The 57,671-nt window shown below is 58.8% G+C and carries 50 protein-coding genes (1 of these 50 running past the window's edge); 21 read left to right on the plus strand and 29 right to left on the minus strand.

Annotated elements, in window-relative coordinates; translation table 11 throughout:
- Positions 1–173: transposase domain-containing protein (locus GHO32_RS20580; RefSeq protein WP_178113917.1), on the minus strand; the 173-nt coding region annotated here is incomplete at its 3' end.
- Positions 174–440: 267 nt separating this feature from the next.
- On the opposite strand from GHO32_RS20580, the gene GHO32_RS20585 reads away from it, so the two are divergent.
- Positions 441–1,217, plus strand: a complete 777-nt coding sequence (locus tag GHO32_RS20585) for a response regulator transcription factor (protein WP_278939276.1) — start codon at positions 441–443, stop codon at positions 1,215–1,217.
- 136 nt (positions 1,218–1,353) lie between these two features.
- Here GHO32_RS20585 and GHO32_RS20590 read toward each other — a convergent pair whose 3' ends face one another.
- Genes GHO32_RS20590 through cpaB form a run of 8 tightly spaced genes read right to left on the minus strand, consistent with a single transcriptional unit; the run spans position 1,354 to position 8,795 of the window.
- The gene (locus GHO32_RS20590) at positions 1,354–1,620 is read right to left on the minus strand and encodes a DUF3613 domain-containing protein (RefSeq protein WP_123751240.1); all 267 of its coding nucleotides are present in this window, start codon (positions 1,618–1,620) and stop codon (positions 1,354–1,356) included.
- A gap of 17 nt (positions 1,621–1,637) precedes the next feature.
- A complete protein-coding gene (locus tag GHO32_RS20595) occupies positions 1,638–2,333 on the minus strand; it encodes a tetratricopeptide repeat protein (protein ID WP_153336413.1) in 696 nt (231 codons plus the stop codon).
- Positions 2,334–2,347: 14 nt separating this feature from the next.
- A complete protein-coding gene (locus GHO32_RS20600) occupies positions 2,348–3,232 on the minus strand; it encodes a type II secretion system F family protein (RefSeq protein WP_048366485.1) in 885 nt (294 codons plus the stop codon).
- Position 3,233: 1 nt separating this feature from the next.
- Entirely contained in the window at positions 3,234–4,118 is an 885-nt protein-coding gene (locus GHO32_RS20605; RefSeq protein ID WP_153336414.1) for a type II secretion system F family protein, read from the minus strand.
- Between the two features lie 10 nt (positions 4,119–4,128).
- Positions 4,129–5,403 carry a CpaF family protein gene (locus tag GHO32_RS20610; protein WP_048366486.1) on the minus strand — a complete coding sequence of 425 codons (1,275 nt, stop codon included), beginning with the start codon at positions 5,401–5,403 and terminating at the stop codon, positions 4,129–4,131.
- Complete coding sequence (locus GHO32_RS20615; RefSeq protein ID WP_048366487.1) at positions 5,400–6,599, minus strand: pilus assembly protein; 1,200 nt, start codon at positions 6,597–6,599, stop codon at positions 5,400–5,402. The genes GHO32_RS20610 and GHO32_RS20615 overlap by 4 nt, the downstream gene beginning before the upstream one ends.
- Positions 6,596–7,822 (minus strand): type II and III secretion system protein family protein, encoded by a 1,227-nt coding sequence (locus GHO32_RS20620; RefSeq protein ID WP_048390302.1) that lies wholly within the window; start codon positions 7,820–7,822, stop codon positions 6,596–6,598. The genes GHO32_RS20615 and GHO32_RS20620 overlap by 4 nt, the downstream gene beginning before the upstream one ends.
- A 28-nt stretch (positions 7,823–7,850) precedes the next feature.
- Positions 7,851–8,795 carry a Flp pilus assembly protein CpaB gene (cpaB, locus tag GHO32_RS20625; RefSeq protein ID WP_153336415.1) on the minus strand — a complete coding sequence of 315 codons (945 nt, stop codon included), beginning with the start codon at positions 8,793–8,795 and terminating at the stop codon, positions 7,851–7,853.
- 333 nt (positions 8,796–9,128) lie between these two features.
- Here cpaB and GHO32_RS20630 point away from each other — a divergent pair, with 333 nt between their 5' ends.
- From GHO32_RS20630 to GHO32_RS20640, 3 genes are all read left to right on the plus strand, one after another.
- On the plus strand, positions 9,129–9,353 hold the full coding sequence (locus GHO32_RS20630) for a Flp family type IVb pilin (protein ID WP_153336416.1): 225 nt from the start codon (positions 9,129–9,131) through the stop codon (positions 9,351–9,353).
- A 63-nt stretch (positions 9,354–9,416) separates the two neighbouring features.
- Positions 9,417–9,638 (plus strand): Flp family type IVb pilin, encoded by a 222-nt coding sequence (locus GHO32_RS20635; RefSeq protein ID WP_153336417.1) that lies wholly within the window; start codon positions 9,417–9,419, stop codon positions 9,636–9,638.
- A 4-nt stretch (positions 9,639–9,642) separates the two neighbouring features.
- Positions 9,643–10,053 carry a response regulator gene (locus tag GHO32_RS20640; RefSeq protein ID WP_048366492.1) on the plus strand — a complete coding sequence of 137 codons (411 nt, stop codon included), beginning with the start codon at positions 9,643–9,645 and terminating at the stop codon, positions 10,051–10,053.
- A 76-nt stretch (positions 10,054–10,129) separates the two neighbouring features.
- On the opposite strand, the gene GHO32_RS20645 is transcribed toward GHO32_RS20640, so the two are convergent.
- The 3 genes from GHO32_RS20645 to pbpC all read right to left on the minus strand — a co-directional run bounded on the left by GHO32_RS20645 (position 10,130) and on the right by pbpC (position 16,078).
- Complete coding sequence (locus tag GHO32_RS20645; protein ID WP_153442982.1) at positions 10,130–11,812, minus strand: ShlB/FhaC/HecB family hemolysin secretion/activation protein; 1,683 nt, start codon at positions 11,810–11,812, stop codon at positions 10,130–10,132.
- Positions 11,813–11,997: 185 nt separating this feature from the next.
- A complete protein-coding gene (locus tag GHO32_RS20650) occupies positions 11,998–13,461 on the minus strand; it encodes a collagen-like triple helix repeat-containing protein (protein WP_153336419.1) in 1,464 nt (487 codons plus the stop codon).
- 289 nt (positions 13,462–13,750) lie between these two features.
- Positions 13,751–16,078: a peptidoglycan glycosyltransferase PbpC gene (gene pbpC, locus GHO32_RS20655; RefSeq protein ID WP_153338192.1), complete on the minus strand. Its 2,328-nt coding sequence runs from the start codon at positions 16,076–16,078 to the stop codon at positions 13,751–13,753.
- A gap of 85 nt (positions 16,079–16,163) precedes the next feature.
- Between pbpC and GHO32_RS20660 the strand changes: the two genes are divergently transcribed.
- On the plus strand, positions 16,164–16,457 hold the full coding sequence (locus GHO32_RS20660; RefSeq protein WP_048366495.1) for a hypothetical protein: 294 nt from the start codon (positions 16,164–16,166) through the stop codon (positions 16,455–16,457).
- A gap of 69 nt (positions 16,458–16,526) precedes the next feature.
- Here GHO32_RS20660 and GHO32_RS20665 read toward each other — a convergent pair whose 3' ends face one another.
- Positions 16,527–21,419: an alpha-2-macroglobulin gene (locus tag GHO32_RS20665; RefSeq protein WP_153442984.1), complete on the minus strand. Its 4,893-nt coding sequence runs from the start codon at positions 21,417–21,419 to the stop codon at positions 16,527–16,529.
- A gap of 268 nt (positions 21,420–21,687) precedes the next feature.
- Between GHO32_RS20665 and GHO32_RS20670 the strand changes: the two genes are divergently transcribed.
- Positions 21,688–23,016, plus strand: a complete 1,329-nt coding sequence (locus GHO32_RS20670) for an MATE family efflux transporter (RefSeq protein ID WP_153338191.1) — start codon at positions 21,688–21,690, stop codon at positions 23,014–23,016.
- Between the two features lie 87 nt (positions 23,017–23,103).
- On the opposite strand, the gene speA is transcribed toward GHO32_RS20670, so the two are convergent.
- The 4 genes from speA to GHO32_RS20690 all read right to left on the minus strand — a co-directional run bounded on the left by speA (position 23,104) and on the right by GHO32_RS20690 (position 27,408).
- The gene (gene speA / locus GHO32_RS20675; protein ID WP_153336580.1) at positions 23,104–25,017 is read right to left on the minus strand and encodes an arginine decarboxylase; all 1,914 of its coding nucleotides are present in this window, start codon (positions 25,015–25,017) and stop codon (positions 23,104–23,106) included.
- A gap of 215 nt (positions 25,018–25,232) precedes the next feature.
- Entirely contained in the window at positions 25,233–25,604 is a 372-nt protein-coding gene (locus GHO32_RS20680) for a translation initiation factor Sui1 (RefSeq protein ID WP_178110145.1), read from the minus strand.
- A gap of 298 nt (positions 25,605–25,902) precedes the next feature.
- Positions 25,903–26,445, minus strand: coding sequence for an NUDIX hydrolase (locus GHO32_RS20685; protein ID WP_153336581.1), 543 nt, complete (start codon positions 26,443–26,445; stop codon positions 25,903–25,905).
- A gap of 3 nt (positions 26,446–26,448) precedes the next feature.
- A complete protein-coding gene (locus GHO32_RS20690; protein WP_371924551.1) occupies positions 26,449–27,408 on the minus strand; it encodes a DUF2333 family protein in 960 nt (319 codons plus the stop codon).
- 397 nt (positions 27,409–27,805) lie between these two features.
- Between GHO32_RS20690 and GHO32_RS20695 the strand changes: the two genes are divergently transcribed.
- The 7 genes from GHO32_RS20695 to accC all read left to right on the plus strand — a co-directional run bounded on the left by GHO32_RS20695 (position 27,806) and on the right by accC (position 36,481).
- Positions 27,806–29,422, plus strand: coding sequence for a PleD family two-component system response regulator (locus GHO32_RS20695; RefSeq protein WP_153336582.1), 1,617 nt, complete (start codon positions 27,806–27,808; stop codon positions 29,420–29,422).
- Between the two features lie 1,109 nt (positions 29,423–30,531).
- A complete protein-coding gene (locus tag GHO32_RS27250; protein ID WP_372239832.1) occupies positions 30,532–31,491 on the plus strand; it encodes a methyl-accepting chemotaxis protein in 960 nt (319 codons plus the stop codon).
- Between the two features lie 129 nt (positions 31,492–31,620).
- Positions 31,621–32,142 (plus strand): hypothetical protein, encoded by a 522-nt coding sequence (locus tag GHO32_RS20705; RefSeq protein ID WP_153336583.1) that lies wholly within the window; start codon positions 31,621–31,623, stop codon positions 32,140–32,142.
- Positions 32,143–32,253: 111 nt separating this feature from the next.
- On the plus strand, positions 32,254–34,032 hold the full coding sequence (locus tag GHO32_RS20710; protein ID WP_153442986.1) for a protein-disulfide reductase DsbD: 1,779 nt from the start codon (positions 32,254–32,256) through the stop codon (positions 34,030–34,032).
- 130 nt (positions 34,033–34,162) lie between these two features.
- Complete coding sequence (gene aroQ, locus GHO32_RS20715; RefSeq protein WP_003439222.1) at positions 34,163–34,618, plus strand: type II 3-dehydroquinate dehydratase; 456 nt, start codon at positions 34,163–34,165, stop codon at positions 34,616–34,618.
- A 25-nt stretch (positions 34,619–34,643) separates the two neighbouring features.
- A complete protein-coding gene (accB, locus tag GHO32_RS20720; protein WP_048366506.1) occupies positions 34,644–35,105 on the plus strand; it encodes an acetyl-CoA carboxylase biotin carboxyl carrier protein in 462 nt (153 codons plus the stop codon).
- A 17-nt stretch (positions 35,106–35,122) separates the two neighbouring features.
- On the plus strand, positions 35,123–36,481 hold the full coding sequence (accC, locus tag GHO32_RS20725; RefSeq protein WP_048390888.1) for an acetyl-CoA carboxylase biotin carboxylase subunit: 1,359 nt from the start codon (positions 35,123–35,125) through the stop codon (positions 36,479–36,481).
- Positions 36,482–36,606: 125 nt separating this feature from the next.
- On the opposite strand, the gene GHO32_RS20730 is transcribed toward accC, so the two are convergent.
- Genes GHO32_RS20730 through GHO32_RS20745 form a run of 4 tightly spaced genes read right to left on the minus strand, consistent with a single transcriptional unit; the run spans position 36,607 to position 38,958 of the window.
- On the minus strand, positions 36,607–37,050 hold the full coding sequence (locus GHO32_RS20730; protein WP_153336531.1) for a hypothetical protein: 444 nt from the start codon (positions 37,048–37,050) through the stop codon (positions 36,607–36,609).
- Positions 37,047–37,490, minus strand: coding sequence for a hypothetical protein (locus GHO32_RS20735; RefSeq protein WP_371924590.1), 444 nt, complete (start codon positions 37,488–37,490; stop codon positions 37,047–37,049). The genes GHO32_RS20730 and GHO32_RS20735 overlap by 4 nt, the downstream gene beginning before the upstream one ends.
- Positions 37,487–38,413: a DUF6402 family protein gene (locus GHO32_RS20740; RefSeq protein WP_153336533.1), complete on the minus strand. Its 927-nt coding sequence runs from the start codon at positions 38,411–38,413 to the stop codon at positions 37,487–37,489. The genes GHO32_RS20735 and GHO32_RS20740 overlap by 4 nt, the downstream gene beginning before the upstream one ends.
- 5 nt (positions 38,414–38,418) lie before the next feature.
- Positions 38,419–38,958, minus strand: coding sequence for a PAAR domain-containing protein (locus GHO32_RS20745; protein ID WP_153336534.1), 540 nt, complete (start codon positions 38,956–38,958; stop codon positions 38,419–38,421).
- 433 nt (positions 38,959–39,391) lie between these two features.
- On the opposite strand from GHO32_RS20745, the gene prmA reads away from it, so the two are divergent.
- The 8 genes from prmA to GHO32_RS20785 all read left to right on the plus strand — a co-directional run bounded on the left by prmA (position 39,392) and on the right by GHO32_RS20785 (position 49,948).
- Complete coding sequence (gene prmA / locus GHO32_RS20750) at positions 39,392–40,270, plus strand: 50S ribosomal protein L11 methyltransferase (protein ID WP_153336535.1); 879 nt, start codon at positions 39,392–39,394, stop codon at positions 40,268–40,270.
- 30 nt (positions 40,271–40,300) lie between these two features.
- Complete coding sequence (locus GHO32_RS20755) at positions 40,301–41,557, plus strand: DUF3426 domain-containing protein (RefSeq protein ID WP_153336536.1); 1,257 nt, start codon at positions 40,301–40,303, stop codon at positions 41,555–41,557.
- Positions 41,558–41,785: 228 nt separating this feature from the next.
- Positions 41,786–42,799, plus strand: a complete 1,014-nt coding sequence (gene dusB, locus GHO32_RS20760) for a tRNA dihydrouridine synthase DusB (protein WP_048366512.1) — start codon at positions 41,786–41,788, stop codon at positions 42,797–42,799.
- Entirely contained in the window at positions 42,796–43,116 is a 321-nt protein-coding gene (gene fis, locus GHO32_RS20765) for a DNA-binding transcriptional regulator Fis (RefSeq protein WP_019408796.1), read from the plus strand. Before dusB ends, fis begins: the two co-directional genes overlap by 4 nt.
- Before the next feature lie 81 nt (positions 43,117–43,197).
- Positions 43,198–44,805 (plus strand): bifunctional phosphoribosylaminoimidazolecarboxamide formyltransferase/IMP cyclohydrolase, encoded by a 1,608-nt coding sequence (purH, locus tag GHO32_RS20770; RefSeq protein ID WP_153336537.1) that lies wholly within the window; start codon positions 43,198–43,200, stop codon positions 44,803–44,805.
- A 189-nt stretch (positions 44,806–44,994) separates the two neighbouring features.
- Complete coding sequence (purD, locus tag GHO32_RS20775; RefSeq protein ID WP_153336538.1) at positions 44,995–46,290, plus strand: phosphoribosylamine--glycine ligase; 1,296 nt, start codon at positions 44,995–44,997, stop codon at positions 46,288–46,290.
- A 103-nt stretch (positions 46,291–46,393) separates the two neighbouring features.
- Positions 46,394–49,171 (plus strand): response regulator, encoded by a 2,778-nt coding sequence (locus GHO32_RS20780; RefSeq protein WP_368668416.1) that lies wholly within the window; start codon positions 46,394–46,396, stop codon positions 49,169–49,171.
- 180 nt (positions 49,172–49,351) lie between these two features.
- A complete protein-coding gene (locus GHO32_RS20785; RefSeq protein WP_153336539.1) occupies positions 49,352–49,948 on the plus strand; it encodes a MarC family protein in 597 nt (198 codons plus the stop codon).
- A gap of 46 nt (positions 49,949–49,994) precedes the next feature.
- Here the strand turns inward: GHO32_RS20785 and GHO32_RS20790 are convergent, their stop codons facing one another.
- The 8 genes from GHO32_RS20790 to GHO32_RS20825 form a co-directional block, all read right to left on the minus strand.
- Positions 49,995–50,651 (minus strand): hypothetical protein, encoded by a 657-nt coding sequence (locus GHO32_RS20790; protein ID WP_153336540.1) that lies wholly within the window; start codon positions 50,649–50,651, stop codon positions 49,995–49,997.
- Complete coding sequence (locus tag GHO32_RS20795; protein WP_153336541.1) at positions 50,611–51,354, minus strand: hypothetical protein; 744 nt, start codon at positions 51,352–51,354, stop codon at positions 50,611–50,613. The genes GHO32_RS20790 and GHO32_RS20795 overlap by 41 nt, the downstream gene beginning before the upstream one ends.
- A gap of 27 nt (positions 51,355–51,381) precedes the next feature.
- Entirely contained in the window at positions 51,382–52,290 is a 909-nt protein-coding gene (locus GHO32_RS20800) for a hypothetical protein (RefSeq protein ID WP_153336542.1), read from the minus strand.
- Between the two features lie 366 nt (positions 52,291–52,656).
- Positions 52,657–54,324, minus strand: a complete 1,668-nt coding sequence (gene cobJ, locus GHO32_RS20805; protein ID WP_153336805.1) for a precorrin-3B C(17)-methyltransferase — start codon at positions 54,322–54,324, stop codon at positions 52,657–52,659.
- A complete protein-coding gene (locus tag GHO32_RS20810) occupies positions 54,321–55,052 on the minus strand; it encodes a precorrin-2 C(20)-methyltransferase (RefSeq protein WP_153336804.1) in 732 nt (243 codons plus the stop codon). The genes cobJ and GHO32_RS20810 overlap by 4 nt, the downstream gene beginning before the upstream one ends.
- The gene (locus GHO32_RS20815) at positions 55,052–55,678 is read right to left on the minus strand and encodes a precorrin-8X methylmutase (RefSeq protein ID WP_123751209.1); all 627 of its coding nucleotides are present in this window, start codon (positions 55,676–55,678) and stop codon (positions 55,052–55,054) included. Before GHO32_RS20815 ends, GHO32_RS20810 begins: the two co-directional genes overlap by 1 nt.
- Positions 55,671–57,002 (minus strand): precorrin-3B synthase, encoded by a 1,332-nt coding sequence (cobG, locus tag GHO32_RS20820; protein WP_371924581.1) that lies wholly within the window; start codon positions 57,000–57,002, stop codon positions 55,671–55,673. The genes GHO32_RS20815 and cobG overlap by 8 nt, the downstream gene beginning before the upstream one ends.
- A 90-nt stretch (positions 57,003–57,092) precedes the next feature.
- A protein-coding gene (locus GHO32_RS20825; RefSeq protein ID WP_153336802.1) for a dermonecrotic toxin domain-containing protein crosses the window boundary here: on the minus strand, positions 57,093–57,671 show its 3' portion. The gene runs 4,677 nt beyond the window's last position; the window shows 579 of its 5,256 coding nt (coding positions 4,678–5,256); the start codon falls outside the window, past its right edge; its stop codon occupies positions 57,093–57,095.

Raw genomic sequence — 57,671 nt, forward strand, 5'->3', positions numbered from 1 at the left:
ATGCACCACACTAGGCTTTCAAGTGGAAGACGGCGCTTGCGAATGGTCGAGACACCCGCGCTTTCGAAGGCTTGCTTAACGATGTCTGGATCAAGCAAGGCTCCTAGCCCCTCAAGGGCATGTGGCCGCGATGCCATTTCATGGGTAAGGGACAGTGCTTTTGACAGGCGCATAAAAAATCCGATGCTCGTTTCCAAGCATCGGATTTTGCGGCCTGTGGGCTAAAGGTCAATGCGTCAGTCTTAACTGACTGGCATTAGCCCTTCGCCCCGTTTCTTTTATGCGGCTTCAGCCTGTCCGTTTTGTGTCTAACCTAATCAAAACGAAGGATTTATTACATGTACAGCGTAGGAAACTACGTCTATGTTTCCTGAACCCCTCGCCATTCACGCGAGTGGTACAGGACGTCTTAAATTGGCTTGCCAGGCATGGAGTAGCGCGTGAACAAGCTCACCTCAAAAATAAAAGTGTTAGTGGTCGACGATCAGCCACTGATTGTCGAAGAACTCAGTGAGTTCCTGGAAAGCAGCGGTTACCGTTGCGTGCCTTGCGAATCAAGCCGTGAGGCCGTGGAGGCGTTTGTCGCGGATCCCGAGATAAGTCTGGTGCTGTGTGACCTGCACATGCCCGACATGAACGGCATCGAATTAACCCAGCATCTGCAGAAAATTGCCGGTAAACACCGCCTGTTTGAAAGCATCCTGTTGACCGGCCACTCCGATAAACAGGACGTGATCAAGGCCTTGCGTATCGGCATTGCCGATTACTACCCCAAGCCGGTTGACCTTGCGGAATTGCTTGAGGGCATTCAGCGTCAGGAAGCCGTCTTGCGCGAACGGCAAAAGAACGAGCATCTGGGGCATTTGAACCAGAAGCTGCAGTATTTGGCTGAGTCTATCGACGACCTTTATCACGACATGGAAACGGTCCGCCATCCACCGCCGTTCAAGAGCACTGTGGCTGCGGACGACGAAGCCTTGAGTGACCTGCCACCGATTTTCAAGCAGTTGTCACCGCGCCAGCTGGACGTGGCCAAACTGGTGGGCAAGGGGCAGACCAACTACCAGATTGCCTGCGATTTGGGCATCACCGAAAACACGGTCAAGCTCTACGTGTCCCAGGTGCTGCGACTGACCCACATGAACAACCGCACCCAGTTGGCGCTCGCCCTCTCCCCCAGTGCATCCGCCCAACAGCATCGGCAAACGGCGCACTGACCACAACCTGTAGTCGCTGACGAGGATCGAGGCCGCGATGGGTTGCGCAGCGACCCCAGACGACAGTCCTGAGGCCCGCATCGCAGCCTTCGTTCCTCGTCAGCGACTACAAGCATGAGGCCGCGGCGACAGTGCCTTATTGCTGCTTGGCCTTACCGCCTTCGTCTTGTTTGTAGTACTCAGGGATGGGGTGGGTGTAGCTGTCCAGCCAGCGTTGCAGGCTGCGTTCGCGCTCGGCCGGGGTTGCCACCTGGCGTTCCTTGGACTGGGCCTGACCGCTGACTTGCAGCTGCAACCAGCGCTCGGTTTCCTGCTGGTACTGGGACGCCGGCCCCGGCTCAATCGCCAGCACACTCAGCGGCATCATGCCCAACAACACGGCCAAACGAACCGAACATTTCATGGCAAACCTCCAACGCTTTATTTGATTGCAGCCACCTGATGACTCGCCGGTTTGGCAGCCTGGGTTTTCAAGGCCTGGGCCCTGGCTTGTGCGTCACTCACTTGTTCGGGGGTCAATTCAGCGCGGCTGGCCAGCTCCGCCGCCTGGCTCCATTGGTCCTGATAGATGAGCAAGGTCACCAGGTTCAACGCCGCCAATTGATCCGATTGTTTAAGCTCCAGCGCCGTCAAAAACTCAAAACGCGCTTCGTCGGTGCGCAGTTGGTTGAGGTACACCACGCCCAGGTCATTGCGGATTTTTTCGTCCGTGGGCGCCGCTTGCGCTGCGCGCTCAAGGTAGGACGCCGCCAGCGTGTTATCGCCTCGCGCTGCCGCCAACTGGCCCAGGCCATGATCACCTTCGGCGCTCAAGCAGGTGCCGAGCAGCCCGCGGTACAACGGCCCGGCTTCAGGGCGGCCCAACTGGCGATAGATCCGCGCCTTGCGCAATTGCACCTGGGCGTAGCCTTGCGGCAGGTTTTGCAGGTTGGCCAGGCTGGCGTGCAGCTTGCCCTCCTTGGCCATGTCATCGGCCAGGTTCATCGACAGTTCCTGATCGTCGCTCAACTTGCCGCAACTGCCACCGCTAAAGGCGGCCCACGGCGGGTTGCTTTGCCCTCCGGTGGCGCATCCTCCCAGCATCAACAATGCACACACGGCCATGACTACTTTCATGCTCATACTCCTGTTCAAGAGCCAAAGGCCCGTGCGATAGCAATAAAACTCGGCCCGCCCAACACAATCAGCAACGCCGGAAACAGAAACATCATCATCACTACCGACATCTTGGCGGACATTTTTGAGATGTATTCCTCCATGCGGGTGAGACGTCGGTCATCCAGCAGGCTTTTCAGTGACTGCAACGATTTCATCGCGCCACCGCCCTGCTGCAGCAATTGCTTGAGAATCACGCAGGTGTCGTCAAACTCATCCACCGCCAACAAACTGGCCGCCTTGTCCAATTCCTGGCTCAACTCCAGACCCGAGTCCACGCGAGCCAGCACCAGCCGCAACTCGCCTGTGAGCACCGGCAACAGTTGCCGCGCCTCGATGCTCAACACGCGCAGCGCTTGCTCAACGGCCATGCCCGACTCGAACAAAATGCGCAGCAGCGGGATAAACGTCGACACCTCAACTGCCGCCGCTTCCTGACGCTTTTTAGCGACATGGGCAAGCATGCGCTTGGGGATCAGGTACCCCAGCGCCAGGGCAAACAGCAGCACGATCATCAAATAGCCGGAACCCGGGTAAAACAGTTCATGCCCCAGAAACGCCAGCCCGGCCACGGCCACCGGCGTACCGACCTGGAACGCCGCAAACAGCGAACGCTGGCTTGCCGTGCGCCAGCCCACGCGGTTCAGCAACACTTGGGTTTCGTTGTCCATGGACACCGAACGCTGGCCAAACTTGCTGCTGCCCAGTGCACGCATCCACACACTGATCTTCCCCGGCCCGGTCTTTTCGCCTTCCAGGCGTTGCACCACCCGTTGTTGACGCAAGCGCTGTTGAACCGCGCTATGGATCAAGACCCCGAGGCCTGCCAACAGCAACACTGCGCAAATCAGCAAGGCCATGTCATACGCTCCGTACCATGCGCCACAGGGCAAAACAGCCAATGGCTTGCAAGCCAAACGCGGCAATCAGCAAATGTTGACCACTCGCGTCGTGCCACATGTTCACAAGGAAGGTCGGGTTGGTGACCATGAAATAGCCGCCCACCAACAGCGGCAACAGCGCCAGCACCAACGCCGTGACGCGGGTTTCGCCGGTCATGGCCTTGAGCTTGCGCGCCCCTGATTCACGCTCACGGATCAACACGATGAGGTTTTCCAGCAGCTCGCTGGCGTTGCCGCCGTAGCGGTGGTTGACCTTCAAGCCCAGGGCAAACATGCGAAATTCATCGCGCTCATACAGCTCGGCAAAATCCTGCACCGCCTCGGGCAAACTCACGCCTAACTGCACGTTGCGCGCCACCCGGCTGATGCTGCTTTTGAGCGGATCATGGGACGCTTCGATGGCATTGAGCACCGCATCGGCCAAGGTGCGCCCAGCCTTCAGGCTGCGCACGCAGTGATCAAGCAATTGCGGCAATTGCTCGACCATGCGCTTGACTCGACGCTGGTAACGCCAGCTGACAAAAAGCTTTACGCAGACCGGCGGCGCGACCAGGAACACCAGAAAAAAAAACCAGCCGCCCAGCAAAGCTGCCAACGCCACGGCCCCGGCCCAGATCAGCAGCCACAGCCCCAAGCGCTCCGAAGGGCGCCCCAACCCCGCCTGCAAAAACGCCCGGTCCAGCCACTCGACACCCAGCGCCTTGTCCGCCATTTGCGGATGGCCCTCGGTCAAGCGGCCCAGCACCCGGCTGGTGGTGGGATCGCGCAGGGCGCGGTATACCAGATTCATCGACATCATGAACATCATCAGGCTGAAAGCGAACAGTAACAGGGCCGGAATCATGATCTGTGCCTCAGCCGTTGGCATTTAGAATCGGGTCGCGACGCAACTTGTCGCTCGCCGGGTTCAGTGCCTCGCGCACAAAGCCAAAGCCGGTGCGTTTGTCCAGCCGAAACAAGGTGTTGGTGACATACACATCGTCACGCACGCCCACCACTTCCAGCACTTCACTGACACAGCGGCGCCCGTCAGACATACGGGTCAGCTGGATAATCACGTCGAGGGCGGCGCAGATCATCTGGCGCAGGGTTTTTTCCGCCACCGTACGGCCCGTCAAACCCACCAACGTTTCAAGGCGCAACAGGGCGTCTTGCGCGGTGTTGGCGTGCACCGTGCTCATCGAGCCATCGTGGCCGGTGTTCATCGCCGTCAGCACATCGAGCACTTCCACGCCTCGAATCTCACCGAGGATGATGCGGTCCGGACGCATCCGCAGGGCGTTGCGAATCAGGTCGCTGGATTTGACTTCACCGTGCCCTTCGGAATTCGGCGGGCGGGTTTCAAGGCGCACCACGTGGGGGTGGCCCAGCTGTAATTCGGCCACGTCTTCGATGGTGACCAAGCGCTCGTGCGGGTTGATCAATTGGCTGAGGATATTCAGCAACGTGGTTTTGCCGGTGCCGGTACCACCGCTGATCAAAATGTTGCAGCGCTTGCCCACCGACTCCTGAAAAAACTCATAGATCGATTGATCGATGGTTTGCATCGCCACCAGGTCGCTGCTTTTGAGCATGTCCTTGCGAAACTTCCGGATCGACAGGCAGGGACCGTCCAGCGCAATGGGCGGGATGATTGCGTTTACCCGGCTGCCGTCTGGCAGCCGCGCATCGACCATGGGTGACGACTCATCCAGGCGCCGACCGAGCGGCGCCAAAATGCGCTGCATCACACGCTCGACGTGATGATCGTCGATAAAGCGCAAATCGCTGTGGCTCAACAGACCGTCGCGTTCAACAAACACATGATGCGGGCCGTTGACCAGAATCTCGGTGACGGCGCTGTCGCGCAGCAGCACTTCCAGCGGCCCGAACCCTGTCAGCTCGTCAACAATTTCCTCGGCCAGACGTTCCATCTCGTAGCGCGAAATGGCCAGGTGCAAGCGCGATACGTATTCGGCCACGCGGTCGGTGACAAACTGCGACAAGGCATGGCGCGAGTCTTCCAGCAGGTTTTTGCCGCTCTCCTCGATGGCGTCGATGATGTAACGGTGCAGCACCATTTTCAGGCCGTCGTGGTCGGCGCGCCCGTCTTTGTGAAGCCCGGAACCGAACAGCTGCTCTTTGGTCATTTGGACCCCCAAAGACGGTTAAGCCATTTGTCCGCGACGGAGGACGGTTTGCCCGACGCCACAGAGCGCTTGGCCAACTGTTCACCGATCTTTTTCAAGCCTTGGCTCAAGGCCTCGCGCGGCCCCAACTCAAACAACGTGACAGCCTGATTTTTCGCATTGAGGCGTAACTCGGCGCTCAGCGGCAACGACACCAGCACCGGTAAATCAAAACTCTTGGCCAACGCATCGACATCCGGAGCAATCCCCCGCAGGCAGCGATCGACCACCAGCCCCGTGTGTTCGAGCTTCATGCCTTTGTTGCGCCAGAGGTTGAGTACGTCCAGGTTGCGGCGGCAATCGAGCACGTTCTGATCGACGTACCAGAGCAACTTGTCGCAGTGGGTCACGAACGTGCGCAGCGCCTCGCCATCCGGCTGACCGGTGAGGTTCACCACAATGTGCTGAAAGTGCTGACGCAAGGCACTGAGCAACATGTACAACTCGGCGGCGCTGGTGTGCTCCAGAGGCTCGTCGGCGTTGCTGTGGGCCAACACCCGCAAGCCGTCCGGGGTTTTGGTGAACGCACTGTCGATCAAGGTGCTGTCCAGGCGCCGAAGATGGCGCAGCGCGTCGCCAAAAAAGAACGAGCTTTCAAGGCCCAATAGCGCCAGGCCGTCGCCACGGGGAATGCCCAAATCCAGAAACAGGGTTTTCTGCCCGCTCTTTTGCACCACCAGCGCCAGGTGGCTGGCCAGCAGCGCGCCATCGGCGTTGCATTGCGCGCTGAACAACACGCTGAGGCCGCCCAACTCGGTATTCGGCGTCACCGGCGGCAGGCGCTTGCTCAGCCGCCGTACCAGCCCCGCCACTTCACTGGAGCGCGAGCCATAAGCGACAAAATCCCGGGCCCCGGCACGCATGGCATTGAGCACCAACTGGTTGTCCATGCCATCGCCCAAGGCCACGATCGCGAGCATTGGCTTGGCCTCCAGCGCGCCTTCGATCAACGCGCACTGGGCCACTACCTTCTCCCGGTCCAGCCCCACAAACACCAGCCCGGCAAAGGTCACGTCAATCAACGCGAGCAGTTCATCGAGGCTGCTGGTACCGGCCCCCACCACTTGGCCGAGCGGCGCCAACGCGCCCTGCAGCCACTCAAGGTCGGTGTTGTTGCGCGTCAGCGCGAGAAACGTCTGGCTCAGGCTCTGGCTCATTGGGATAACCCGCTACGGCGATTGAAATTGCCGTTTTCAAGGAAATACAAGCGATACCAGTTGGGGTCGTAATTGCGCAGTTTTTCGCCCGGCATGCTCGGCAGGGGCGCATTGGCAGCCAAGGGTTGAACCAGATGCGGGGTCACGATCATCAGCAGTTCTTTTTCTTCGCGGCTGATGTTCGAATCGCGGAAAAACGCCCCCAGAATCGGCACGTCACCCAGCCCCGGAAATTTGTTCACCTGCGAGGTGTTGCGCGTACTGATCAAGCCGCTGATGACAAAGCTTTCGCCATCGGCCAGCGAAATGCTGGTGTCGGTACGACGCACGTTAAGCCCCGGCACCAAGGTCCCGGCGATGTTCACCGCGTTGGTGTAATCCAGCTCGCTGACTTCCGGTGCGACCTTGAGCAGGATGCGGTTGTTGCCGACCACGGTCGGGGTCAGCGTGAGGCGAATACCAAACTCCTTGTACTCGATCGACACGTTATCGCTGCCGCTGCTCGGCACCGGGATCGGTACTTCGCCGCCCGCCAGAAAGGTCGCACTTTGCCCGCTCAATGACACCAGACTCGGCCGCGCCAGGGTGTAGGCAAAACCGCTGCCCTCCAGCGCATTGATCAAGGCGCGAACCCGACCACCGCCAAAGCCGATGTTGAAGTTTTTGCTGTTGGCGACCGGGCCGCCGGTGATGATGTTTTCAGCGTTGGTGATGAATGAGTTCGGAGAACCAAACAGAAAGTTGCTGCCCTGACCAAAGATCGACGTGCTGGCTTCCTGCAGCTTGGTCCGGCTGACCTCGACAAAGCGAATGTCGGTTTGCACCTGGCTGAGCAACGCCGGGTCTTCTGAGGGCGACACGGAGGCGCTGGTAAAGCTCTGGGTGGCCTTGCCCTTGACGAACACCATGCTCTGGCGCGGGGTTTTCGAACAGGCGGTCCAGACCATCAAGCTGGTGGTGCCCGGCGCGACACCGGTGAGCAAAAAGGCGTTGCTGCCGTTGGCATGCACATCGGCAATGCCCGGATCACCGACGGCAATGCGCGTAATGGCAACCGGCGAATCCAGTGCTTGCTGGATGCCCTGCCCCACTTCCAGCACCGCTGGCAATTGCCCAAGTGCTGAGCAATTGGAAGGCGCGGCCAGGGCCATTTCAAAAGGCAAGCTGCTTAGAACCAGAGTCCAGACAGCTCGTTTGTACAGCGCTACGCAACGATGGCTCATAGGGTCTTCCTTGCAGATCAGGCTTTTTTTATTGAGCAGGCTGTTGGGCCGTTTGGTTGCCGCGAATAATTTCGATGCCCCGCGCACGCGGAACGACGCCGCCGCCAGGGTTCGCCACCGGGGCGACTTTTGCCGGGCCGGTAAAGGCCAATTGATTGAACTGATAAAGGTCGCGTCGGGCGTTCTCCAGCTTGCTTGGGGCGTCTTGCTCACCCGCCCAGTACTTGCTCAAGCGATCTTCCTTGGCGCTACGCACGGCCAGACGCAAGGTGCCCGCCTGGGCGGCGAGCATCAGCTGGCTGAGCAGCGGCGCGGGAACGGCCAGCACGGCCGAGCGTGCCGTAGCCCGACGCTGTACTTGTTTGAGGGCCTCGTCGGCACTCAGCGCCGCCTTGGTTGACTGACCGTCGCTGCTCTGACCCACCTCATCCCCCACGCTCAACACCCGCACGGCCGGCACCACCACTTGCGCCGACTGCTGCGGGTTGGACTGGTCCTCGCGCAGGGACAACAACACGTCTACATAATCGTCGGGGGACAACTGACCGCTGGCGCCGATCACTTCATCAATGGCCACCGCCAATGCGCGCTCATCCGGGCGAATCATCCGCGCCAGCGGCCCGCCGACTTCAAAGCTTTGTTCATTCAGCCAGGTACCCGCGCTCAAGCTGCGCCACGGGGCACGCCCTACCACCTGATCAACCGAGGCAAAACTGCCTGGGGGCGCCGTGTGCAATTTTTCTAGGGTCACATCGTCGGCCGTCAAGGCCACATGCGGGGCGACATCGCGTACCAGCACCACCACAGGTTTGCGCGTCTGGTCTTCAACCGTGGCGACACTCTGCTCAACGACCTGAGTTACCGGTACCTGCGCAACCGGCTGCTGGCGGGTGATCACCAAACCCCAAAAACCCGCGGCAATGGCACCGATAAACAAGAGCGCGGCCAGGATCAAACTGCGTCGGTTATTCATTAACACACTCCCTTTGCCACTCTGTACTGCACATCAGGAAATCCATTCGCTTATCGGTCGCTATGACAGGCATTATTATTGCGACCATTTCGCTATTTGAAAGTAGCGCACACAAAGCAAAATGCCATTAGGCAACTCAAAAAAAATAGAGTGCCGCCGAAGACCTTGATTTACCGTAACTTTCATCTGGACACTTTTGGATTAATACTTTTGCATTAGCGCTTTTTAACAGTTGATGGATTCCCTTTTCTTGCCAATGCTGTGATGGCAAATAGTAATTACGTCGCCCCCTTGCTGCGAAGTGCCCTCTTTGGTGCACCCAGGAGAAATCAGATGTTTACCAATACTGTCCTGAAAGTCTATGTTCCGACCCAACTCTTCGTGGCGCACCATGTCAAGCAATTTACAAAGCGCACTGAAGGGGCGTCGGGTATTGAATACGCCATTATTGCCGCCATGGTTGCGATTGCTCTTGCTGCCTTTGTGACGCCTATTTCTACTCAAATCAAGGCCATGTTTACCACTATTCAAACGGCGGTGACTAAACCAGCCGGTTAATTCAAAGGCTGTTTCAAGGTATGGACAAACTGCTGTCATTGCGGCGCTCTCAGGAGAGATCAGATGTTTTCAACAACTGTTCTGAAACTCTATGTTCCGGCCACTGTGTTTCTGACACGACAAGCCAAGTTTTTTTCCCAACGTACAGAGGGTGCTTCGGGTATTGAGTACGCCATTATTGCGGCGATGGTCGCTATCGTTTTAGCGGCCTTCGTCACGCCAATATCAGGCGCAATCAGTGCCATGTTTACGACGATTAAAGACGCTGTTACCAAACCTGCTTAATCCCATGAACAGCCGATCTAAACGCCAACAGCTTCTCTTGGTAGACGACGAAGAGGACGCTCTGCTGGAGCTGGCCGAACTGCTGGAGGGCGAGGGATTTTGTTGCTTTACGGCAACCTCAGTCTCACTCGCCCTTCGGCAGTTGACCGTTCACCCGGACATTGCCCTGGTCATCACCGACCTGCGCATGCCCGAAGAAAGTGGCATTGCATTAATCCAGCGCCTGCGAAATCACACCGCTCGACAACACTTGCCCGTGATTGTTATTTCCGGCCACGCCGACATGGACAATGTCAGCGACTTATTGCGTTTGCAAGTCCTGGACTTGTTCCGTAAACCGATCTATCACGACCGTTTGATCCACACCCTCAATTACTTATTCCCTGTCTCCAAACTCTACTCCGTCCGCCCATAACCCCACCTACTACTGTAGGAGCGAGCTTGCCTCGCGATCTTTTGATTGTTCAAAATATCGCGAGACAAGCACGACCTTACAACTGATAACTAAAGCTCAAGGTATAACGCGGCCGGCGGTTAAAACTGTCCAACGCCATATCCGACATGGGCTTGGCCACTTCCAGCGATATATTGTAATAACGCTTATCGCCAAAACGCAGCCCGACAGCAGCAGATGACATATCAGAGCTTTTAAGCGGAAGTTCGTTAAACCAGGTTTTCGCCTTATCCAATACAGCATAAGGCTGTAACAGTTTCACCCACTCACCGTCGCGATTGAAACTGTAGTTGAGTTCATACGCCACACCCCACCCCTTATCACCCGACGCTTGATCATCGGGATAACCACGGCCAAAATTTTGACCGCCGAATACAGCACGCTCACTGTCCGCCAATGTATCGTCACTCCAATACAGTGCACCCGATACTACGCCCTGCCAATTATCGAAAAACGTATCACTTTGAACACCTGACACACGCAAGCGAAAGAAATCCAGATCATAGTGATTGCCGGTCAAGTTACTTTCCGTCTTGGCCCCCAGCCCATTAATCCCTTGATATAACCCTGCGCTGAGAATACGCAATTGTTGGCCCGTGGACTTGCGCCAATCCCCTTCAAGCGCCAAAGCCCGTACATTGGTTTTTTCGCTGATGGTTTGCGAATAACCGACAATGTCGTAATCGGTTTTATCGTTCACCCCGTATAAACGGCCCGCAACGCTTAACCATTGGTCAGGCGCAACGATCAGCGGGTGGCTGACGCCGATCGAAAAGCGGTCATTTTCGCGGTGGGGCTTGAGCTCAAAACCGTCACTGGTCGCAATGCTGGTGGCCGGGTCACTGCGATATCGCGTGCCATACAGGCTCAACTGAGTGCCTTCAGCGTTCAGGTACTGGCTGTAATCAATGCGGTAATAGTGTTCTTTGTCGTGCCCCGGCGGGAACAGCCCGCTCACGGTCAACTGCTCGGCCATGGCGGTTTGCGAGTTGCTGTTGACGCTGAACAGGGCCTGGGTACTGTCGCGGCTGCCTTCGACGAGGTTCATGCCGGTGGTGAAGGGTTTGCGGCTGGCCGTAACGTGCAGCGTCGCCGCCCCATCGGTGGTGCCCGGCGGCGGCACTTGCGCCTGCAATGTCACCCCCGGAATACGGCTCATCAGCGTGGCATAGCGGTCAAAGGTTTTACGGGTCAGCGGGCGCTCACCCTTGAGTTTGTCGACCAGCTCATCAATAAAGCCTTTGACCCGCCCGACATCTCCCTCCACCTGATAATCGCGGATATACCCTTCGACCAGCACCACCCGCACCAGGCCCTGATCAAAGTTCTGCTGCGGCAAAAACGCGTACGACAACAAGTACCCATCGGTTTGGTAGCGCTGGGTGATGGTGCGCGTCGCTTCAATCAGCTCACTGAGGGTAATTTCATGCCCCAGCAGCGATTTATAGGCGGCGCCCAGCTCTTGCAGCGGGTACACCGTGCCGCCCTCGATCTGCAATTTGCGGATGGTCAGGCGGGTGCTCATCATCAAGGGCTGGGCGTCGGTCGCGGCCGGTTTGGGCAGCTTCAACGCGGGTGTTTGCGGGCGATAGGCATCCACCGGCAAGTTGGGCGCGGGCAGCGACTGCAGGGTTTCGTTGCTGTTTAGGTAGCGTGGAAGAGGTTCGGCACCCACGCACGGGGCCAAGGCCAATAACAAGAACGGGACATAAGTTCGCATATGACACTCCATGGTCAACAACAGCGGCTTAATGGCCTGGACGCGCCATTACGCAATGACGCTGTCCAAACAGCAGTCCTACAACCTGGATACAAAAAAAAGACGAGGGATTCATGACAATCCCTCGTCTCAACCAAGCGTAGGCGTTGTAGGTATGGCCGTCGAACCGGCCAGGTGCAATTTCGTCAGTTTTTCTTGCCCAAATTACCCAGCCCGCCCACCACGCCTCCAACCAAACCTGTGACCAGGCCAGTTCCCGAACTTGCACCCGCTCCCGCCCCAGCACCTGCAGCGGCACCCGCTCCGGCACCGACACCCGCCCCTGAGGAAGAAGTCCCTGCTCCCACCCCGACACCGGCGCCTACGCCCACCACCGCACCCACTCCACCGCCCAGCAAGCCGCCTACACCGCCTGTACCAGTGCCCGCTCCAGTGACGGTATTGACCACCCCGCCGACCGTGCCGGCAACACCGCCCACCAAGCCGCCCACCGCACCGCCTGCGCCCGTACCGGTGCCTGAACCTGCACCGCCAACGGCACCTGTCACGCCACCCAGCAATCCACCAATGCCTGTGCTGGTGCCTGTACCGGTCCCGGTGCCTGTTCCAGCCGCAGGGTTCACATAACCGCCCGCCTTGTCAGCCACACCGCCGACACCGACCAACGCGCCACCGACCAGATTGGTGACCGGGTTTTGATCGCCCACGCCGGTCACTTTGTTGCCGACGCCGGCCGCCACTCCACCGACTTTGTTCAGCAGGCCGTCAACCGGTGCGCCCAACCCTGTGGTTGTGCCGATTTGCCCGGTGGTTTTTTCTACCAGCGAAATCACCGGCACCAGCACCTTGTCATTGACTCCGCCCGTCACTTGGCCCAATTGCCCGCTGGTGACATTGGTGGTCAACGTATTGCCGAGCATGGTGACCGTGGTCCCGACTTTATTCACCAGGCCGCCGGTAACATCTGTGACGTTACCCGCAACGCCGCCCACGATCGGGATCTGGCTGATCGGTGTGTTATTGATCACCCCGCTCACGCCCTGGCCCAGTGAGGACACCCCTTTGCCGATATCAGACACAGCATTGGTTGCGCCAGCGACAGTGATGCCCAGTGAGTTTTTATCCGTACCAATCGTGCCCAGGCCTTTGTCCAGGCCGTCGGTGATGGACGTCACCGCATTACCGGTGTTGGTCACCAACCCACCTGCCGCGCCCACCACAGGCACCGTTGTCAGGGTGGTGCCCAAGTCGCTGACAGTCGAACCGACACCGCCGACAGCGCCGCTCACCTGGCTGATAACTTGCCCGGTGACCAGGGGCGTGTTGCCGGCGCCGTTATTGCCACCGCCGTTATTGCCGCCTCCATTGTTGCCACCGCCATTGTTGCCACCGCCATTGTTGCCGCCGCCGTTGTTGCCGCCACCGTTATTACCACCACCATTGTTGCCGCCACCGTTATTGCCGCTGCCGTCACCACCGCCGTTATTGCCGCCACCGCTACCATCACCACCGCCGCCCGTACCGGCATCGGGCGTACTGGCTTCAACATGACTTTTAGAACCGCCACCGCCGCTATGGCAACCAGCCAGGCTGACGGTCATCACTAACAAAAGGGCTGTACTTGTTTTTAACCACAGTTGAGTGTTCATGATTATTCCCTTGCACCTGCTTAGCCAGAGTTCGAAGGCTCCCTGCTCTAACGTCAGAGATACGTTCATCCGTGGCTTCCATCACAACGCCGGAGCGGGTATTGAACAACTCACTACTTGGTATTAAGCCCTTATATAACCAGCGCCCTCGCGCAGACTAAAAATCATAAAAATCAACACGTTCACCAAAACAAATCACCCCACTCACTAAAGTGATAACCCCAATTCACTGTAGGAGCGAGCTTGCCTCGCGATCTTTTGATCTTTCAGAAAATCGCAAGCCGGAGGTCTACTCCACGACGCTGAATTCAACCCGCGCGGTTTGCCCGCTTTCGTCGAGAACACTCAGCTCATAGCGCCCTGGCTGTTCAAGGGTGGTGTTGAGGGCTTCTTGATGCACGCTGTCGCCCAGCGGGGTGCCATTGAGGAACCACCAACGGCGACCGTCACCGCCCAGCGCAGTCAGCGTGAGGCGCAATGACGCCTGGCTCGCCGCCGGGCGCCGCAACCGGTCCCCCTCACGCACACCGACAATCGACAACGCTGTCACCGAGTTCAATGCCGGTGGCGGGCATTGCGTCGAGGCGTGCGGCAAGCGCGCTTCACGCCGTTCCACCCGGGGCAGCCACGGCTCCAGCGGCGCAGGCCACAACGCCACGTCACGTTGCTGCGCACCAGGGCACTGCGGGCTAACGCGTTGCCCTTGCCCATCGACCCACAGGGTTTCGCGCAAGCCCACGCCCAACGGCTGATCCGCCGCCAGCAAGGTCGGCGGCGTGGTGTTGTCCAACGTCCAGGCAAAGCGCTGGCGGCGGCAATTGGGGTCGTTCTTGCTCAACGGCTGGCCCAGCGGCCAGCAAATCGCTGCCACGCCCACGCTGCCCGGCACGGGCTGCACCGGCGCGACAATGCCGCGCTGGCTGTCGCGGTTGCTCAGCACATCGTGCACTTGCAGCATCAGCGGCGCCGCCGAGGCCAGACCAAACTGCCCCGGCACCGGCGTACCGTCCGGGCGACCGATCCACACTCCAATCAAATAGCGCGGCCCCACACCAATGGCCAGCGCATCGCGAAAGCCATAACTGGTGCCGGTCTTCCACGCCAGGCTGGGGCGTTGCACCAACTCGGCGGTCGGGTCGCGGTCGGGCCGTGCCTGGCCGCTCAAGATGCGTCGGATAATCCATGCCGAACCCGGCGACAGCATGCGCCGCTCGACCAGTTCATCCTGCGGTTGCAGGCGCAGGTTGGCGCTTTTGCCACCCCGCGCCAGCGCGCTGTAACCGCTGACCAAATCTTCCAGACGACTGCCGGCGCCGCCCAGAATCAACGCCAGATTAGGCTCTGCCAGCGCGGGCAAACTCAACGGCACGCCGCCATTGCGCAGGTCGGCCGCAAAACGTTTTGGCCCGTAGGCTTCAAGCAGTTGCACCGCTGGCAAATTAAGCGACAACGCCAACGCCGAACTGGCCGACACCGGCCCGCTAAAGCCCATCGAGAAATTGCCCGGACGGTAATCGCCGTAACGCCGCGGCACGTCTTGCAGCAGCGACTCGGAATGAATCAGCCCGGCATCCATCGCCATGCCGTACAAAAAAGGCTTGAGGGTCGAACCCGGCGAACGCAAGGCGCTGATCATGTCGACATGGCCAAAGCGCCGCGCATCGTTAATGTCCACCGAGCCGAGGTAGGCACGCACGGCCATGGTGTCGGTTTCAACCACCAGAATCGCCGCCGAGGTGTGCTCGGGCAGTCGTGCCCGCCAGCCCAGCAGCAAGTCTTCGAGGCGGCGTTGCAGGTTGGCGTCCAGAGTGGTGCGGATCAGCGGCGGGCTGTGCGGGCGATTCAAGCGCCGCGCCAGCAACGGCGCCAGGCTCGGTTCCAGTCGCGGGGCGAGCAACAGCGGCTCCTCCAGCGCTTCATCCACAGCCCCTTGCGGCCAAACTTGATACTCGGCCAGACGCCGCAACACCTTGTCCCGCGCCACTTGCGCCCGCTCGGGATGACGGTCAGGCCGCAGGCGGCTCGGCGCTTGCGGCAACACGGCCAGTAGCGCAGCTTCGGAGCGCGTGAGTTGCTGCGGCGACTTGCCCAAATACGCCCAACTGGCCGCCGCCACCCCCTGTAACGTCCCGCCAAAGGGTGCGCGATTGAGGTACAGGTTCAAGATCTCGGCCTTGGACAGATGCCACTCCAGCTGCGCCGTACGCCACAACTGGCGCAACTTGCCGGGCAACGTGCGTTCATGAGGATCGAGCAAACGGGCGACTTGCATCGACAAGGTACTGCCCCCCGACAGCACTCGCCCGCCACTAAGGTTCTGCCAGGCCGCACGGCCCAAAGCCAGCGGGTTAACCCCCGGATGCTGATAAAACCAGCGGTCTTCGTAGGTCAGCAACGCCTCAAGGTAATACGGCGACACCTCGTCCGTTTGCACGGGGTAACGCCATACGCCATTGGCATCGGCAAAGCGCCACAGCGGCGTGCCGTCTTCGGCCAAGACCACGCGGGCCAAGTCATCCTTAGGCAACGGCAAGGGCCACAGCCGGTCGGCCAGCCACAGCACTGCAACCGCCAGCAACAGCCCGCAGGTGCTCCACAGCACGATCTTTTTAAGCATTACTCATTACGCAACTTTGCACCTGGTCTGGTTGCCTAAGGGGTATCTCTGGCACAGTGGCCATCTTATTGATCGGGACATCCCCATGCACGTCGAAAGCTTTATTGGAAATCTGGGCCTGTGGTTGGGCACTGTCGTTCGCTGGATCGTCGAAAGCTTGAGCGGCCTGTTCACCATGATCACTCAAGCGGGCAGCAACTTTATCGACGGCATGGCCCGCGCCTTGGGCATGGACACCTCCATCGTCAGCATCGCCGTGCTGGTGCTCGGGCTGCTGTTTTTGTACAACGCCGTGCGCGCCTTTATGCGCGCCTCAATTATCGGCGGCGTAATCTGGCTGCTGCTGGGGCTGTGGGTGTTGAGCTGGATTATTAACTGACGCCGTGGCCTCGCGATCTTTTAAACATCAAAAGATCGCGAGGCAAGCTCGCTCCTACAAGGGGTGGGGTTAGCGGGCCTTGATCACCATGTCGCCGGGGGTGTCGCCCACGGCCTGCCAGTTGGGCCGGTACATCGACTCCACTTGCGGCGGCGGTACGCGATAAGTGCCCGGCGTCACGGCACGCGCCAGATACAGCAGGTGCGTGGTGCCATAGCCGTCCAGTTTGACCGCCGCAACGTAACGGTCATCGCGGTATTCCTGATGCTGCACGCTGGCGTATTGCATCGCTTCGCGCCATTGCTTGACCTCGGTGCTGGCATTTTCAAGGCTGGCCGCACTTTGCCCCAGGTTCTGGTTTTCCAGCTCCAGGCCCGCTGGCAACAAATCGACAACCAACGCATCCGGCACCGCCTGCTTGGCCGTGACCGCTACGTGCACCAACACCAGATCGCCGCTCTTAAGGGCCTTAATGTTCAGCGGCTCGCCATTCATGCCCAGGTAATCGCGGCGAATGCTCAGGTTCTCGCCACCCGCTGCCGGGGCGTGCTGTGGATAACCCGAAATCGTCAGCTGTTGGTACACCGCGTCGCTGCCTTCGTTGCGCAACGTCAGCGGCTGCGCCAGCAATGGCCCATCAAGTTTGAGGCCCGACTGCTGGTTATTCAGCTCGCGGGTTTGCTCGCCACTGGTGAGCAGCGCCGACCACTTGGCTTCTGGCTTACTCAACAGATCACGCCCGGCCAGGAACAGCGAGTTACGCTCCTGAGTCGACAACCAACGGCTGGCTGCTAACGAATCTGACAGTTCAAACAGACGCTGCTCACGCTGGCCGCTCATCAGGTTGTTTTCTTCCAGCAGTGCCACGATCAGCGCTTGATCGCGCAGCGGGCTGCCGTAATCGCCCAGCCATTGATTGTCTTTGCGCTTGGCCGCCAACCCGGCCAACAACGCCTGATCGGCACGCGGCTGATCACCCATCTTCTGCAAGGCAATCGACAGTTGCACCAGCGGCAAGCCTGAACGCGCATCGCTGCGGCGCTCGAAAATACTGCGCAATGCGCCCTGCGGCGCCTGCTGGCTGCGGGCCAGAACCAGCGCCGCATAGGCCTGCACGGCAAAGCGGGTGTGGTCGAGGTTGTCGCTGTAGTCGGCTTCGATCAGGTTGCGCTCCTGCACATAACGCAGCAGCCGCTCGTTGGCTTTTTTCAACGCATCGGCCGGTACGGCGTAGCCCTGATCACGGGCGCGCAACAGGAAGTCGGTGATGTAAGCGGTCAGCCAATACTCTTCCTGCCCGTCTGCGCCCCACAGGCCAAAGCTGCCGTTGTAGCGTTGCATGCCCAGCAGGCGCTCGATACCCAGTTCGATTTTGCGGGTGCGCTCGGCGTCCGGCTCACCTTCAAGGCCCAGACGTTTGAGCAACGCCGCGTCAGCGTACAGCGCCGGGTACAGGCCGCTGGTGGTTTGCTCGGAGCAGCCATACGGGTACGCCTTTAGCGCACGAATCTGTTCGCCCAGGTTCAACGGCGGGCGGCTCGACAGGCTCAGCAAGGCTTCGCGCCCGGCCGGTTCAAAAGCCAGCAACTCACCTTCTGGCAGGCTCCACGGCTGATCCTTGAGCACCGCCCGGTAATGCTTGAGCAACGCCGGATACGCCGGGCGCACGCCCAGCGTCCATTCGCGGCTGAACGGCGCCAGGGTTTCACCCGGCAGGTCCAGACCACTCACCGTGACCTTGACCACGCCCGTGCCAAAACCGCCCAGCGCCTTGACCGGGATCTGCAACGTACTGCGCTGGCCAGGGCTCAGCGTGACGTTTTGCGTGGCTTCGCCAAGCAGATTGAGTTGACCATCAGCGTTGAGGGTGACGGTCAGTTTTTGCGGTTTGTCGGTCAGGTTGGACAGGTCCAGCGCCAAGCGGGTCTCGTCACCCCCGGCCAAAAAGCGCGGTGCGGCCAACTCGGCCACCAAGGGTGCAGCGACCACGGTTTTGGCCTGCGCCATGCCGTAGCGATCATCGGTCCAGGCTTGCGCCATCAAGCGCAGTTCGCCGTTGAAGTCCGGAATATTAACGCTGACTTCGCCTTCGCCCTGGGCGTTCAACGTCACCGGTGCACTTTGCAGCGCGACGATGTTCACGCTGGTGGCCGGGCGTTTACCGCCTTTGGCCAGGGCCGCGTCACCGCCGAATGCGAGGCTGGCCAGGCGGCCCTGCCCGGCTTCGATCAATTGCCCGTAAATATCCAGTTGGTCGGCGCCATAGGCCTTACGCCCAAACAGGCTGGCGTACGGATCCGGGGTCGGGTAATCGGTGATATTCAGCACCCCGACATCCACCGCGGCCAGCAATACATGGGCTTGTTGCGGAATGCTGCCGTCGGCGTTTTTAGCCTGAATTTTCACCGTCAGCGGTTGTTTGGGGCGCATTTTTTCAGGCGCATCGAGGGTCAGCGCCAACTTGCGCTGGGTCCGGTCAAGCGGCAGGTGCAACACGCCCACGGCACGTTTTGGGGTGATATTGGTTTTGCGCTCACCGGGGCGAATCACCAGCGCGCTGACATACAAATCGTGGCGCGCCCACGTCGGGTCGAGTTTGATATCGAAGGTTTTGCCTTCGGCCGGCACTTCGATTTCTTCCCACCACAACGGCCCGTCACTGCCTTCGACCAGCAGATAACCTTTGCCCGCAGCAGGCGGCGTGACCGTGACTTTGGCGGTATCGCCATCGCGGTACGCGGCTTTGTCCAGCGCCAGCTTGACCTGGTCCGGGCGCACGGCGCCGCCTTCGGCGTTGTCCTGGGCACGATAACCGGCCCAGAAACGCACGCTGCTGACCAACCCGGTTTGCGGGTCTTCGACCTCGACACGGTATGGGCCCCACTCCACCGGGAAGCTGACCTTGGCGGTTTCTCCGGCCTTAACGCTGACCGTTTCTTCATTGAGGTTCAGAAACTTCTCGTTGTAGTGATAGCTCCAGCCGTCGCTGTCCGAGTAGTTCCAGTAGTAGTCACGCCGCTCGCGCACCAAGCGGACCTTGAGGTTTTCAGCGGCCAGCTTGTTGCCCTGAGTGTCCGCTACCAACAGCTCGAATTCGGCCGGGCCATCGCCATCGGTTTCTGTCCCGTCAAACAACCCGCGAAGCCCCGGCAAGCGCTCCGCTGGCCAGACCGGCTGCACCAGACGCCGGGTGATCGGGCGACCACCGGACTCTTGCAGGCTGGCCTGCACAATCACCTGCAGCGGCGACTTGGCCTCGCTCCACTGGCTATCGATGGAGAGGGTTTCTTTGCCATCTGCGTTGAGCACGCTTTCGTCCAGCTCCAGGTCCTGGGTCAACTCGTTCTCGGTAACAGAGCCAAATTGATAACCCGGCAATGCGCTGACTGCCTCGCGCAGGGGCCGTACGTACACTTGGCCGCTCAAGCGATTGCCCGCTGCCGGGGCGCCATACAGGTAACGACCCGTAACCTGAATCTCAGCGTTTTGCTCAGGACGCAGCGGTGTGTCGCTGCCTTTAAGCTCCAGCGCCATGCGCTCCGGCAGGAAGTCTTCGACCGAGAATTCATACAACTGCGGCTTGCCGTCGCCCAGGTCGAACACCAACTGCCAACGCCCGGTCGGCGCCTCGCCTGCCAGTGCCAGGGAATATTGATAAAAGCCCAAGGGGTCTGGCTCCCAGACAAACTTGCGGCTGACTTGCTCGTCCGGGCGACGCACTTCTACGCTGACCGGCTGCGGCTTGACCGGCTTGCCGTCGCGATCACGCAGCAAAGCATTGAGCAACACGGTTTCGCCGGGGCGGTACAGGTCACGCGGGCCAAACACAAAAAATTGCAGCGGGTGCGCCTGCGGGCCGGCAATGTCGAACTCGGCCAAATCCAGCGCCGCCGTGTTCAAGCGTAGCAAACTGGTCTGGTCGCCCTGACGCGCCAGCAGCACTTCGGCCTTGGGCGGCAAGGCCAGTTCGGCGTGGCCTTGTTTATCGGTTTTGCCTTGGGCGAGCATTTTGCCTTTGCCGTCGAGCAACTCCAGATCCACATTGGCCAAGGCACTGCCGCCTTCCAGCGCCTGGGTGAACACATCCAGACGCTTCTGATAACGGTGTACGGAAAGGCCGATGTCACTGAGGGTGAACAAAGTGGCCGGGGTCGAATAGTTGTAGCTGCCGGACGCGGTCATCACCGCCAGGTACACGCCCGGCTGCTGCAACGGTTTGATCCCCGAAGTGGGCAGAATCAAGGTTTCGCGGGTGTTACGGGCCGGGTTCAGGTCAAAGCGCCCGCCGTAGACCAGATCGGCCATGCTCAACAGGTCTTTGGCTTCATAGCTTTGCAGGCTGCTGTTGCGGCCCCATTGGCTGAGAAAGGCAGGCAGGGATTCGGGTTTGACGCGGAAGAACTCAACGTCGACCTTGTCGACATTCAGCGCGATCACCGGCAACCCTTCGGCCAGACGGGTCGGCAGCAAGTTACCGCGGCTGGCAAAGCCGACGGTGGGTTGCAGGTCACGGGTTTCCAGACGGCTGATGTACACGGCGGCCAGCGTCGCCTCGTTGACGGCACGCAGGCCGGGGTCGACGGTGAGGATCAATTTGCGCTGCGGCTCAAGATGGCGCAGGTGCACTTCCATCAGGTTATCCGACAGCTCCCAGGCACCATCGACCTTGCCGGTCCTGGCATCGACCAGGTGCAGTTTTTCAGCGAAGTTTTGCTTGGGATCCAGCGGCACCGAGAAACTCACCGACAGCGTGCTGGCACCGTCCAGCTGCACTTCAGAGACATCCACCACGTTCAACTCACGCCCGGCAAAGCGCTCGGCCAGCACCTTGGGGTCTTGCACCGGCTTGGCGGCCTGCGTGACGGCGGCAGGTTTGGGCGTCTCGGGCTTGCCGGATGAAGAAGAATCGCAAGCACTGAGCAGCGCCAGCGCGCAAGCCAGAAACAGTCCTTTGTTAAGCATGGTGTACTCATTGTCGTGGCAGTGAAGGGGCGACTATATAACAGCGTGACGCGAACGGCAGACGCGCTGGTCAGATTGACCGGGGAATACGAAATTGGTTCGCGACGCCCACTCTGTGGGAGCGGGCTTGCTCGCGATGCCAACAACTCGATCTGCCTGACGCCCCTCGTCGCCCCAATCGCGGGCAAGCCCGGCTCCCACAAGGTGTGAATCAAAACCCGCCCGAGTAAACATTCGCTCTACAATGCCGGTCCTCAAAGGAGCCTGCATGTCTTTTCTGTTAGCCGACTGGCGCGACCGCCCGACCCATCGCCGGGTGTGGGCGCTGGCTGCGCCGATGATTTTGTCGAATATTTCTGTGCCGCTGGTGGCGCTGGTCGACAGCACGGTGATCGGCCATTTGCCGCACGCACATCAGTTGGGCGCGGTGGCGGTGGGCGCCAGCCTGTATATCTACCTGGCCTGGATGATGGGCTTTCTGCGCATGGGCACCACGGGCTTTGCCGCACAAGCGGCCGGGCGCGGGGATGGCACCGCGTTGCGGCAAATCCTTGTGCAAGGGTTGCTGCTGGGACTGGGGCTTTCGCTGTTTCTGGCGGCCATTGCACTCCCGTTCAGCCGCGTGGCGTTGAGTGTGATGCAGCCTTCGCCCGAGCTGCATGACATGACCCTGGCGTTCTTTCACAACCGGCTGTTTGGCCTACCCGCCTCCTTGGCCAGTTATGCGCTGGTGGGCTGGTTTTTGGGGGCACAAAACGCCCGGGCGCCGCTGGCGATTTTGCTCACCACCAACCTGATGAACATCGCCCTCAACCTGTGGTTTGTTCTCGGCCTGGACTGGGGCGTGGTCGGTTCAGCGCGGGCTTCGGTGATTGCCGAATGGAGCGGCGCCCTGCTCGGCCTGTGGCTCACACGCGGCGCACTGCGGGCGTATCCGGGCAAGATGGCGTGGGCCGCGCTGCGCGTCTGGCAAAACTGGAAACCGCTGCTAGGGGTTAACCGCGATATTTTTATCCGCAGTTTGCTGCTGCAATCGGTGTTTTTCGCCATCACCGTGCAAGGCGCCCGCTTGGGTGACGCCACCGTGGCGGCCAATGCGCTGCTGCTCAATGGTTTGCTGTTGACGGCCCACGCCCTGGACGGCCTGGCCCACGCGGTCGAAGCCTTGTGCGGGCATGCCATCGGCGCCCGTGATCGCACGGCGTTACGCCGGTCGATGGTGGTTGCGTGTGGTTGGTCGTTACTCGCCAGCGCACTGTTTGCGCTGCTGTTTTTGCTGGGCGGGCACTGGTTTGTCGAGATGCAAACCGACATTGCCAGCGTGCGCGAAACCGCCTTCCAGTACTTGCCGTACCTGGCCGTTTTGCCACTGATTGCGGTGTGGAGTTATTTGCTGGACGGGCTGTTTATCGGCGCTACCCGCGCGCGTGAAATGCGCAATGCGATGCTGTTGAGCGTGGCCATTGCCTTCCCCGTTGCCTGGGCCTTGCAGGGCGATGGCAACCACGGGCTGTGGATAAGTTTCTTGCTGTTTATGGTGCTGCGCAGCGGGATTTTGGGGCTGTACGCCACGCGAATCCGCTGGTTTACCCCGTGACATCCCTGTAGGAGCGAGCTTGCCTCGCGATCTTTTAAAGGGTCAAAAGATCGCGAGACGAGCTCGCTCCTACGGGTCAGTTGAGTCTTACGAAGACAAGTAAGACGAACGCGTCAGGCCCAGACGCAAAGCGTCGAGGAACTGGGTGCGCTCTTTGACGCTGATCTTGGCGCTGGCCACTTTGTCGCGGTAGTGAGTCATCAACTCCTCGGGCGACAAGTGCACGTAGCGCAGCATGTCTTCGATGGTGTCGTGGGTCTCGATACCGGCGTGGTACACGCTGCCATCGGCCTTCTGGTAGATGTTCACCGAGTCGGTGTCACCGAACAGGTTGTGCATGTCGCCGAGGATTTCCTGGTAAGCACCCACCAAGAAGATACCCAGCAGGTAGTCTTCACCTTCGTTGAGCGCGTGAACCGGCAGGCTGGTTTCGATGCTCTGCTCGTCGACGTATTGCTTGATCTTGCCGTCGGAGTCGCAGGTCAGGTCTTGCAGCACGGCGCGGCGCAGCGGTTCTTCGTCCAGGCGATGCAGCGGCAGAATCGGCAGGACCTGGCCAATCGCCCAGGTGTCCGGCAGGCTCTGGAACACCGAGAAGTTGCAGATGTATTTGTCGGCCAGCTTGTCGTTGAGTTCGTCGAGCACCTGGCGGTGCGAACGCTGACGCGCTTTCAACGAGTTGTGCAGGCGACGGCACACAGCAAAGTAGCACTGCTCGGCCAAGGCTTTTTCCGACAAGGTGATTTTGCCGTCAGCGTACTGGGCGGCCACGTCGCTCATGTAGTGCGTGGCGCGCCAGTAGGTTTCGGTGACCATTTCAATGTCGGTCGGGCCCAGCAGGTCCACCAGCCACTGCACGGTCTCGGGCAGGCTTTCTTTGTTTTCGATTTCTGGCACGTCGTCGTTGTGCTTCTCAACGTCGGTCACCTGCACCACCAGCATGGCGTGGTGCGCCGTCAGCGAACGGCCGCTTTCAGAGAAGATGTGCGGGTGCGGCAAGCCTTGTGCGTCGCAGAACTCTTTGAGCATGCCGACCACAACACCGGCGTAGTCGTCCATGTCGTAGTTGATCGAGCTGGCGTTACGCGAGTGCGTGCCGTCGTAGTCAACGCCCAGACCGCCGCCCACGTCGATGTGGTCAACCGGCAGGCCGAGGTTGCGCAGTTCGCCGTAGTAACGGATCGCTTCTTTGAAGCCGTGCTGGTAGTCGGCCAGGTTGGCGATCTGCGAACCCATGTGAAAGTGCAGCAGGCGAATGCCTTGATCCAGACCGGCGCCACGGAAACGCTCAACCACCGACAGCAACTGCGCAGCCGACAAGCCGAATTTGGATTTTTCACCGCCGGTGTCAGCCCATTTGCTCGACGCCAGCGACGACAGGCGCACGCGCAAGCCGACCTGTGGCTTGACCTTGAGCGAGGCCGCTTCTTCGATCACCAGGTCCACTTCGGACTCTTTCTCGATCACGATGAACACGTTGTGGCCGAGCTTCTGGCCCATCAAGGCCAGGCGAATGAACTCACGGTCTTTGTAACCGTTGCAGACGATGGTGCCGCCTTTCGGGGCCAGCGCCAGCACGGCCAGCAGCTCTGGCTTGGAGCCGGCTTCAAGGCCAATCGAAACGTTTTGGGTGGCGATGATGTTCTCGATCACAGCTTCTTGCTGGTTCACCTTGATCGGGTACAACGCGGTGTACTGGCTCTGGTATTCCAGGCGCTCGATGTTGGCATCAAAAGCACCGGTCAACTGGCGTACACGGTCCTGCAAAATATCTGGAAAACGCACCAGCAATGGCAAGGACAAGCCACTTTGGCGCAGTTCGTCGACTTGCTCGTACAGATCGATGGGCGAGCTGTTCGGGCCGTTCGGACGGACTTCTACGCGACCGGCTTCATTGATCGCGAAATACCCGGCCCCCCAATGGCGAATCCCGTAAACACTGCGGCTGTCCGCAACTGTCCATTGGCTGCCATCGTCTTTGCGTGTGCGTCGTACGGACATCGAAGTCCCCTATATAAGTCAAGTAGCCAAACCTGTGACCAGGTCGGCGCAGTCTAATGAGTAAAAATGACGATTAGTCTGCTCAGGGTAGACCCTGACAACAGCGCCGAGTTTAGAAACCCGCAATAACAGGCTCTGTGAAAACCATGGCAGCCGCCCTTGCCGAGCCTGATTCAGGCAGCAAGACAACGACGCGGTGGTTTTGACAGAGGCTGCTAGCCGCCGGACTTCTTGGCTTTGAAACCGTGCTTGAGCAGTTCGGCCAGCAACAGCTCAACGTGGTCGCCCTGGATCTCGATGATGCCGTCTTTTAACGCACCGCCTGTGCCACAGCGTTTTTTCAACGTGGTGGCCAGCTCCTTAAGTGCGTCTTCGGCTAACGGTACGCCCGTGATGGTCGTCACCGTCTTGCCGCCGCGGCCTTTGCTTTCGCGGCGCACGCGGGCAATGCCATCACCGGCAGGGATCAGGGTTTGTTTGCAGGTACAGGCGTCTACTGGCTGACGACAGTCTGGACAGTGACGACCTGCGTCGGTGGAAAATACCAGGCCACCCAGGGCGGCGAAGGATGCGGCTTTTTTGGCCACCGGCAATCCTCATATGGAGGACAAAAAATTGGCCGGTGCATGACGCGCTTGCGCCAAGGTGTACCGACCGCGAAGCCCCACTCTGGCAGGGGCAGCGCAACTCAAGCGCAAAAGCACCTGAGCCTGAAAAGGTCGCGCAGTGTAACGACAAAATCGCTGAGGCCCAATAGCCAATTGGCGTAAAAATTGACACTCCCCCTGTAGTCGCTGCCGAAGGCTGCGATAAGAGCCGAAGCACCTTATCGCGCGATCATGAGAAGCGGGCCGCTGCGCAGCCAATCGCAGCCTTCGGCAGCGACTACAAAGAAGACGGTTGCGCCAGATAACGCCTTAGCGCATCCAGCGAATCCGGGCAAAAAGGCTGCTGCTCGCTGAGGCGCAAAGCCTCGGCCACAGGCATGAACAGCGCTTGCTGGACTTCTTCGGGCTGCACTTGCAAAGGGCCATCCCAGACCCCGGAAAACACGCCGCACCACAGGTGGTTTTGCGGGGCCTCAAAGTAGAAGCGTTCGTGGGCCGTCAGCTCAATGCCGCTCACGCCCAATTCTTCGGCCAATTCACGGGCGGCCGACTCTTCGTAGGTCTCGTTCGCGCCGACCATACCGCCCGCCGCCACGTCCCAAAAGCCCGGATACAGCGCCTTGCTGAGGGTGCGTTGATGCACACATAGCTCGCCCGCCGAATTGAACAACAGGATGAACGTGCCACGCCCGATCAGGCTGCGCTCGCGCAATTCATACCGGGGCAAAGCGCCCAGCACCCGGTCGTCGCGGTCCACCCAGACCACCTGTTCGACATCAGAGGCCGCACGGTGCGCGGCCTCTAAAGTGGAGATGACCATCCCTTAGCCCTGCGACAGCAATTGACGAAGGTCCATGACCGCCGCGTTCGCCCGCGAGATGTAGTTGGCCATGACCAGCGAGTGGTTAGCCAGAATACCGAAGCCGCTGCCATTGAGAATCATCGGGCTCCAGACCGGCTCTTGAGCGGCCTCCAGCTCACGAATGATCTGGCGCACGCTGACCGTGGCGTTCTTTTTAGCCAGTACATCGGCGAAATCAACTTCGATGGCGCGCAGCAGGTGGGACAAGGCCCAGGCCTGACCACGGGCTTCGTAGAACACGTTGTCGATTTGCAGCCATGGGGTTTCAACGATTTCTTCGTCCACCACAGGCACCTGGCCCGGCAGCAGGCTTTCGGTTTTCAGCGTGGTGTTCAGTTTGACCCGACCAACACTGGCCGACAGGCGCTGCGACAGCGAACCCAGGCGCGTTCCCACATCACCCAACCAGTTGTTGAGGTTGTCGGCACGGGCATAGAACAAGGCGTTTTTCTGATCCGGGTCAGACAAGCGCGCCTGATAACGGCTCAGGGAGTTGATGCCTTCCTGGTACTCCGACTCACTGGAAGGCAGCATCCAGCTCTTGTTGTCGAAGTTGAAACGAGGCTCGGCCTTGGCCAGATCGGCGTCTTCGGCAGACTGCGATTGCGAACGGGCGAAGTCTTTACGCAGGGCACGGGTCAGGTCACGCACCTGCACCAGCACGCCGTATTCCCAGCTCGGGATGTTGTCCAGCAAGACACCCGGCGGGAAGCGGTCGTTGGACAAGTAGCCGCCCGGCTTGTTAAGCAAGGTCCCGGCCACGGTTTTCAGGGTTTCTACGGTGGTGAAGCCCGGAACCATTTTCTGGCCGCTTTTTTCAGCCGCCAACTGTGCATTTTGCTGCACCGGGAACAGGTCAGGTTCGCGGCTCCAGTACCAGCCGAGGCCCAGGCACACCACCACATAAATGCCGACCAGCATGGCAATCGAGCGGCTCAGCAGAATACTTTTGAAATAGCCACGCGGCTTTGCTTGGGTATCCTTGACCGACTCGCGGGCGCTGTCGCCCTCTCGTTTTTTCCAGTCCAGCATGGCTATGTCCTTTCAGATGCTTGATTCAACAGTTCGACCACAACCCTACCTCATCGTGCCTTGTTGCACGATTTTTAATCACGGCTAGGCTAAGTGCCGAAACCGCAAGGCCAGACCGGCCCGGCACTATAAAACATGCGTGCAGCCACGCCTACGCAAGGGCGGCCAATGGCTAATATCGGTGTGGGCGAGTTAATTTCAAGGTAAGACCGGTTCAAGCCAACACTAGGTGCTAGCATAGAGCCATTACTCGACCCCAGCATGCCCCTTACCCAGCAGCCAGGATATGACCGAGCAAGAAGACCTCAGCCACGAACGCCTGAAGCACCACTTCGCCCAGCGCGTTACGCACCAGGCCCGTCAGATTCTTGAAATTTGGCAGCGCATGCAGACTCAGGAATGGTCACCCGCAGGCCTCGCTGAGTTCAGCGAAGCCAACCTGCGCCTGTTGCGCTTTGCCGAGCGCTTCGACCAGCCCGAGCACCGCGAACTGTCACAGGCCACCGACGCGGTGCTGCAACAGGTGGCCGACAATCGCGGCCGACTGAGCAGCCCGCTGATCACCGAACTCAACCGGCTGATGCAACGCTTGTCGCGCACCGGCCTGCGCCACGGCGATCAACTCGGGCACACCGCCCTGCCGCCGCTGCGCAAACCGATCTACATCCTCCTGCAAGACCATGAACGCGCTCAGCGCCTGAGCACGCAACTTGAGTTTTTTGAACTCAGTGCCATGGCCTTTGACAGCCCCGGCGCCTTTCGTCAGGCCATGGTTGAGCGCCACCCGGCAGTCATTGTAATGGAGGCGGATTTCGCGGGCCCCAACCAGGGCCTGGCGCTGGCCGAAGAGGTCCAGGTCGGGCTTGAACAAAAGCTGCCGCTGTTATTTTTCAGCCAGCATGAAACCGACACCCCCACCCGCCTGGCCGCCGTGCGCGCCGGTGGGCAAGCGTTTTTGACCGGCACCCTCGAAGTCTCCAGCCTGATGGAGAAGATCGAGGTGCTGACCTGCGTGGCGCAGTACGAACCGTATAAAGTGCTGATCATCGACGACTCGCGGGCGCAGGCGTTGCACACCGAACGCCTGCTCAACAGCGCCGGGATCATCACCCGCACGCTGACCGAGCCGATTCAAACCATGGCCGAGCTGGCGGACTTTCAGCCCGACCTGATCATCCTCGACATGTACATGCCGACCTGCACCGGCACCGAGCTGGCCAAAGTCATTCGCCACAATGATCGCTACGTCAGCGTGCCGATCATTTACCTGTCGGCCGAAGACGACATGGACAAACAGCTCGATGCGATGAGCGAGGGCGGTGATGATTTTTTGACCAAGCCCATCCAGCCACGCCACCTCATCACCACCGTGCGCAACCGAGCCGCCCGGGCCCGGCATTTAAAAGCGCGCATGGTTCGCGACAGCCTGACCGGGCTGTTTAACCACACGCACATCCTGCAACTGCTCGAAGATTGCACCTTCCGCGCCCGCCGTGAAAATCGGCCTTTGAGCTTTGCGATGCTCGACCTTGACCATTTCAAACGGGTCAACGACTGCTACGGCCACCCCATGGGCGACCGCGTCATCAAGAGCCTCGCGCTGTACCTCAAGCAGCGCCTGCGCAAGACCGACTTTATTGGCCGCTATGGCGGTGAAGAGTTTGCGATTGTCATGCCCGACACCGATCAAGAGTCGGCCTACAACGTGCTCAACCTGATTCGCCAGCGCTTCTGCGAAATCCATTACCCGGCGCAGCCCAACGATCTGTGGTGCTCATTCAGTGCAGGGGTGGTGCAACTGCACGGCGAGTCCGACAGCCTGAAAATGGCGTCACAGGCCGATGAGGCGCTGTACTTCGCAAAGAACAATGGGCGCAATCAGGTGCAACGCTTCACCCGATAAAGGCTAATCGCCACTATTTGTGCCGAGCCAGGCCGGCTCGTCATATCGCTGTAACTTAAATGCAATAACTTCAGCCGCTTCTCACTGCGTAGTAGGCAGAATCTCTTATGCGTCTGAAGCTGCTAACCAACCTCAACACCCTGTTGCTGGTCGCCGTGTGCCTCGCGCTGGGCGCTACTTTATGGTGGTCGCAACAGGCGCTGGAGCGCCCGTACCTGTTGATGGAGCGCTATTTGAGCCTGTCGCAGCATTTTCAAAACCAGGTCGCCCGCAACATCGAAGACTACTTGGCCAGTGGCGATGCGGTGCGTTTGAGCGAAGCCAACAGCGCCCTGGAGACACTCCAAAGTCAGCTTGCCCCGCTGCCACCGGCGCTGGCCGAGACCGTGCGCCCCAGCCTTGAGAACCTCAATAGCTTCAGCAATACCGAGTTGCTGGCAGCGGGCAAACTGGCCGGCGACCCACAAGCCTTGTTGCTGCAAGCCGAGCGCGAACTGGCCGCCAACCTCGAACAACTCAGCCAATACGCCAGCGAAGCCAATACCCCAGAAGCGCCGCACTATTTACCGCCGCTGATGACCGCCGCGCTGCACTTGGCCAAGCTGTCGTTGAACCGCGACAAACTGGTCAGCAGCGGGCGCAGTGAGTTGGCCGGTGATGTAGAACGCGAACTGGCCAGCATCCAGGCCCAGGCGCAGCAAATCGACGCCTTGCCCCTGCTTGGCGTGAGCAGCAAAAGCACTTCGGGCAATGACGATTTCGCCGCAATGATGGGCCTCGAAGCCAACCAGAGCACCCAGACCGAAGATGCCGGGGTCAACCTCAAGCGTGAGCTGAACAACCTCCTGAGCCGCTACCCGGCCGAGCTTAAACGCACCCAGACGCAGATCGAACAACGCACCCAGTTGAGCACCACCACGCACCGCAAACTCGACGCGGTGCAACACGCCATCGCCGAACTGGAGCCGGTGGTCCGCGCCCAGCACGGGCAGATTCAAGACGAAGTGCGGCTCATGCAAGGCCTGATGATTGGCCTGATCCTGCTGATTGCGCTGTTGATCGACACCCTGCAACGCAAGCTGGCACGGGTGCTGACCTATCTGGCGCCAATGCTCTCGACGTGGGCCGAAGGCGACTTCAGCCGCGACATTCAATTGGGCAAAACCAACCGCGAACTGCATGACATCGAGGCTTCACTGAATCGCCTGCGGGCTTATCTGGTGAACCTGGTGGGCACCATCCGCCTGAACGCCGAGCAAGTCGCGGGCAGTAGCCAGACCTTGGCGCAACTGAGCACCGATTTGCACGGCGGTGCCGAGCGTCAGGCCGGTGACACCGCGCAAATTCGCGACGCCCTGGGTGAGCTGGAGGCGACCATTTCCCAAGTGGCCGGCGATGCCAGCCAGGCCGCCGACGCCAGCCGCAGTGCAGGCGCCGCCGTGGCGCAAGGACAGTTGGTGATCGGGCAAAGCCTCACCGGGCTTCATGCGCTGGTGGGCGAAGTGCAAGGCAACGCGCAGACAGTCGAGCGCCTGGCCGAAGAGTCAGCCACCATTGGCGGCGTTCTTACAGTGATTCGCTCCATCGCTGACCAGACCAACCTGCTGGCACTCAACGCCGCCATTGAAGCCGCCCGTGCGGGCGAGATGGGCCGTGGCTTTGCTGTAGTCGCCGAAGAAGTCCGCTCCCTGGCACAACGCACCGCAGGCGCGACCAACGAAATCCAGAACCTGATTGCCGGGCTGCAACTGGCCGCACGCCAATCGGTTGAAGGCATGCGCGCGCAAGTGGAGCATGCCAAAGCCACCGCACAACAGGCCCAGGACGCCGATGGCGCGCTGGATGAAATTGTCGGCGCCATTACCACCATTTCCGACACGGCAGTGCGTATCGCCGACGTCACTGCGCAACAAAGCGGCGCTGTGAGTGAGATCCGCGATCACAGTGAGCGCATTCATTTATTGGGCGACGACAACTTGCAACGCATCGGTATTGCCCGTAATCAAAGCCAGCAACTGTTGCAACTTGGGGGCGAACTTAATACCGCAGTACAAGCCTTTCGGGTATGAATCAACCCTGAAGACGGTGTACCTGTTACTTCTGACAGTATCTATTGCTGTCAGGAGTGATATTAAATTGATGGTGTATTAGGCAGCGCTTTAACAGGCTATTTCCTGTACGACATCAACAGGTGCGCCATGAGACAAACCATTCTTCTAGTGTTTGCTCTGTATTTGCCGCTCAGTGAAAGCGCAACGCTGCACATTGAAAACCAGTCGCGTTATATAGCCGTCATTATTGACTACCCCGCCGGCTACCCCTGCGCGCCGGACCGCCAGAACGTGCGGCCGTGCCTGATTCTGCCGCTTGCGGCCACCTCGTATGAACTGCCTGAAGCTGAAGCCTTGAGCGCTGTACTGCGTTTTATTTCACTGCCGGCTACTTCTAACGTGGCGCTCGGTGATTTAAAAAAACATGTCTTTAAAAGTACCGGTGACTTCACCTATCAGCCGTTGGGGGCGTTGAAGTATGAACAAGTGAAATGTGAAATACCGATGGAAGAAGGCATCAGCATTACCATCATTTTGGTTGGTGTCATGGATAAAGCCTGTGAAAAAGGCACCGATCGACGTCTTTCATGGGTCTATAAACGCAATGACGTTGACTTGAAATTCATCATCAAAGACCTCCCGGCCAAACCCCACCCCCGCCCCCTGTAGGAGCGAGCTTGCCTCGCGATCTTTTGATCTTGATGATCAAAAAGTCGCCACCTTCACGATTCGCCAGCTCACTCCGTTATCATGCCCGCACGTTTTATCAGCGAGATTTTTATGCGCCGCCTGCTCTTTGTTCTTTGCCTGCTGTTTAGCCTGCCGGTCATGGCCACGGGCCTGCTGGACTCGCGCCCCAGCGCAACCTTGGGGGCGATCAATAACAGTGCTGATTTTTTGCCGGTGCGCGAAGCCTTCAAGCTGAACCTGATCGACAGCAACCCCGAGACGATCAAACTGCGCTTTGTGCCGACCGAAGGGTATTACCTCTACCGCCATCGCTTTGCCTTCAAGACCGAACCGGCTGACATCGCGCTGGGCACACCGCAATTGCCCGCAGGCGAGCAAAAACACGATGAGTACTTTGGCGACGTGGAGGTCTATCACGGCATTCTCGATGTCGATATCCCGCGCCCGGCCAACGATCAACGCCCGTTTACCCTGGTGGTCAGCTACCAGGGCTGCGCCGACAAGGGGTTGTGCTACCCGCCTGAAACCGAACGCCTTAGCATTGAGGGCACACCGGGGCCAACGGCCACTGAAAGCACGAATGCGCCCGCAACGTCCTGGAACTGGCGCGATCTGGCGCTGTTTTTCCTGGCCGGGTTGGGCCTGACCTTTACCCCTTGCGTGCTGCCCATGCTGCCGATTCTGTCTGGCGTGGTGTTGCGCGGCCAGGTCGGCGGGCTGCGTGGCTTTAGTCTGTCGCTGGCTTATGTGCTGCCGATGGCGGCCTGTTTTGCACTGTTGGGCGCATTGATGGGGATGTTCGGCGCACAACTGAATTTGCAGGCCCGCCTGCAATCGGTGTGGGTGCTGGTGTCCTTTGCGCTGTTCTTCGGGGTTTTTGCCCTGGCGATGTTTGGGGTGTTCGAACTCAAGTTGCCGCAGGCCCTCAGCAACCGCCTGGACCGCGTCGCCAATCGCACCCAGGGCGGTTCGCTGTGGGGCGCAGCGGTGCTGGGCGTGGTCTCCAGCCTGCTGGTATCGCCGTGCGTCTCGGCCCCGCTGGCCGGGGCCTTGCTGTATATCAGCGCCAGCGGCGATGCGCTGGGCGGCGGCTTGAAGCTGTTCGCCCTCGGCCTGGGCATGGGCGCCCCCCTATTGTTAGTGGCCACTGGCGGCGCGGCCTGGCTGCCGAAAAGCGGGCCGTGGCTGGTCACAGTGAAAAACGCCATCGGCGTGCTGCTGCTGGGTCTGGCGATCGGCTTGCTTAGCCGGGTACTGCCCGGCCCGCTGACGTTACTGTTGATTGGTGCGCTGGCGGCCGGAGTGAGTCTGTTTCTCGGCACCCTCGAGTTCATCTATAAAGCCCCGCGCCAACGTTTGGCGCAACTGCTCGGGCTGTTTCTGCTGGTGTATGCGCTGGCCTGCTGGTTCGGCGCATTAAGCGGTCACAGTGATCCGTTCAACCCTCTGGGCCCTGCAACCACGAGCAACGCCAGCATCACCGGCGCACCGCAAGCCGCGGGAGACTGGCAAACCATCAGCACCAAAGCTCAGCTCGACAGCGTACTGGCCGAGGCCAAGGCGGCTGGCCAGCCGCTGTTGCTGGACTGGTATGCCGACTGGTGCATCAGTTGCAAAGTGCTTGAGCATGAAGTGCTGAACAACCCGCGTGTGCTGGACCTGCTCAAGGGTTACCGGCTGGTGCGCTTCGACATGACCGCCAGCAATGCCGAGCAGCGTGCCCTGCTCGATCACTACCAATTGTTCGGCCCACCGGCGCTGATGTTCTTCGGCAAAAATGGCCAGGAAAAAAGTGACCAACGGGTCATTGGTGAGATCAATGCAGCGGACTTCGCCGAACGTGTCGCGAACGCGAATGACCAGATCTAGAGCCTTGGTCACAAACTTTTCGCGAACATCGGTCATCGTGCTGGCTTTTGTACACAACTGGACACTGATTCAGCTTTTCGGCATAGTCGCCCGGCACTGATCACTGCGCACACATTACAAGGAACAGCAGATGGCGACTTTTCTGGTTCTGCACGGCCCCAACCTGAACCTGCTAGGCACCCGCGAACCGGGCGTTTACGGCGCGACTACCCTGGCGCAAATCAATCAGGATCTGGAGCAGCGGGCCCGCGACGCCGGTCACCATTTGCTCTACCTGCAAAGTAATGCCGAGTATGAATTGATCGACCGGATTCATGCGGCTCGCGATGAAGGGGTGGATTTCATCTTGATCAATCCGGCTGCTTTTACCCACACCAGCGTGGCATTACGTGACGCGCTGCTGGCGGTGAGCATCCCATTCATCGAAGTGCATTTGTCTAACGTGCACAAACGCGAACCTTTCCGCCATCACTCCTACTTCTCCGACGTTGCGGTAGGTGTGATCTGCGGCCTTGGCGCCAGCGGTTATCGACTGGCCTTGGAGGCCGCCCTGGAACAGCTTGAACTACAAGCTAAACGCCCCTGACCAACCTATTGGGAGTTGACGATTCATGGATATCCGTAAAGTCAAGAAACTGATCGAACTGCTGGAAGAGTCCGGCATCGACGAGCTGGAAATTAAAGAAGGCGAAGAGTCCGTACGCATCAGCCGCCACAGCAAGACCCCAGCTCAACAGTTCTACGCACCAGCACCAATGCAACAAGCTCCGGCTGCTGCGCCAGTGGCTGTTGCGCCGGTTGCCACCGTGACTGAAGCACCTGCTGCTCCAAAACTGAACGGATTTGTGGTCAAGTCGCCAATGGTCGGCACTTTCTACCGCACGCCAGCGCCAACGTCGCCAGCCTTCGTAGAAGTGGGCCAGAGCGTTAAAGTCGGCGACACCATTTGCATCGTTGAAGCGATGAAAATGATGAACCACATCACCGCTGAAAAAGCCGGTGTCATTGAATCCATCCTGGTAGAAAACGGTCAGCCGGTTGAGTTCGACCAACCGCTGTTCACCATCGTTTGAACCACGGGGAGCCAACGATGTTGAAGCCTCAGAAGCTGGAAAAAGTCCTGATCGCCAACCGCGGCGAGATCGCCTTGCGCATCCTGCGGGCGTGCAAGGAACTGGGCATCAAGACCGTCGCGGTGTACTCCACTGCCGACAAGGAACTGATGCACCTGGGTCTGGCAGACGAAACCGTCTGCATTGGTCCGGCACCAGCCAACCTGTCTTATCTGCACATCCCGGCGATCATCGCGGCAGCCGAAGTGACGGGCGCCACGGCGATTCACCCGGGCTACGGCTTCTTGGCTGAAAACGCCGATTTCGCCGAACAAGTCGAGAAATCCGGTTTTGCCTTCATCGGCCCGAAAGCAGACACCATTCGCCTGATGGGCGACAAGGTATCGGCCAAGCACGCCATGATCGCGGCGGGCGTACCGACTGTTCCAGGCTCTGACGGCCCGCTGCCGGAAGACCCTGAAACCGCACTGCGCATTGGCCGTGAAGTCGGCTACCCGGTGATCATCAAAGCCGCTGGCGGCGGTGGTGGTCGTGGCATGCGCGTTGTGCACCGTGAAGAAGACCTGATCGAAGCCGCCAAGCAGACCCGCGAAGAAGCCGGCGCCTGGTTCAGCAACCCGATGGTTTACCTGGAAAAATACCTGACCAACCCACGTCACGTGGAAGTCCAGGTTATTTCCGACGGCCAGGGTAACGCGATCCACCTGGGCGACCGCGATTGCTCGCTGCAACGTCGTCACCAGAAGGTTCTGGAAGAAGCGCCAGCACCGGGCATTGACGAGAAGGCTCGCCAGGAAGTTCTGGCACGCTGCGTTCAGGCATGCGTTGACATCAACTACCGTGGTGCGGGTACTTTCGAGTTCCTGTACGAAAATGGTCGCTTCTACTTCATCGAAATGAACACTCGTGTACAAGTAGAGCACCCGGTCTCCGAAATGGTCACCGGCATCGACATCGTTAAAGAGATGTTGAGCATTGCGGCAGGCAACAAGCTGTCCTTCACCCAGGCTGACGTGAACATTCACGGTCACTCGCTGGAATGCCGGATCAACGCTGAAGACCCGGCAACGTTCATGCCGAGCCCAGGCATGGTCAAGCACTTCCATGCACCGGGCGGCAACGGCGTTCGCGTCGATTCGCACCTGTACAGCGGCTACAAGGTTCCGGCCAACTACGACTCCCTGATCGGCAAGCTGATCACTTGGGGGGCGACGCGTGACGAAGCCATGGCTCGCATGCGTAACGCGCTGGACGAAATCGTGGTCGACGGGATCAAAACCAACATCCCGCTGCACCGCGACCTGGTGAATGACGAAGGCTTCTGCGAAGGCGGCGTCAATATTCACTACCTGGAACACAAACTGGCTAACAAGTAAGTTTGTATCCTGCTCAACAAAGCCGCTTTCGAGCGGCTTTGTTGTGTCTGGGGTGCCAGTTTTTTGGGCGCCCGGCTACAAAATTGATTCAGGCCGCGTAGAAACGATAGGTGGCGTCATGGCTGTCATGGCTTGCGCCTGGCTTTACCGGGGTTATCGCCTGTGCAATCAGGGAGGTTGGAGGCGATGATGATCATACCGGCCATCACATAGCCAGAACCCTCACCCCAACTAAGCCCGCCTCCCGCTGACTCCAGATCATAGATGTCGGTTTCTGAAATCAACTCGCCACTGCGATTATCGAAAAGACGATAAAAACCTGGATAACCCCACCATGGAAACCACTCAGGGGAATTAACGCCATTAACGTCAGGCTCACGATGAAAGATATTTGGAAGAACCCAATAGGGCTTGAAACTCTGGACTCGATAACAGCCATCGGGGCTGACGCTATCGGTAGCCAGTCGCGTAGCCCATCCTCTTTCCCACCAGTTCGAAGCGGTCCATAACCCGCCCGCAATGGTGATATAGGCTACGAAAAAGGCGATGCGTCGCGATTTGGGCTTCATTGTTCGCGCCTCACTTTGCCGGGGATATCGCCTATGCAGTCGGGAAGGTTGGGCCCGATACGAATCATGCCGGACCTCACTTGACCTGAACCACCTCCCCAACTCACCTTCTCAACGATCGAATCCCAGTCATGAACCTTGGTTTCTGAGATCAATTCTTCAGTGCGATGATCGTACAGGCGAAAAAAACCTGGATATCCCCACCACGGAAACCACTCTGGTGAGTGGACTTCATTAGGATCCGGTCGCCTATGAAAAATATTGGGTAGCACCCAAAAAGGTTTGAAACTCTCAACCCGATAACAGCCGCCGGGGCTTACTTCAGGATCACCCAAACGCTCCGCCAAGCCTTTCTCCCACCACTGCGAAGCCTCCCATATCACTCCGGCAATACAGATAAAAACCATGAAAAAGGCTATCCGTCGTGGGGGTGGCTTCACACCCATTCCCCTAGATCAATGACTTGCCCAGATTTTCTCCAGAGTACGTCTGAATAAATTACGAAGTCGCCGCCTTTGCCTGTTTTGTCACGATAGTCGCGAAAATCACCATTGGTGACTGCAGCAAAAGGACCTTCCTTTAGACGCAATACAACTTGACCATGAAGGCTCAAGGTAAAAGCGGTCTCTGCCTTGGTCAGCACACGATCTTCGCTCCAGGTGCCCAGATATTGCAGACCATTGAAGTCGTAATTATCGCGAATATAGAAGCCAACTTTTTCCACATGAAATAGATAATGGCGCTGTTTGGTTACCGGGTTTATCTCCGTAAAGGCTTCACCGACTACGCCAACTTTTAAAATCGCTTTACCTAAAGCACCGTACATGTCATCGAGCGAATTCCATACTTCTCCAAATTTAACGAAATTAATTTGAGAAAAAGCATCCATTTGGAGGGCTGACATTGAGTACGATCCCAGCGCCTTAGTCCCTTCACCATTCCAACCAGCGCTCTTAAGCAGCTTTTGTAGTCTTATGAGCGCATTTGGAGTCGTAAGCAAAGACTCTGCAACTTCCACAGCCTCACGACAGCGCTCAAACCCCATTGCCCACTCCATCGTCACGATGCTCTGATCGCACTCAGCGGGTTTCAGGCTTAGCGGGTTTGGTAGAGTACTTGAATCTTTCCACGACTCCGGCATCGCCCACGCCGGGCTGTCAAACCAGCGCTGCATCAAGGCCGCTGCCGTGTGCCAGCCCATCGAGCGCATGGCGCCCGGCAAGCGGCTCAGGGCAAGGCTCTGGACGATCACTTTTTTGGCCGGTGTATCGGTGGGGCTGTAGGTGTGCGAGTTGGCCTGCGGCAGTTGATACAAGGCGTCCGGGCCTGCGGCGTTGGTGCGCTGAAAATCATTCAAGGACATGCTGCTTACTCCATAACCGGTGACGGGGCGTTGATGGCGATACCCAATTGTTCAGGACCGTCGCTGGAGCACGAGCAGGTATGGCCTTGCGCATCGAGTGTACCGTAACCCATACAGTGATCGTTTTGCAGCACGGCATACCCTAGTTGCACCAGGGGCAAGCCACGTTGATTGAGCAACTGAAAACGCTCGTCGCACGTTGTGCTGAGGGTGGCGGGCATGGGCTGCGGCGCGGCGAACAAGCCGCCCTTAAATGCCGGGGCTGAATCGCTGACATAAGAATGCACCGTCACAGAGGCAATCAGTTCAGCCTGGCAGGGGCAACCGCTGCGGCTGTCCAGCGTGCCAGCCACCCGCCGGCCATTGCTGATAAAACCATCCACACCGCCACAGATCGGATAGGCCTTACCGTCCTGCCCGCAGCTGACCAAGTGGCCTTCAAGGGCATGCTGTATGCCATTCCAAGTAATGCCAGGGTCTGACTCCAGCACCTTGCCACCGCAGGTCGTTTTGTCGTCCAGACCAATAAAATAGCCCCGGGCCATAAGCCTTTCCTTTTGCATAGCCCCTAAAGGGAGCATGGCTGAGAACCATGAAGCCCAGTCATAGAATGAATGAACCTCACACACAGTAATCAGGAAGAGAGTGCCCAGATTGGTGCTCACGGTATGTAGGACGCTTCCATAAACGCCATCATCCCAATATCAAATACCTGCACGAATGCCCCTAGGACGCCCTTGCACCGCAGAAATCTTGTAGTCGCTGCCGAAGGATGAGGCTGCGATGGATTGCCAAGTGGCCCGCTTCGCAGCCTCGTGCCTCGTCAGCGACTACAAGCTGCGCCTTATCAGGGTTTATGTTGAAACAAGGACGTCCCTACAGATGGCCTGCCATAGCAGGGAGGCCTGCGCTCGCGTAAACTGGCGCGTTTCTCGCAGCCCCCCGGCTGCACATTCCTATTTTTCAAAGGTGCCCGCCATGCCTTGGCTGCAAGTACGCCTCGCCATCAGCCCAGAACAAGCCGAAACCTACGAAGACGCGTTCCTCGAAGTCGGTGCCGTTTCGGTAACGTTTATGGATGCCGAAGATCAGCCGATCTTTGAACCTGAGCTCAACACCACGCCGCTGTGGTCGCACACCCATTTGCTGGCCCTGTTCGAAGGCGGTACCGAAGCCGAGCTGGTGCTGTCCCATCTGGAGCTGCTGACCGGCTCGCCATTGCCAGAACACCACGCCGAAGTCATCGAAGACCAGGACTGGGAACGCAGCTGGATGGACAATTTCGAACCCATGCGTTTTGGTCAGCGCCTGTGGATCGTCCCAAGCTGGCACGCTGCGCCCGAGCCTGAAGCTGTGAACTTGCTGCTGGATCCGGGCCTGGCGTTTGGTACCGGCACTCACCCGACCACCGCGCTGTGTCTGGAATGGCTCGACGGCCAGGACCTCAAAGACTGCGACGTGCTGGACTTCGGCTGCGGCTCGGGCATTTTGGCCATCGCCGCACTGTTGCTGGGCGCCAAGCAAGCCGTCGGCACCGACATCGACGTGCAGGCGCTGGAAGCTTCGCGCGACAACGCCGGGCGCAACAACGTGGCGCCAGAGCTGTTCCCGCTGTACCTGCCTGAAGACCTGCCGCAGGTGCAGGCCGATGTGCTGGTCGCCAACATTCTGGCCGGCCCGCTGGTTGCCCTGGCGCCACAACTGTCCAGCCTGGTCAAGCCCGGTGGCCGCCTGGCGCTGTCCGGCATCCTCGCCGAGCAAGGCGAAGACGTCGCCGCTGCCTACGCTCAAGACTTTGATCTGGACCCTATCGCCAACCGCGATGGCTGGGTGCGCATCAGCGGTCGTCGACGCTAGAATACAAGCCTGCTTAACCCGGATGGCCGCATGAGCGATAGCTTCGTTACACAGTGCCCACATTGCCAAACCAGCTTCCGTGTCAGCCATGCTCAATTGAGCATGGCCCGCGGCGTGGTGCGCTGTGGTTCCTGCCTGCAAGTGTTCAATGCCGCACAGCAACTGCTGAATAAAGGCACCGAAACAGAGCAGTTGCCTACAACTGTGGCGCCACTTGTTGCAGAACCTGTGGCCGCTGAGCCGCCCGCTGCGCCCAAGGCCATCAGCCCGGCGCACTGGGAAGTGGCCGAGCTGGACCTTGAGCACCTGGACCTGGACGAAGAGCTGGCCAAGCTTGAAGAACGGGAGATTCAGCCCAGCAAAAGTTTCGGTCAGTCGCAAAAAGCCAAAACCAGTGCGCTAAGCGCTCGCCGCGACACCAGCGACGCCGACGAAAGCCAATGGTCAGGCAGCTTGTTCAGTGAATCCGCAGCAGAACGTGCCGAAACCTCAGCACTGGCGGTCAAGGCCGTCGAAGACGACCTCGAGCCGGCTGAAACCGGGCGCACCGAGCCATCGCTGTCGCTGGACATCGACGAGCCCGACGACACGCCGCCGCTCAGGCTCAGCAAAGATGACGACGATGAGCCCGAGCTGCGCGGCGAGCATTTGTCTGCGGTGGATGATGACGAGGACGATGAGCCTCTGGCCCCTGCCTCGGCGACCAAAGACAAACGCACACGCAGTGAGCCCGGTGTGCGCGAAGACGTGCTGCTGGACCTGGTAGACGACCCGTTGCACCTGGACTGGCAAAAACGCCGCTCGCCGTGGGGCAAGCGCCTGCTCTGGACGCTCTTGGTGTTGCTGGCCGCCGTTGCACTGGCCGGGCAATACATCGCGTATCACTTCGATGAACTGGCTCGTCAGGACCAATACCGGCCGCTCTTCCAGCAGCTGTGCCCGCAAATCGGCTGCAGCGTGCCTTCCAAGGTCGATATAGACCGTATAAAAAGCAGCAATCTGGTGGTGCGCAGCCATCCTGAATTCGCCGGTGCGCTGGTGGTAGACGCCATCCTCTACAACCGCGCACCGTTTTCCCAGCCCTACCCGCTGCTGGAGCTGCGTTTTGCCGACCTTAACGGCAAAATGATCGCCAGCCGCCGCTTCAAACCCGGCGAATACCTGAGCGGCGACCTGGCTGGCAAGGCCGAAATGCCGCCGCAAACGCCTATCCACATTGCCCTCGACATCCTGGATCCGGGTCCGAAAGCGGTGAATTACAGCTTGAGTTTTCATTCCCCGGAATGAGCGCGCTGCGCTTTTAGCAGCAAGCTTCAAGCCGCAAGCTTGAAGCTAAAAGCAGATTTGCCTCTTCTTGCAGCGTGTAGCTCGACGCTTGTAGCGGGTTGAAAGCTGGCTTTCAGCCTCCATTGTTCAAAAATCATCCAATTTCGTCTTTATCCAGTCATCGAGAGCGGGTATCATGCCAACCCTTTTTCGAACTCCCCAGATCCGGCCCCACAACAGGGAAGTCCTATGTCGGCGGTACGCATCGGCCCATACACATTGCAAAACGGTTTGATTCTCGCCCCTATGGCGGGTGTCACCGACCAACCCTTTCGTCAGCTTTGCCGACGAATGGGCGCGGGCCTGGTTGTGTCGGAAATGGTGACCAGTGACATGAGTCTCTGGAACAGTCGTAAATCGCGCCTGCGCATGATTCACGACGGTGATCCCGAGCCCCGCTCGGTGCAGATCGCCGGCGGTGATGCGCAAATGCTGGCAGACGCCGCCAGGGCCAATGTGGAACTGGGCGCACAGATTATTGATATCAACATGGGTTGCCCGGCAAAAAAGGTCTGCAACAAGGCCGCCGGGTCCGCGTTACTGAAAGACGAGGCATTGGTGAACGAGATCCTGCAGGCCGTTGTGGCCGCAGTTGATGTGCCGGTCACCCTGAAAATCCGCACCGGCTGGGACCGCGACAACAAAAACGGCCTCACAGTGGCAAAAATCGCTGAACAGGCCGGGATTCAAGCGCTGGCCGTGCACGGCAGAACCCGTGCAGACCTGTACACCGGCGAGGCCGAGTACGACACCATTGCCGCGATCAAGCAGGCCGTGTCGATACCGGTGTTTGCCAATGGCGACATCGATTCACCCCATAAAGCCCGGCACGTGCTGCACGCCACCGGTGCCGATGGACTGTTAATAGGCAGGGCGGCTCAAGGGCGGCCCTGGATTTTCCGCGAAGTGGACCACTTTCTGCGTACCGGCCAGCTGTTGCCGGCACCGGAAATGGCCGAAGTGGAACGTATTCTGCTAGAGCATCTGGCCGCACTGCACACCTTCTATGGGGAGGTATTGGGGGTACGTATTGCCCGCAAGCATGTCGGTTGGTATCTCGCAACCTTGCCGGGCGCCAAGGAGTTTCGCGCCCACTTCAATCGTTTGGAAGATACGGAAGCACAATGCGCCAACGTTCAGGCGTTTTTCGCCGAACGACATAAGAGCCTGGGGACAGGGGACGAAGGATGGGTGGCCGCATGACGATGATGACCGAGACATTAGTGAGTGGAACAACGCCCGTGAGCGACAACGTCAATTTGAAACAGCACCTCAATACGCCGAGCGAAGAAGGTCAGACCCTTCGCGGGAGTGTCGAAAAGGCGCTGCACAATTATTTCGCCCACCTGGAGGGCGCTGAAGTCACGGACGTGTACAACCTGGTGCTTTCCGAAGTCGAAGCCCCTTTGCTCGAGTGCGTCATGAACTACGTCAAGGGCAACCAGACCAAAGCCTCCGAGATGCTGGGACTCAATCGCGGCACCCTGCGCAAAAAGCTCAAACAGTACGATCTGCTGTAAGCATTCAATCAAACCTGAAAGGCGTCCTGATAAAACAGGCCGCCTTTTTTGCTGACTCCTTTGCTTTTGATGGAAATCGAGATGACCGACCAGACTACCCGCCTGCCGATCCGCCGCGCTCTAATCAGCGTTTCCGATAAAACCGGAATCCTTGATTTCGCCCGTGAACTGGAAGCCCTCGGCGTCGAGATCCTCTCCACCGGTGGTACGTTCAAGCTGCTGCAAGACAACGGTGTTGCCGCTGTTGAAGTGGCGGACTACACAGGTTTTGCGGAAATGATGGACGGTCGGGTGAAGACCCTGCACCCGAAAATCCACGGCGGTATCCTCGGTCGTCGCGGCATTGACGACGACATCATGAACGAGCACGGCATCAAGCCGATCGACCTGGTGGCCGTTAACCTCTACCCGTTCGAAGCCACCATCAACAAGCCAGGCTGCGACCTGCCAACCGCGATCGAAAACATCGATATCGGCGGCCCGACCATGGTTCGCTCCGCCGCCAAAAACCACAAAGACGTGGCCATCGTGGTGAATGCCAGCGACTACGCCAGCGTCCTTGAAAACCTCAAGGCCGGCGGCCTGACCTACGCACAGCGTTTCGACCTGATGCTCAAGGCGTTCGAACACACCGCCGCTTACGACGGCATGATCGCCAACTACATGGGCACCGTGAACCAGGCGGCAGAAACCCTCAGCACCGAAGGCCGCAGCCAGTTCCCGCGCACCTTCAACAGCCAGTTCATCAAGGCGCAAGAAATGCGCTACGGCGAGAACCCGCACCAGAGCGCGGCGTTCTACGTTGAGGCCAAGCCTGCCGAAGTCGGCATCGCCACCGCGACCCAACTGCAAGGTAAAGAGCTGTCGTTCAACAACGTAGCTGACACCGACGCTGCGCTGGAGTGCGTGAAGAGCTTCGTAAAACCGGCTTGCGTGATCGTCAAGCACGCCAACCCGTGTGGCGTGGCGGTCAGCCCGGACAACGAAGGCGGCATCCGTCAGGCCTACGAACTGGCTTACGCGACGGACACCGAGTCGGCGTTCGGCGGCATCATCGCCTTCAACCGTGAGCTGGACGCCGAAACGGCCAAGGCCATTGTTGAGCGTCAATTCGTTGAAGTGATCATCGCCCCGTCGGTGAGCGAAGAAGCCCGCGCCATCGTGGCCGCCAAAGCCAACGTGCGCCTGCTGGCCTGCGGCGAGTGGAGCGCAGAGCGCACACCGGCCTGGGACTTCAAGCGCGTCAACGGCGGCCTGCTGGTGCAAAGCCGTGACATCCAGATGATCGGCAGCGAAGACCTCAAAGTGGTGACCAAGCGCGCACCGACCGAGCAAGAGATCAACGACCTGATCTTCGCCTGGAAAGTGGCCAAGTACGTTAAATCCAACGCCATCGTTTACGCCAAAGGCCGTCAGACCATCGGTGTAGGCGCAGGCCAGATGAGCCGCGTAAACTCGGCCCGCATTGCCGCCATCAAGGCTGAGCACGCAGGCTTGCAGGTACAAGGTGCGGTGATGGCATCGGACGCATTCTTCCCGTTCCGTGACGGCATCGACAATGCTGCCAAAGCCGGTATCACCGCAGTGATCCAGCCAGGTGGCTCGATGCGCGACAACGAAGTAATCGCCGCCGCTGACGAAGCGGGCATTGCCATGGTGTTCACCGGCATGCGCCATTTCCGTCACTAACCAGACGACGGTCGTACTGAACCCGGCATCTGCTGCGTTGGAGCCGACCTCGATGATGCTCATTGCCAAAAGGCAACTCCGCTCATCGAGGTCGACTCCGCCTTGCATCTACCGGCTTCATTACAACCTCCTGAAGCGTTAAACGCTTTAGGTTCTAAACAGAATTCAGCGTCATCCGAGGTTTTTGAAATGAATGTTTTGATCATTGGCAGCGGTGGCCGTGAACACGCACTGGCCTGGAAAGTAGCGCAGGACCCGCGTGTCGCTAAAGTATTCGTTGCCCCTGGCAACGCTGGCACCGCCATTGAAGCCAAGTGCGAAAACGTTGCTATCGACGTGCTGGCCCTTGAGCAACTGGCTGATTTTGCCGAGAAGAACGTTGCCCTGACCATCGTTGGTCCAGAGGTCCCGTTGGTAGCCGGTGTGGTTGATCTGTTCCGCTCCCGTGGCCTGGATTGCTTTGGCCCGACCGCTGGCGCCGCTCAGCTGGAAGGCTCGAAAGCGTTCACCAAGGACTTCCTGGCTCGCCACAAGATCCCGACCGCCGATTACCAGAACTTCACCGAGATCGAGCCAGCGCTGGCTTACCTGCAAAAGGTTGGCGCGCCGATCGTGATCAAGGCTGACGGCCTGGCTGCGGGCAAAGGCGTGATCGTCGCCATGACCTTGGCTGAAGCCGAAGACGCCGTGCGCGACATGCTCGCTGGCAACGCTTTCGGCGAAGCCGGTTCGCGTGTGGTGATCGAAGAGTTCCTCGACGGCGAAGAAGCCAGCTTCATCGTGATGGTCGACGGCAAGAACGTCTTGCCTATGGCCACCAGCCAGGACCACAAACGCGTCGGCGACGGCGACACCGGCCCGAACACCGGCGGCATGGGCGCTTACTCGCCTGCTCCAGTGGTCACCGCTGAAGTTCACCAGCGCGTGATGGACCAGGTGATCTGGCCGACCGTGCGCGGCATGGCTGAAGAAGGCAACGTCTACACCGGCTTCCTGTATGCCGGTCTGATGATCGACAAAGCCGGCAACCCGAAAGTCATCGAGTTCAACTGCCGCTTCGGCGACCCGGAGACTCAACCGGTCATGCTGCGTCTGCAATCGAGCCTGGTGCTGCTGATTGAAGCCGCTTTGGCTCAAGCGCTGGATAAAGTTGAAGCACAATGGGATCCACGTCCAAGTTTGGGCATTGTGCTGGCGGCAGGTGGTTATCCGGCAGACTACACTAAAGGCGCTGTAATCCACGGACTGGACGCTGCAGCGAAACTGGAAGGCAAAGTATTCCACGCGGGCACCGCGCTGAATGCAGCAGGCGAAGTGGTCACCTCAGGTGGTCGCGTGCTGTGTGCAACGGCAATGGGCGACACGGTTGAGGCGGCGCAAAAGCAAGCCTACGCCCTGGCCAAAGCCATCGAGTGGGACGGCTGTTTCTACCGTCATGACATTGGCTACCGAGCCATTGCACGCGAACGCGGTGAATCCCAGTAACAAGTCTATCCATATGGATAGACGGGGATGGATCAGCCTTGCCTAACTCTTCCAGCGCCGCGCATAGTGACCGACTTGCAACAATCGACGAAGGGATTTCACCGTGCGCTGGCTTAGGATCGCCATAGGAATAACTGTCAGCCTGCTGACAACCCTGCTCTGCCTGATGCCGGCTCATGCCGCATCAGGTGGCAGCTGGTCCATGCTGTCCGACCCGCAAGGCGACCTGCAACTGAGCGATGTGCGCTCAGCACGATTGAACAGCCAGTTCACCTCCATCGAACTTGAAAACATGGTGGCTGCCGAACCCGGCGAAGCCCTGTGGCTGAAGTTCCGCTTACAGCCCGACCAGCATGAGCAGATCCTGCGGGTGTTCGCCCCCGACCTCTCACGCCTTGATTTGTATGTCCTCGATGATCACAAACTGATTACCGAAGTGACCACCGGCAACACCCTGCCACAAAGCGAAAAACCACTGTCCAGCAGCGACTACCTGTTACCGCTACCCCAGAGCGATCAGCCTCTGGATGTTTACCTGCGCATGGAGTCTGAACACCAACTGCGCCCGCACATTACCCTCAGTACCGCCGTTGTCCTCGCAGCAGACCAAGGCACCACCCTGCTGTACGGACTACTGCTGGGCGGCATCGCCATGCTGGTGTTGCACAACCTGATCCGCTTTGCCTTCACACGCACCATCAGTTGCCTGTGGCTGGCACTGTGCGAGACCTTGCTGCTGGCCAGTTCGGCGCTCTTTTTAAACCTGCTCAGCCCGTGGTTCCCGCAATGGCACAGCTGGCAAACCCCTGGCGCCTATCTGGCACTGATCCTCACCGCACCGTGCGGGTTGATGTTCACCTACAGCTTCTTCTCCAGCCGTGGGCCGCACCCGCTGCATAAACTGCTGCTGATCGACATCCTGATCGTAGGCCTGTGTGGCTTGTTACTGCTGTTCTTCAACAGCCTGCCGCTGAACCTGACCACCTACATGCTGGTCGCCCTGACCAGCCTGAGCATTCTGCTGGTGGCCAGTTACCACTTGCAGCAGGGCTACCGCCCGGCGCGTTTGTTTGTCGTGGCGATGATCATTTTCAACATTGGCACCCTGCTGATCCTGCCCGCCTTGCTAGGGTTGACCCTGATCGCCCCGCAAGAGCTGGTACTGGCCCTGATGGCGGTGGTGTGTCTCAGCGGCCTGCTGATGGGCATCGCGCTGAGTGAACGAACGCGGAGCATCACCGAAGACCAGCTCAACCTGAGTTGCGACCTCGCCGCCAGCAACGCCGAGATCAATGCCAAGGCCGAGTTCCTGTCCAAGATTAGCCATGAGATCCGTACGCCAATGAACGGAGTGCTGGGCATGACAGAGCTGCTGCTCGGCACGCCGCTGTCCGTCAAGCAACGTGATTACGTACAAACTATCCACAGCGCCGGCAACGAACTGCTCACGCTGATCAACGAAATCCTCGACATCTCCAAGCTGGAGTCGGGGCAGATCGAACTGGACGACGTGCAGTTCGACCTGAATGCACTGATCGATGACTGCCTGAGTATTTTCCGCACCAAGGCCGAGCAGCAAAACGTCGAACTCATCAGCTTTATTCAGCCGCAAGTACCTCGGGTGATCAATGGCGACCCTACGCGCTTGCGTCAAACCCTGTTGAGCCTGCTGGAAAGCGCCCTGAAAAAAACCGACGAAGGCGAGATCCTCATCGTAGTTGCGCTAGAAGAGCGCAGTGATGCCCCGCGCTTACGCATCGCCGTTCAAGACTCGGGCCAACCGATGGATGAGCAAGAGCGCGAGGCACTGCTGCACGCCGAACTGCACAGCAAAAACTTCCTCGCCGCCACCCGCCTGGGCGGCCATCTGGGTCTGGTCACTGCCCGTCAGTTGATCACCCTGATGGGCGGCGAGTTCGGTATCAAAACCGGGCAAACCAAGGGCACCAATTTCTGGCTCACCCTGCCGCTGGACCCACAGTTGCTTGAGCATCCCACCTCGGACCTGGACAGCCCGCTCAAAGGCGCCCGCGTGCTGGTGGTGGATGACAACGACACCTGCCGCAAAGTACTGGTGCAGCAGTGTTCGGCGTGGGGCCTGAATGTCAGCGCCGCCGCCTCGGGCAAAGAGGCGCTGGCCTTGCTGCGCACCAAGGCGCACTTGCGCGACTACTTCGACATTGTTTTGCTGGACCAGAACATGCCGGGCATGACCGGCATGCAACTGGCCGCCAAGATCAAAGAAGACCCAAGCCTGAACCACGATATTTTGCTGGTGATGCTCACGGGCATCAGTAATGCGCCGAGCAAGATCATTGCGCGCAACTGCGGCATCAAGCGCATCCTGGCCAAACCGGTGGCGGGCTATACCCTGAAAACCACCTTGGCCGACGAGTTGACCCAACGCAACAATGGCCTTGGCGTCACGCCGCCCTTGGGCAGCGGCCCGTCAGCGCCCCTTAGCGTGCCCGGCAACTTCCGAATTCTGGTGGCCGAAGACAACAACATTTCGACCAAGGTGATTCGTGGCATGTTGAGCAAACTCAACTTGCACCCGGACACAGCCTCCAACGGCGAAGAAGCGCTGCAGGCCATGAAAGCGCAGCGTTACGACCTGGTGCTCATGGATTGCGAAATGCCGGTACTGGACGGCTTTTCAGCCACCGAGCAATTACGCGCCTGGGAAGTCAGCCACCAGCGCGTCCGCACCCCGGTGGTTGCCTTGACCGCGCATATTCTGACTGAGCACAAAGAACGCGCACGTCAGGCCGGCATGGACGGCCACATGGCCAAGCCAGTCGAACTGTCGCAACTGCGCGAGCTGGTTGAGTACTGGGTGGTGCAGCGCGAGCTGCGACAGTCTCAGGCGCAGCCGTCGTAGGGTAGTTGTAGTCGCTGCCGAGGTACGAAGGCTGCGATCTTTTCAAGTTCAAAAGATCGCGAGGCAAGCTCGCTCCTACAGAGTGTGTCGCTGTAGTCGACTGGGCTTTTTAACACCGCCCGACAGACCGCCAAACCCCTGATAGACTTTCGACGACTTCCTGCGATGTGAGCTCAGACCATGCTGCATGTTTTGTTCAGTGTGTACTTGAAGATGCTGGTGCTCTACAGCCCGTTCTTCGTACTGTCGTGTTTTATCAGCCTGACACGCGGTTACTCGAACAAGGAGCGTGGCCGCCTGGCATGGAAAGTAGCGCTGGCAACCGTGATTTCCAGCGTGTTGCTCTACCTGTTCGGACGCATGATTTTTAGCGTTTTCGGCATCACTGTCGATGCCTTCCGCATTGGCGCCGGCAGTGTGTTGTTCATCTCGGCGCTGGGCATGGCCCAAGGCAAGTCTGCCGTGCAAAGCGACAATGTTCAGCAAGACGTCACCATTGTGCCGCTGACCATTCCGATCACCGTTGGCCCCGGTACCATTGGTGCGTTGCTGGTGATGGGCGTCAGCCAGCCTCACTGGGATGACAAGCTGATGGCGATCACCAGTATTGTCATGGCCAGCCTCACCGTCGGGTTGGTGCTGTATTTGTCCAACAGGATCGAACGCATTGTCGGCGAGCAGGGCTTGCAGATTATCAGCCGTTTGATGGGGCTATTCGTGTGTGCGCTGGCGGCGCAAATTATCTTTACCGGGATAAAAGGCTACTTGGCGCCCTAAATAAATTGGCACTGCCCATGCTTGACAGCCATGGGCAGTGTTTTTTTTACAGTTCCACGTTTTGGATCATTGTATTCGTAAAATCACGAATAACATCCTGAACTTCATTTTTCATTGCTGCATATACAGCCGCATCAAATTGAAAACTGCCACCCTTTGAATTCAAACGCACAAAGGTCAGTGCCGGGTTCTTATCATGAGGGGTACAACTGAGTTGCAGAGCACATACAAAAACCACTAACTCACCCTGCTGGGTCCTCTCACACGGCACACACTGATAGTGGGTGGCATGTGCCGCAATGGGCGGCTCATTCAAATAACTTAAGGCATCACGTTCCAAGTGAAGAGTGTCAAATAGTACACCCAGCAGATTGGCCAGGCGCTCAGAGTTACCCACACCTGCCACCTGCACTTTGTAATCGCGAACTTGGTGAGCATCCGAAATCAATAATGGCTGCTCAATAATGTAGGCCTTAAGCGAAAAACCAAGGCTAAGCAGAGCATATTGATAGTTTGACGGCCACGTCCCTGCCCCCCCTCCCCTGTCGGCATACAATTGCGCATAGAGCAAACAGTCTTGAATATCCTGCTTGCTGGCTTCGGACACTTCCCCGACAAAAGACGTGAGCGTGCTGCCAATCATTTTCGCGTTCATAGCACTATCAAAGACCTTGTTGAGTGATGACAGGAGGGCAATGGCCATCAGCAGAGCAAGCCCAAGGCAGTACATACTGATTTTTTTTGCTCTTCAGTTTTTCAGCGACCGACTCACGCAAACGAGAGAAGCACTGTGCATTTTGCTCATAGGTGTAGGCTTGGACGTGCAGCCCTGCACTTTCTTCGATCGCGATCGTCTGAGAAAGGTAATTATTTAATAATTTTGTGCGTGTGGTAAACGCCAACATCAAGGTATGAAGAACACCCTTTGCATCTAAAATAGCGAACTTCACGCACACATTAAACACATCAGGAACTGGGCAATCAGTGCTGGCCGAATGCTCAGAATGAACGGGTGAAACCGTTTTTTCATACCAAACATCCAACGCCTTTTGAGACGGCAAAAACTTGAGTTTTTTCAACAATTCAATAAAACCTGAACTGACTCGAGAGGGAAACATACTCAGGCTTTTAGCCGTTACAACATCAACCACCGTCAAGGTCCGTGAAGCTTTCGATACAACGCCAGGTTGGTTTAAACGAATCCAGCACAAGTTATCCAGCATCCGTTGAACAGCCTGCTCACGTTCCGTATTGTGCTGTGCTTGCGGGTGCTTTACACGGGCACTCAACTCCGCAAATAACAACGAGTTCATGACGTCTTCTTGCTGCTGCGCTGTGAGCACGGTACCGGGCAGGCACATCGCGAGTATGCCGGCATTGACATAGACTTTATTAGACTCTTCCATCGTCACAAACTCCTTGCTGCGCCTGAGTTAAATATCAATATCAATATTTTCGATAAAGTTTTTTCCCGAAGTGCCGAGCTTATCCATAATGGTATTACGAACGGCTCCATACTGGCGCCGATTAAGCGTTGTGTTACTGGCGGCAGTGTACAAGCTCACATCGTTGCTACTCCACTCCCAAAAAAGAACTTTCGTCACGCGTTTTGACGAACTGAACTGCATGCAGGTTTTTATCATAATCACTTCACCATCACTCGTTGCGATACATGGCAGGATCTGAAAGTTACCCGCATCAACACCCTTTGCCTGATTTTCAAACAGACTAAGCGCCTTGGGGCTTTTGGCCAGAGCACCAAACACCATGGCCACAATCTCCAGCACCGCTTTATTTGGACCCACGACACTTGCAATTATTTCCAGCGCAACTTGGTCCATTGTAAATTTCTGCTTCAGACCGGTCACTTTATGCATGGACTCGTTGGTCGTTGTCCAACCGCAGTACGATAGAATCTGGTTGTACAGGTTGTATCGCTCAACACGATGCGTGTCTTTATTGGGGAATTTTTTATCTGCTGCCAACTGTGCAAACAACACGCTATCCATTACGTCCTGTTTTAGCTGTGGCTCCAAACCTCCAACAAACGAGACGACGCTGTTACCTGCTACAAAAGCACTGTCCTCGTTACTATCAATATTCTTAGCAGGACCATCAATATCCCTACCGGAGCGAGCCATCAGCCGTAGAGAGCGAGTAAACATCGCAGGCTCAACTACCGGAATCTCCAGGCTTTTAATAAAATCAACACAGGCCTCATCACTAAAATCTTTAATATCCATATCATTTATCCCTGCAGCCATCATGGCCGTTAAATTAATTGTCTTGCGAATGCAGACAATTGAAACCTTAGACACACCAGCCTCAAGCGTCCACTGCATACCTGATCAACGAAAGACAACAACCCAGGAAATAATTCAACTTAAACAATTACTTTTTTTCAGCAATATACCGCCCACGCCTCTTGAATACTCGCCCCTGCAAAGCGCGCCATTTATTTCAAAGTATATACCCAGTACTTAATGGCAATATCCCAGGTCAGCATGAGCGTTATCAACAGTCATCTGCGACTTAACTAACAAACACTGAGGAATATTCAGACACTCTCATTCCTTTAAAAAACGAATGAGCACCTGCCAAAGCATGGCCTCGTGATCTTTTAAACAACTACCCAAAAGTCACGAGGCCAAAGAAGGTCGATCGGCTGCCAAGGCACAGGCAGCTCCCCTTTTAATTAATTCACACGCTCAAGGCTTGTCGCCGTACCAACGCGGTGTATATACCCACTCGCGGCCATCGGCTCGAGGGAACGTGCAGGTGGTGGACGACCCGACAATGACCATGGTGCGCATATCGACCTGTTCCGGGGTCAATTCCCCCAGGGTGGTGACGCGTAACGTCTGGCCGGGGCGACCGATGTCACGACCCAGTACCACCGGCGTTTGCGGCGTACGATGTCGCGCGACGATTTCCAGCGCCACGCCCAATTGCCAAGGCCGAGAACGGGAGATCGGGTTGTAGAACGCCAAAGCCAGGTCCGCCTGGGAGGCCAGGTCGAGACGTTTTTCGATGATGCTCCAGGGCTTGAGGTTGTCCGACAGCGACATCACGCAGAAGTCATGGCCCAAAGGCGCACCCGCCTGGGCCGCTGTGGCCAGCGACGCCGAGACACCCGGCAAGATCTCCAGATCGACGTTGTGCCATTGCGGGTCAGTAGACTCATGCAGGGCCTCAAGCACAGCAGCCGCCATGGCAAACACGCCAGGATCCCCCGAAGACACCACCACCACTGAGCGACCTTGCGCCGCCAGTTCAAAGGCGTGACGCGCACGCTGCATTTCTTCACGGTTGTCGGTGCAGTGCAGCACTTGGTCGGCCCGGAACGGCCCGGCCATGCGCACGTACGTCTCGTACCCCAGCACATCATTGGCCCGCGCCAGCTCGGCTTTCACGGCGGGCACCATTAACTCGGCAGCACCAGGGCCCAGGCCGATCACGGCCAAACGCCCGCGTGCACGCCCGATGTGCTGCGGGTCCAGCGGCGTATCCGCCACGCCCACGCTCACGCCATTGGCAAGTTCACGCCAGGCGGCTGCCACGACGGGCTCATCCGCGCTGACAAAACGCAGTGGCACCGCCAGTTCGCTGGCCGCCTCGCGCAGCCCGGCACTGGCCATAAGGCTGTCATCGGCCACCACACAGGCCAGGGATTGCCAGGCCAGTTGCGCCTCATGCAACGCGTCGCGCAGTTCCTGAGCCGACACTTCCTGCACGACTTTAAGCAGGACGCTGCGCGGGTAGATCAGCAGTTCGTTGGCCGACGGCTCGCGCTCGGCATGGCCAACGTGAATCGCCAGACGCGCTTGCTGGTCTTCGGGCAATTGCGCCTGCGCCAACCAGGGCGCCTCACCTTCAATGCGCACCGGCTCACCGGCAAGCAAATCCGAGACAAAGCGCTTGCCCAATTCCAGATCGCCTAAGGCATAGCCACTGGGCGGGTTCAGCAAGCAGGTACCAAACCGCAGCTCACCGCTGGTGGTGATGGCAGGCGCCACCCCCAAACCCGCCGCAAGGGTACGCGCCAAGTCATTCACGCCGCCCAGCCCGCCCAGCAGCGGTACTACCGCGCTGGCGTCTTCGGCAACCGCCAGCACCGGCGGCTCGGCACCTTTTTCCAGCAACAAGGGCGCGAGGGTGCGGATCACAATACCTGCCGCGCAGAGCGCAATAATCGGCGTGTCCTGCTGATATAACTGACGCAGATTGGCGCCGAAGTCGCTGTAAGTACGATCCGCACCGTCAACGCGATCCACCAGGCCATGGATCACGGCCTGTGGATAAAGCTGCTGGATGCGTCGCGCCGTGGCCAGGCTGCCATTGCCCAGAATCACAATGGCCGGGGCTGGGCGACTCATCCTTGCCACCGTTCGCCGGGCACGATGATCAGCGAGAAGTACGGCGAAGACATCGGGTCTACGTCATTAAGCGGGACGATTTTCTGATTGCTCATGGTCGCGCGCTCGACGTACAGCGCACGGTCAGCCAGGCCCAGTTCGGCCAGCACTTCGCGCACTTTATGAAAGTTGCGGCCCAATTTCATGATCACCGCCGCATCGGCATCGGCCAAGCGACGCTTGAGATCATCGTGGGGCAGCACGCCCGACAACACCGACAGGCTCTGGTTGCGGTACACCAATGGCACGCCCAGTACCGACGCGCCACCGAGCATCGAGCACACACCCGGCACAACCTGGGCTTCAAAGCGTTCCGCCAGGCGATCATGCAGGTACATGTAAGAGCCGTAGAAAAACGGGTCACCTTCGCAGATCACTGCCACGTCACGGCCAGCCTGCAGGTGCGCAGCAACTTCTTCGGCGGCCTGGTCATAGAAGTCGCTGATGATCTGCTCATATGACAGCGGCTCGGGCAGCACTTCAGTGGTCACCGGGTACACCAGCGGCATTTGCGTTTGTGCCGCTTGCAGGTGGGCTTCGATGATGCCGAACGCGTTGCCTTTTTTGCCTTTGGCCACAAAGTACGCCACCACCGGCGATTCGCGCAGCAGGCGCAAGGCTTTAACCGTAATCAACTCTGGATCGCCCGGGCCCACGCCCAAACCGATCAAACGTCCTGGTTGCGCCATTATTCGATCTCCGTCGCCAAGGCGTTAACGGCAGCAGCGGCCATCGCACTGCCGCCACGACGGCCCTGCATCACCACGAACGGTATGCCACGGCTGTCTGCGGCGAGCATGGCCTTGGATTCGGCGGCACCGACGAACCCCACCGGAAAACCAAGGATCAGCGCAGGCTTCGGCGCCCCGGCATCGATCATTTCCAGCAGGTAAAACAGCGCGGTCGGCGCATTGCCAATCACCACCACACTGCCTTCCAGGTATGGGCGCCACAGTTCCAGGGCGACAGCAGAACGGGTGTTGCCCGCCTCGCGTGCCATCTCGGCAACGCCGTCTTCCTTGAGGGTGCAGATCACTGCGTTGTTGGCCGGCAAACGTGTGCGCGTCACCCCTTCCAGCACCATGCGCGCATCACACAGAATCGGCGCGCCAGCGGCCAACGCATCGCGTCCGGCCTTGCCGGCACCCGGCGAGAAGCACAGGTCTTCGACAGCATCGACCATCCCGCATGCATGAATCACCCGAACGGCCAGTTTTTCAAGGTCCGCCGGAATGTGCGCAAGGTTGGCCTCGGCGCGAATAATGGCGAACGAATTGCGATAGATCTCTTGACCGTCGCGGATGTAATCAATCATCGGTGTTGCTCCGTTGGCGGGCTTCAAGCCAAGCACCCGCCGCTTCAATAGTAAGATTGCGTTCGCGCAGAACACCGAAACCGGCGTGCTCTGGTGCGCGTAAATAAAGGTCGTAATGACCGGGCGCCACGGCCAATAAAGTGACCGGCGCCACATGGGCCGCTGCACAAGCGCGCAGGCAGCCCGTCAGGTGAATCGTCTGCGGCTGTGACAGCAGCGACGCGAGATGACGCGCATCCGCTTTGGTGTCCGCCAGCCCTTTGGCACAAGCACTGGAACCGGTACAGGCAATCAAGTGGGCCAGCGGGGCTTGCGCCTCGCAGAGCAGGCCCAATGCGTGCAGGCGTTGCGTGAGCAACGCCGCGTCCTCGGCCCGCACATCCGGCAGCAACACGCTTTGCCAAGGGGTAAAGCGCAAAGTGCCATTGCCATACTCGCTGGCCAATTGCGCCAGGCCGTTGAGCATCGTCGCATCCAGTCGCCCCAACACCGGCGCGGCGCCCACGTGGGCACGCCCGTGCTCACGCTGTGGATAAGTACCGATCGGGCTTTGCAGCACCGGCCGGTCACGCCGCCAGTCTGTTAGCGGGGCAATGGGTACCGGCATGCGCAACGCGAGTTGCTCAACAAAATCAGCCGCCGAGAGGTCTTTTAAAAGATGACGCATACGTGTCTGCTCAGCGCGCGCCACGTCCAGAAACAGCGTGAGCACGGCCATCACCAGCTCATGCCCGTACGCCAGCGGCACCGCCCCAAGCGGCGCATCGTGCGCCGGGCAGCCCGCCAGGCCAAACCCCAGCAACGTTTGGCCGTTGCACACGAACGCCGACAGCCACAGATCATGGTGATGCTCCAGCATCGCCAAGGCTTCTGCGCCATCCAGTTGCACGGCAAATTTGGCCGACAACTCGGCAAAACGCGGGGTGCTCTCAAGGCTGGCCAGAATCTGTCGCGCCAAAGGCCAGGTGTCGAGGGTTTGATACGGGTCGATCCCGGCCGTCGGGCTGAGCATCAAGTTGCGCACATCGTCACTGGCCGCATTGGCAGGCCCAAGCCCCGCCGCCAACAATGGCTCAACCAGTGCGGCATGCTCAGTGCCAACCCCGCGAATTTGCAGGTTGCTGCGATTGGTGGCTTCAATCACGCCACTGCCATAGCGCTGCGCCACGTCGGCCACGGCGCGCGCCTGTTGCGCAGTGATCACGCCGCCCGCCAGTTTGACCCGGCAGATACCGCCGTCCATCGCCTGGACGATGCGCAACAACCCCGGGCACCCGGTCGGGCGTACAGGAGACGTCGCTGAGAGTTCAGATGGCAGGGGCACGTGTCGGTCCAGAGCAGGCAATGCGCTATTGCAGGTCGCGCATTATGCCTGCTTTGGGCAACCGCATGAAAAGCTTGCCGGACGGAATGCCTACACCGGCGTACTCACCTCAGGCACAACCGGCTGCACACGCCCCAATCGAGTGATCAACAGCACCACCGTGTCGGCATTGGCCAACATCAATTCGACCCGTTTGACCGGGTCATCGGTAAAGATAGACCGGGCTTGAGCCAAGGTCTGCACCCCGGTGATTGCCTTGACCCTGGCCTTGCCCGGATTGCTCGGAATATCCGCCCAAGTGTGCTTCTCGACATCAAATTGCTGAAACAGGTACTCAGGCTGCAAGTGGGGTGAGTGGCACTCCTGAATAATTTGATTAAACGATCTGAGCTGATTGCCAAACTCGCTAGTGTCGTCCAGCAAGTCGTCGTAAGGAAAGCCGGGGTTCAGGTAGTTGATGTCTTCAGTGTTTAACACCCCATGGCTGACTTCGTGCAGCAGAAAAGACGCGCGGTAATGCGCATTGACGGCAAACGGCGGGTCGGTGGGTTTGAGGTACGGATGGCTCAAGGCTTGAGGTGTGTCGAACAGCGTGGTGAAAAAACGCTCACTCAGGAACACGCGTTTGTCGGTGTCCCAGCGATGAATCCAGGCCACCGCCTTGTCGTT

It is taken from the genome of Pseudomonas sp. FSL R10-2189 (genome assembly GCF_009600325.1).
Taxonomy (GTDB): domain Bacteria; phylum Pseudomonadota; class Gammaproteobacteria; order Pseudomonadales; family Pseudomonadaceae; genus Aquipseudomonas; species Aquipseudomonas helleri.

Coding starts and splice junctions, on each gene's coding strand:
- GHO32_RS20790 (WP_153336540.1), bottom strand. CDS start 50,651: ATGGCCATTGCCCTCCTGTCATCACTCAACAAGGTCTTTGATAGTGCT.
- purD (WP_153336538.1), top strand. CDS start 44,995: ATGAATGTTTTGATCATTGGCAGCGGTGGCCGTGAACACGCACTGGCC.
- purH (WP_153336537.1), top strand. CDS start 43,198: ATGACCGACCAGACTACCCGCCTGCCGATCCGCCGCGCTCTAATCAGC.
- GHO32_RS20610 (WP_048366486.1), bottom strand. CDS start 5,403: ATGACCAAAGAGCAGCTGTTCGGTTCCGGGCTTCACAAAGACGGGCGC.
- dusB (WP_048366512.1), top strand. CDS start 41,786: ATGTCGGCGGTACGCATCGGCCCATACACATTGCAAAACGGTTTGATT.
- GHO32_RS20810 (WP_153336804.1), bottom strand. CDS start 55,052: ATGGCGCAACCAGGACGTTTGATCGGTTTGGGCGTGGGCCCGGGCGAT.
- GHO32_RS20635 (WP_153336417.1), top strand. CDS start 9,417: ATGTTTTCAACAACTGTTCTGAAACTCTATGTTCCGGCCACTGTGTTT.
- GHO32_RS20650 (WP_153336419.1), bottom strand. CDS start 13,461: ATGAACACTCAACTGTGGTTAAAAACAAGTACAGCCCTTTTGTTAGTG.
- GHO32_RS20665 (WP_153442984.1), bottom strand. CDS start 21,419: ATGCTTAACAAAGGACTGTTTCTGGCTTGCGCGCTGGCGCTGCTCAGT.
- GHO32_RS20740 (WP_153336533.1), bottom strand. CDS start 38,413: ATGTCCTTGAATGATTTTCAGCGCACCAACGCCGCAGGCCCGGACGCC.
- GHO32_RS20695 (WP_153336582.1), top strand. CDS start 27,806: ATGACCGAGCAAGAAGACCTCAGCCACGAACGCCTGAAGCACCACTTC.
- GHO32_RS20690 (WP_371924551.1), bottom strand. CDS start 27,408: ATGCTGGTCGGCATTTATGTGGTGGTGTGCCTGGGCCTCGGCTGGTAC.
- GHO32_RS20705 (WP_153336583.1), top strand. CDS start 31,621: ATGAGACAAACCATTCTTCTAGTGTTTGCTCTGTATTTGCCGCTCAGT.
- GHO32_RS20640 (WP_048366492.1), top strand. CDS start 9,643: ATGAACAGCCGATCTAAACGCCAACAGCTTCTCTTGGTAGACGACGAA.
- GHO32_RS20730 (WP_153336531.1), bottom strand. CDS start 37,050: ATGAAGCCCAAATCGCGACGCATCGCCTTTTTCGTAGCCTATATCACC.
- GHO32_RS20605 (WP_153336414.1), bottom strand. CDS start 4,118: ATGATTCCGGCCCTGTTACTGTTCGCTTTCAGCCTGATGATGTTCATG.
- GHO32_RS20785 (WP_153336539.1), top strand. CDS start 49,352: ATGCTGCATGTTTTGTTCAGTGTGTACTTGAAGATGCTGGTGCTCTAC.
- GHO32_RS20710 (WP_153442986.1), top strand. CDS start 32,254: ATGCGCCGCCTGCTCTTTGTTCTTTGCCTGCTGTTTAGCCTGCCGGTC.
- GHO32_RS27250 (WP_372239832.1), top strand. CDS start 30,532: ATGCTCTCGACGTGGGCCGAAGGCGACTTCAGCCGCGACATTCAATTG.
- accB (WP_048366506.1), top strand. CDS start 34,644: ATGGATATCCGTAAAGTCAAGAAACTGATCGAACTGCTGGAAGAGTCC.
- accC (WP_048390888.1), top strand. CDS start 35,123: ATGTTGAAGCCTCAGAAGCTGGAAAAAGTCCTGATCGCCAACCGCGGC.
- GHO32_RS20630 (WP_153336416.1), top strand. CDS start 9,129: ATGTTTACCAATACTGTCCTGAAAGTCTATGTTCCGACCCAACTCTTC.
- GHO32_RS20800 (WP_153336542.1), bottom strand. CDS start 52,290: ATGCAGTGGACGCTTGAGGCTGGTGTGTCTAAGGTTTCAATTGTCTGC.
- cobJ (WP_153336805.1), bottom strand. CDS start 54,324: ATGAGTCGCCCAGCCCCGGCCATTGTGATTCTGGGCAATGGCAGCCTG.
- aroQ (WP_003439222.1), top strand. CDS start 34,163: ATGGCGACTTTTCTGGTTCTGCACGGCCCCAACCTGAACCTGCTAGGC.
- GHO32_RS20645 (WP_153442982.1), bottom strand. CDS start 11,812: ATGCGAACTTATGTCCCGTTCTTGTTATTGGCCTTGGCCCCGTGCGTG.
- GHO32_RS20595 (WP_153336413.1), bottom strand. CDS start 2,333: ATGAAAGTAGTCATGGCCGTGTGTGCATTGTTGATGCTGGGAGGATGC.
- cpaB (WP_153336415.1), bottom strand. CDS start 8,795: ATGAATAACCGACGCAGTTTGATCCTGGCCGCGCTCTTGTTTATCGGT.
- prmA (WP_153336535.1), top strand. CDS start 39,392: ATGCCTTGGCTGCAAGTACGCCTCGCCATCAGCCCAGAACAAGCCGAA.
- GHO32_RS20755 (WP_153336536.1), top strand. CDS start 40,301: ATGAGCGATAGCTTCGTTACACAGTGCCCACATTGCCAAACCAGCTTC.
- GHO32_RS20660 (WP_048366495.1), top strand. CDS start 16,164: ATGCACGTCGAAAGCTTTATTGGAAATCTGGGCCTGTGGTTGGGCACT.
- GHO32_RS20670 (WP_153338191.1), top strand. CDS start 21,688: ATGTCTTTTCTGTTAGCCGACTGGCGCGACCGCCCGACCCATCGCCGG.
- GHO32_RS20600 (WP_048366485.1), bottom strand. CDS start 3,232: ATGGCCTTGCTGATTTGCGCAGTGTTGCTGTTGGCAGGCCTCGGGGTC.
- speA (WP_153336580.1), bottom strand. CDS start 25,017: ATGTCCGTACGACGCACACGCAAAGACGATGGCAGCCAATGGACAGTT.
- pbpC (WP_153338192.1), bottom strand. CDS start 16,078: ATGCTTAAAAAGATCGTGCTGTGGAGCACCTGCGGGCTGTTGCTGGCG.
- GHO32_RS20795 (WP_153336541.1), bottom strand. CDS start 51,354: ATGGAAGAGTCTAATAAAGTCTATGTCAATGCCGGCATACTCGCGATG.
- GHO32_RS20615 (WP_048366487.1), bottom strand. CDS start 6,599: ATGAGCCAGAGCCTGAGCCAGACGTTTCTCGCGCTGACGCGCAACAAC.
- GHO32_RS20685 (WP_153336581.1), bottom strand. CDS start 26,445: ATGGTCATCTCCACTTTAGAGGCCGCGCACCGTGCGGCCTCTGATGTC.
- GHO32_RS20745 (WP_153336534.1), bottom strand. CDS start 38,958: ATGGCCCGGGGCTATTTTATTGGTCTGGACGACAAAACGACCTGCGGT.
- GHO32_RS20620 (WP_048390302.1), bottom strand. CDS start 7,822: ATGAGCCATCGTTGCGTAGCGCTGTACAAACGAGCTGTCTGGACTCTG.
- GHO32_RS20590 (WP_123751240.1), bottom strand. CDS start 1,620: ATGAAATGTTCGGTTCGTTTGGCCGTGTTGTTGGGCATGATGCCGCTG.
- GHO32_RS20815 (WP_123751209.1), bottom strand. CDS start 55,678: ATGATTGATTACATCCGCGACGGTCAAGAGATCTATCGCAATTCGTTC.
- fis (WP_019408796.1), top strand. CDS start 42,796: ATGACGATGATGACCGAGACATTAGTGAGTGGAACAACGCCCGTGAGC.